The organism is Acidimicrobiales bacterium (assembly GCA_035316325.1).
GTDB lineage: Bacteria > Actinomycetota > Acidimicrobiia > Acidimicrobiales > VFJN01 > DASXTK01.
In genome coordinates this window covers 56693-108160 of the sequence record DATHJB010000172.1, presented here as the reverse complement: position 1 = coordinate 108160, position 51468 = coordinate 56693, and the positions used below count along the sequence as shown (strand labels likewise).

Below are 51468 nucleotides of genomic sequence, written 5' to 3'. Positions count from 1 at the left end.
CCGACGGCGTGGTCGTCGACGCCCAACCGGTCGCCGTGCGGGAAGGCTCGGCGGGCTGATGGCGTCACGCACGACGAAGTCGCCCCGCGTCGTCGACTTCTCGACCCACCTGTCCGGCCCGGTCGCCAGCCGCCAGCTGGTGCACCTGGGTGCCGACGTGGTCAAGGTCGAGAACCCGCGCTTCGGCGACGGCAACCGCACGACCACCCCGTTGGTCGACGGCGTGGGCATGTACCACCTCGTGCTCAACCCGGGCACCCGCAGCATCACCGCGGACGTCCGCTCGCCGGGCTGGCCTCGTTTGACGGCCCGGCTCGCCGCGTGGGCCGACGTGGTGATCGTCGGCAACCGGCCGTCGGCGGCGGCCCGCTACGGGATCGACTTCCACTCGATCGTCAAGCACCGCGCCGATGTCGTGTACTGCCTGATCACCGGCTACGGCCTGGACGGCCCCTGGTCGGGGCTGCCGGCTCACGGCCTGAACATGGACGCCTACGCGGGCCTGGTGCCCGTGGAGTGGGCCGACGGCCGGCCCGTGCCGTCCGAGGCCTATCGGTCGGCCGGCACCACCCTGGCCGGCATCCATGCTGCGCTGGGCATCTACGCCGGGCTGCACCGCCGCAGCCTCGACGGCCAGGCCCAGTTCGTCCACGTGTCCATCTGGGAGTCGGCGATCGCGTCGATGTGGCGCGACATCGGCACCTACGCGAACACCGGCGAGCTGTGGCCGGGCTACCGCGACAAGGGGTCTCGGTACTGCATGTACGGCACGGCCGACGATCGGGCCATCCTGCTCTGTCCCGGTGAGAAGCACTTCTGGGAGAGCTTCTGCGACGTCGTCGAGCTGCCGGCCGCGCTGCGGGCCCGGGGTGACTGGTCGAGCGGCATGGACTTCGGTGAGGACTACCTCGAGCTGGGTGAGCGTGAGGAGATCCAGGAGCGGATCGGCCGCCGCCCGCTCGACGATTGGGTGCGGCTGATGGCCGCGGCCGACATCCCGTTCGCCCCGGTCCTGGACTGGCGGGAGGTGCTGGGCTCCGAGCACGGCTCGGTGAACGGGCTGGTCAGCACGTACGAGCACGACGGCCACACAGTCGAGATCCCCAGCAGCCCGGTCTCGGTCACCTCGGCCGACGGGGCCACGACCGCCGACGACCTGGCCGCGGCCCACCGGGTGAAGGGCGCGGTCCCAGGGCCACCGCCCGAGCTCGGCGCCGACACCGAGTCGGTGCTCGAGGAGCTTGGGGTCCCCGACCTGGCCGAGGACCTGCTGGCGCCATGAGCGAGCGCATCGCCGTCGTGTCCGAGGGCCCGGCGACCGGGCCGCGCTGCGCCGAGTCGACCCGGGTGGCAGGGCTCGAGCCGGTGGCCTCGGTGTCGGGCGTGAGCGGGATGCTGCTCGTCGAGTGGCCGCTGCCGTGGCCCCGGGACGCCGGCGAGATCGAGGCTCTCGCGCCGGTCGTGCAACGCATCTCCGCACTGGCCGGGAAAGGGGCGGAGTACCGCCTCCAGCTGGTCACACCGGCGATGGGCGCCCCTGATCCCGCCGCCCGGCGGGTGGTCCGCTACACCCGGTCGTCCGGCGCCTTCCACCGTTTCGAGTCCACCGAGGAGGTCGTGGCCGCCGATCAGGTCGTCGACGCCGCCGTGGCGCTGCTCGACTGGCCGGCATCGCCCGAGCCCTGCGCCGGGGCCGAGGCCGTACCGGTCGACGTGCTGGTGTGCGGCCACGGCTCGCGGGACGTGTGCTGCGGCTCCATGGGGACGGCCCTGGCCCGCAAGCTCGGCGGCCGCGGCCGCGGCGCCGAGCGGGTGCGCGTGTGGCGCACGTCGCACCTGGGCGGGCACCGGTTCGCTCCGACGGCGGCGTTCCTGCCCACCGGCCAGGTGTGGGGTCACCTCGACGTCGACGTGGCCGAGCGGGTGATCGCCGAGACCCTGTCCGAGGCCGGGATCCGCCGGCACTTCCGAGGCACTCTGGGCATCTCGTCGGGTGCGACCCAGGTGGTCGAGCGGGAGGCGCTATGCGCCGTGGGCTGGTCGTGGGCCCGCTGCCGCCGCGAGGTCGAGGCCATCCGCGAGGTCGATCGGGCGGTGTGGCAGGTGAGGATGGTGTTCGAGGATCTCAGCGGTCGCCACCACGGTCTCGTCACCGCCGAGCTCCGCCACGACGGCGAGGTCGCCATACCGGCATGTCGGGGTGTGGGTCAGGCGGCGGCATATCCCCTTTGGCGCGTCGACGACTTCCGGGTCGACAGCGACCTGCCCTCCGTCCGCCTCTCCGGCTGACTCCCTGGGGAGCAGCAGCGCAGCCACGGCTCGGGCCGCGTCATCGCACCGAGCCGGCTGTCTCCGCGAGGTGGGCCGTCGTGTCGGGCGGGAACCGCAGCACCAGCAGCGCCAGCCCGTCGGGGCCGCTCTCGACGGTGGCCGGCGCCTCGTCGCGCTCGTACCAGCCGAGCGACCGGGGACCGTAGGGCGTGTCGTCGACCACGATCGCACCGGACACGACGCACCGGTACTCGCCACGGGGCGTCGACGCCGTCGGCAGTGCGATCCGGGCCTCAGGCCCCAGCGTCACGAGGTGCACGCTGAGCCCGTCGCCGTCGGCGAGTGCGGTGTGCACCGCCGCATCGCCGGGTGCCGGGCATCGTCCGGCCTGCTCGGTCAGCGACACGTGGACGTTGCGTCGCCCCTTTCGCAGCAGCTTGTCCCGGGACCCCGGCATGTAGGCCGTCAGCGTGCTGTGGTCCGGGCGAAGCGTGAAGAACCGCAGCAGGCCGCCCTCGGTGCCGAAGGGGCCGTAGGTGGTGTAGGCGTCGGCGTAGTGGACCATCAACTCGTCGATGGGGTGCCGCTGATACCACGAACCCGGCCCACCGAAGAACACCTGGAACTGGTCGACGGGGTGGAAGTGGGCGCCGACGGTGGTCTCGCCCTCGAAGTCGACCAGGAAGCCCTGCGGTCCGGGCTGCCGGGTGCGGGCCTCCCCGAAGAAGTCGTGCACCACGCGATCGCTCGCCGGGTTGTCGGCTGCCCCCATGGGGCCCGTGACCCGCTGGACAGGTGCGGCGTCGAGGGCGACGAAGCTCATGGCGCCGGCTCGCCGAGCTTGTAGAGGCTGCGGGCGGCGTCGTCGAGGATCAGCCGCCGGCATCGACGACCCGGTGTCGTTGCGCATGGTCTCCCCCTCGAGCCAGCCGCGTCACCTTGACGAGAATCTCTGGAGTATTACAATTATACCCATAAATACGCGAGTATGAGGGGGAGTCTCATCGCTGCGACCCGCGAGCACCGCATCGCCGTCATGCCCGGAGACGGCATCGGACCCGAGGTCGTCCGAGAGGCTCTCCGGGTGCTCGACGTCGTCGCCCGGGTCGAGGGCTTCTCCCTCGACCTGCTCCACCTTCCCGACTCCGGGGACCACTACCTCGAGACCGGCGAGATCATGACGCCCCAGACCATCGAGTCGCTGCGGGGCTGTGAGTCGCTGCTGCTCGGCGCGGTGGGTCACGCCACCCTGCCCAGTGGCTTCGTCGAATCGCGCACCAATCACGTGCTGGTCCACGAGCTGGACCTGAGCATCGGCGTGCGCCCGGCCGAGCTGTTCGCCGACCACCTCACGCCGCTCAAGGGCGTCAGCGTCGGCGACCTCGACATCACCATCGTGCGGCCGACCAACGAGGGCGAGATCGCCATCCGCGGCGGCAGCCTGCAGAAGGGCTCGCCCTACGAGGCCGCGGTCAGCCTCGACGTCCACACCCGCTTCGGCGTCGACCGGGTGCTCCGCCACGGCTTCGAGCTGGCCGGCACCCGCCGCCGCCGGCTGGCCGTGGTGGCTCAGGCCAACGCCAACACCTCGCACAAGGTGTGGGAGGCGGCGCTCGAGGGCCTCCAGGGCGAGTACCCGGACGTGGCCACCGAGTTCCTCTACCCCGACCACGCCGCCATGCAGCTGGTGCGCGAGCCCGAGCGCTTCGACGTGCTCGCGACAACCCTCATCATCGGCGGCATCTTCACCGACCTGCTGGGCGCCCTCATCGGGGGCATCGGCCTGATCGGTTCGGTGCGCTGGAACCCAGAGACCCGGTTCGGGCTGTACGAGCCCGCCCACGGCTCGGCACCCAAGTACACGGGCAAGAACATGGTCTCGCCCATCGCCACCTTCCGGGCGTTGGCGATGCTGCTCGACAACCTGGGCGAGAGGTCCGCTGCCACTCGCATCGACGAGGCCATCCGCCAGGTGTTCCGGACCGGCACGGTGTCCGACCCGTCGAGCCGCTCGGCGCTGGGCACCGTCGGCACCACCGACGCCGTGCTCGCTGCGATCGCCGACCCCCAGCCCGCTGGCTGAGGTCGGACCGACGGTACGGCGACATGTACCGGCGCATCTCCGTCGGTCGACCGGGGCTGCCCCGCGAGCGGGGCGGTGTCCTTGCGCACTTGGAGTGGGTGGCCGTGCTGGGTCCGCAAACATGGGCGGCGGAGTGCCGTCTGTCAACGGCTACCAGCCTTCCGTGCTCGGCGGGCGTGCGCTCGGCGACGCCATCGGGCACGGATGGCTCGGCGGAGCGGGAACTCATTGATGGACCCTTTGTCGAGGGTCCTTGAGTGGGACGATGGCGTGGCAACCTCTGCGAGGTTGGCTTTGGCGCCCGTTCTTGATGAGCTACCGATCGAGGTTGGACGCAACATGGGCGACGCCGTCTCCCACGCCGCGGTGACCTGCTCTGGCGCGCGGGCCTGGCGCAATACGTGTCGGTACACCTGCTGACTGGACTTCACGGCGTGGATTTGGTTGGGGACGAGGTGCAGGTCAGCGGCACTCTGCGGTACGAGTTGGACGGCCCGAACCGCGTTCCTAAACCGTGTGTCGCAGGTGCGAGTCCTGCCTGGGGCGCCCGCCGTCGTCCCTGGTAGCGAGCCTACGGAGTCCCGAGACCCGTACCTGTTGGTGTACCTCCTGGTGTACCTGGGACGCGTGGCGGTGTACCTCGTCGGCACGCACTCGGCAGAGGTTGCGTCACCCTCGGTTGCTTGCTGTGGACGGACAGGTGCGCATCCAGCAGACCGGCCGGATGGCTGATGGGCCTGGACGCCCGGTCGCCGAAGGCTTGGTGGTCGTCCTGCCCGAGCGGACAGAGTGAGGGTAGAGCTCGATCTCTACCTCGCGTCCGTGGTCCACCCGCCTGTCAGCTCAGTCCCGCGCCCCGGTCGGTGTGGCCTCGCGGATGCACGCCGAGGTCGGTCGAACCCTGCTGTGGCGGTAGCTCCGTCTCGTCTTCGGGGTGGATCGTGGTGTTCCCGGGGCTGGATGCCGGCCGCAGTGTGATCCCGGGATCGGACGCTGGGTCCCGGGATTCTGGGCTCGTCTCCCGAGCGAGGTGATGTGGTTCCCGGAGATCGGGTGAGGGTTCCCGAATATCGTCGGCTGGTCGGTCTGGAGCGCTCGGGCGGGGGTCGAAGATGACTGTGCAGGTCGAGTCGCTGGTCGAGGTGTCGCTGCGTGAGGTGTGGAGCGACGAGGCGAGCTTGTTCACGCCGTGGCTGGCAGCGAACCCCAGCCACCTGTCCGAGGCCCTCGGCATGCAGCTCGAGCTCGTCGGCCCCGAGATCCCCGTCGGTCCGTTCTCGGCCGACATCGTGCTGGTCGATCTGAACTCGGCGCGGCGGGTGGTCGTGGGAGAACCTCCTGCGGGCGACGGACCATGACTATCTGGGGAAGCTGATCACCTACGCGTCCGGGTTGGAGGCGGCATGCGCGGTGTCATTGTTCGAGCTTCACCGGGTTTCGCGAGACCTTGTACCTCTCGATTGCTTGCTTGTGGTCGGGTAGGCCGACCGAGATCTGCTCCGCGGCGAGGGAGAACTCCATGAGCTCGTGCCACATCCACCGGATATAGCGGTTCACGACCATCTTGGTGGCTCTCGCGGCGTAGGGCGGTTGGGCAGCGATGGCGCGAGCCGTATCCCAGGTTGTCTCGCGGAGCTCGTTGAGAGGCACGGCTCGGGTGACGACGCCGTAGCGCTCGGCCTCGGCCCCAGTCATGATCCGACCGGTCATCAGCATCTCTTTGGCCCGCTGTGGACCGGCCAGGAGGGGCAGCGCCACGACGGCGCCGTCTCCGGCGACGAGGCCGAGGGTGACGTGGGTGTCGCCGAACTTCGCCTCCTCGGCGATGTACACCAGGTCACAGAACAGGGCCATGGTCGCCCCGAGACCGATGGCCGCACCGTTTACCATTGCGATAAGCGGCTTCTCGGTGCTCAACATGGCATGGGCGAGATGCCAATCGCGGTGGTGGACGCGCTCCCAGCCGCTGCCCCCGCCGCCGCCCATGTTCGAGGTGTCGCCACCGGCACAGAACGCCCGGCCCGCGCCGGTGAGCACGATCACGTTGGTGTGCTCCTCGCAGTCCGCCTCGGCGAGTCGCTCGATGAGCGACTGCGTCATGGCCGCGTTGCTGGCGTTCAGGCGGTCGGGGCGATTGAGCGTAATGACCGTGATCCCGTCGTCACCGTGCTCGAGCAGCACCTCTGATCCGTCGGTTCCCATGGCGTGCGCGCCTTTCTCGGTCCCTTGCAACCCTGGTTCGACTTTCAGCTAATGTTACACGGATAGCGATCCACGACGACAACGGGGGCCCAGGTATGCACGTCCGATCGGAGCAGTGCTCCGGCGCTGCGCTGAACCCAGCGCTCGCCGGTACGCGGACGGTGACCTGATGGTCGACTTCCTGACCGCGGTGCAAGCTGGGATCGAGACCGGTGCCATCTACGCCCTCGTGGCCCTCGGCCTCGGCATCACCTACGCCACCTCGAACGCGTTCAACTTCGCCCACGGTGAGTTCGTCATGGTGGGAGCGGTCCTTGGCGTCGTCCTGTGGCAGTCGATGGACGTGCCGGTGGGGCTCGCGCTGCTGCTCACGGTGTTCGTGGCATCGGCGGCCGGCGCGGCGACCGAACGGGTGGCCATCCGCCCGTTCGCGGCGGTGAAGGACGCGGCGGGCTGGATGATCGCGACCTTGGGGGTGGCCATCATGCTCACTGCTGGCTTCACGATCGCCATCACCCGGGAGCCGGGCTCGACCGATACCCGCCTCTTTCCTAGCTTCCTCCCCCGCGACCGTCCGTGGATCGTGGGCGAGTTCCTGCTAAATCCGAACCGGATGCTCCTCGTCGGGCTGCTGGTGGTGGTGGCCGGGGGCCTGCTCTGGCTCACCAAACGCACCCACGTGGGACGAGCGCTCGGCGCGGTAGCGGACGATCGTGAAGCCGCCGCGATCCGGGGCATCCCCGTCAACCGTCTCACGATGCTCGCCTTCGCCATTGGTGCGGCGGTCGCCGCGCTGACTGGCTTCGCGATGGGCCCCGTCACGCAGGCATCCGTGACCATCGGCCTCGGGCTCACCATCAAGGGGTTCGTGGCCTCCGCCATCGGCGGCATGGGCTCCCTCGGCGGAGCGGTCGTCGGCGGACTAGCGCTGGGCCTGACCGAGCAGTTCGCGCTGCGCTACCTCGGGACCCAGTGGCAGGACCTCATCATCCTGGCCGTCCTCCTGGTGATGCTGTCGATCAAGCCGGAAGGGTTCTTCAGCAGGGACGTGCGTGCGGTATGACAACACCCTCCAGGCTCTCCCAGCGTCTGGCCGCTCCCCTCGGGGTGGTCGCCCTCATCGCAGCGATGCCGGCGCTACTCCCCAACGACTTCCGCCTCTACACCGCCATCACGGCGCTGACCTACTTGGTCATCGCGTTGGGCCTCAACGTGGTGATGGGCTACGCAGGCGTCATCTCGTTGGGGCACGCCGCGTTCGCGCTCATAGGTGCTTACATCGCCGCGGCGGCCGAGTTCCACCTCGGCTGGCCGTACTGGTGGAGCTGGATCGTGGCCATGGTGGTGTGCGCCCTGCTCGGCGTCGTCACCTCGGCACCGGCGCTCCGTCTAGGTGGCTTCGCGGTGGCGATCGTCACGATCTTCTACCTGAGCGTAACCACGACACTGATCCTGCACTATCGGTCGGTCACCGGAGGTGGCGATGGCATCGCCGCCGCCCAGGCGGACCTATCGCTCGACCAGATGTGGTGGGCCTACGCATTCGTGGTCGCCGTGCTCTACCTCGCCATCCGCAACCTCGTGCTCTCGCCCGTCGGGCGAGGTTGGCAGATCGGTCGACTCTCGCCGGTGCTGGCAGAGTCCCTCGGCGTGCGCGTGTCGGTGATGAAGGTGGGAGCCTTCAGCCTGGCGGCCGCCCTGGCCGGTCTCGGCGGGGCCATGTACCCCGCGCTCAACGGCTACACGAACACAGAGCCGTTCTCCCTTGGCATGGGCATCCTGATCCTCCTGATGGTGGTGTTGGGCGGCGAGGGCACGCTGGGAGGGCCGGTACTGGGTGCGCTGGTCATCACCGGCATCCCTGTGATCCTCAACGAGGCATTCAGCGCGGGTGGCAACCAGTCCGAGTTCGTCTACGGCGGTCTGCTTCTGGCCGTCGTGCTGATCTTCCCGCGAGGCCTGGTCGGTGCGATCAAGCAGCAATGGCACCGCCTTTCACGTGGCCGTCGCCTGGCGACGACCGCGCAGCCTGTCGCACTCGAGGAGGTGCGCTTCGCGCCGCCCGACGCTCCTGCTGCGCTGGAGATCAGGGGTGCTTTCAAGTCGATCGGAGGTCTTCGGATCCTCGACGATGTCTCGCTGGCGGTGGAGCCAGGGCAGGTGCACGGACTCGTCGGGCCCAACGGGTCCGGGAAGACAACCCTGCTCAACCTCATCGGGGGGTTCCTGCGCGCCGAAGGCGGCGTGTTCCGCCTCGGTGGGGTCGACCTGCCGTCCACGGCCAGCGGGAGGGCGCGCGCCGGGGTGTCCCGCACCTTCCAGCACCCCATTCTCCTGGAGTACGCCAGCATCTTCGACAACGTGCTGGCCGGCGTCGATGCCGAGCGGGCCGTTCGGCCGCTGCACTACCTCCTGCGCACCGGTCGAGCACGTCGAGCGGCCGAGGAGGCGCGCACCCATGCCACCGAATGGCTGGGTGCCGTCGGCCTCGGAGCGGTCGACCCCACCACGCTGGCTGCCAACATCTCGCCTGGCCAGCGGCGCCAACTCGAGATCGCCAGGGCCTGTGCCTCCCGGCCTCGGGCGCTCCTCATGGACGAGCCGGCGGTTGGGCTCAGCGCCGAGGAGATCGGCAGTCTCATGACCACGGTGCGGGCCGCCGCGGCCAGCGGGGTGGCGGTGGTGCTGATTGACCACAACGTGGATCTGGTACTGCGACTCTGCGACGTGGTGACCGTGCTCGATGCGGGACGGGTGATCGCCCACGGCCCGCCAGAGAAGATCAGGACCGACCCCATGGTCATCAACGCCTACCTCGGGGGCGATCCCGAGGTGTCGGTCAACCTCGGAGAGGTCGTGCGATGAGCGATGAGCAACGAGCGATCGACGACGGTCTCCGGATCGAGGGCGTGACCGCTGGGTACGGTGCCGTACCCGTGCTCGAGGACGTCTGCCTAACTGTTCCGCCGGGACAGGTGGTCGCCGTGCTCGGTCCCAACGGTGCCGGCAAGACGACCTTGCTCAAGACGATCTCGGGCATCGTGCGGCCTCGCATGGGCACCATCACCTACAACCGCGCCGATCTTTTCGAGCGGGGATCGTCGACGGCGGCCGCGTCCGGCATCGCTCACGTGCCCGAGGGTCGACGCGTCTTCTCCCGGCGCACCGTCGAGGAGAACATCCTCCTGGGCGGCTGGGTGAGGCGTCGCGAGGCCGGTCTCCATGCGAGTCGTGACGAGATGCTCGAGCGGTTCCCCCAGCTGGGAGCACGTCGCCACCAGCTGGCGGGATCGCTGTCAGGGGGCGAGGCGCAAATGCTCGCCATCGCGATGGCGCTCGTGGCCCGACCGTCTCTAGTGATGCTGGACGAGCCGTCCCAGGGCCTCGCCCCGCTCGTCGTCGACAGCGTGTTCGCAGAGATCTCCGAGCTGCGGAGTCAAGGACTCTCCGTCCTGATTGTCGAGCAGAGCGCCTCGCGGTCACTGCCGTTGGCCGATGTCGCCCATGTCCTCTCACTGGGCCGGATCGTCGTGAGTGGCCCTCCCGAGGAGCTCACTGAGAACGCAGAGTTCCGCGATGCCTATCTGGGCATCTGAGCCGAGGAGCACGATGTCTGTGACGCTTGCTGACAAGGTCGTCGTGATCACCGGCGCGGGCCAGGGGCTGGGTCGGGCCTACGCGCTCGCAGCCGCCGCTGATGGCGCTCACGTCGTGGTCAACGACGTCAACGGCGTCGCCGCAGAGGCCGTGGTCGCCGAGATCGTGGGTCTCGGTGGCGAGGGATCGGTGTCGACGGCCTCGGTCACCGACCACGCGGCCGTGGGCCGGGATCTCGACGATGTCCTCTCTCGGCTCGGCCGGCTCGATGGGGTCGTAAACAACGCTGGCTTGTTCGGTCTCGGCGACCCGTGGGAGCTCGATCCCGCGGCTTGCCGGGCCATGGTCGAGGTGAACGTCTTCGGCCCGATCAACGTCGGCGCGCACGCGTTGCGGATCATGCGCGCCCGGGGTGCCGGCTCGGTCGTGAACGTGATCTCCGGCTCCGCCTTCGGGCAGGCCGCTTCGTCGGTGTACGGGGCGACGAAGGGGGCGGTCCTCTCCTTGACCTACGGATGGGCCTTTGAGCTGGCCGGATCCGGCATCCGCGTGAACGCGGTGTCGCCCATGGCGAGCACCTCGATGACCGAAGTGTTCCAGGACCACTTCGGGACCGGTGTCGGAGGCGACTGGCCGGCCGAGCGGGTGGCCCCGCTCGTGAGCTTCCTCCTTAGCGACGCCAGCTCGGGCGTGCACGGCCAGGTCCTCCGGCTCGACCGAGGGAGCCTCAGCCTGCTCCGGCGACCGAGGTTCGTGGGCGCGGAACTTCAGGAGGAATGGACCCCCGCCGAAATCGAGGGCTGGGCCCGGCGCGTCGTCCTGCCCGATCCGGAGGGGCTCGGGCTGCACACGCTTCACGGGGTGGCCGGGGGAACACCGGGCGAGCACGCCGCCTCGAAGATGAAGCCCGTTCGTCCATGAGCGCGCCGCGCCGGGTGGTCACCGGGGAGGACGCGGCCGGTCAGTCGGTGGTCGTCAGCGACGGTCCTGTCGCTGGGTACTACGAGCTGGCCAGCCGCGGCGGCCTGTCCCTGGCCGCAGTCTTCGAGCTCGCTGTCCCGCCGGAGGTGGCCGGCGACGGCGGTGACGCGGCTGAGGAATTGACGCTCGTCCCCGGCCCAGGGATGGCTCGCGTGATCCGGACCGTCCATCCTCCCGAGCGGCTCGTCGAGGGGCACGCCGGCGGCGGGCCGGCGCCCGACGGCACCGCTGACCGAGCCCGCTACTTTGATCCAAGCCGGGGCGAGCACATGCACGCCACCCCTACCATCGACGTGCTGGTGGTGGCATCGGGCCGCATCGATCTCCTGCTCGACACCGAACGGGTGCATTTGGAGGCCGGCGACTCGGTCGTGCAGCGCGCGACGTGGCACTCGTGGGCCAACCCCTACGACGAGCCGTGCGTCATGGTGGGGATCAACTTCGCGCTCCCGGACTGAGGCGACTCCGGCGGCTGGCCGGGCGGTGTCCCGACGCCGGTTTCGGCCGTTTCTGCTCGTCGCAATGGAGCTGGACCCGGATGAGCACGGCGGTCGAGGCTCAGGGTCGGAGCGACCGCTCGACGCTCAGGTCCCTTGAGCGCGCCCTGGACGAGATCGAGCTCCTGGCCCTACGGGGCCGCGGATGTCCATAGCGGAGGTCGTCGGTGAGACGGGTCTGTACGGCACGGTCGTCCATCGCGTCCGCCGCACCCTCGAGCAGGAGACAGTCGTTGGAGCGCGAGCGCAGCGGCTTCGTCATCGGGCCAATGAGTGGTTCTCATCTCGACTGTAGGTGGGGGGATCAGATGATGCCACGACAGGTGAGGTCGTCGACCTCGCGCTCGGTCAGCCCTAGCAGGTCGCAGTACACCTCGGTGTTGTGCGCTCCCAGGAGCGGAGCCCCGGTCGGTATGGGTGTGGTGCCGTTGAGTCGCGGATAGGGGGCTTGCTGCAGCAGGCTCCCGAGCACGGGGTCGTCCACCGCCACGAGGTCGCCGCGAGCGCGGATGTGCGGGTCGGCCACGATGTCGTCCGCCGTCTGCACGAGGGCCGACGGCACCCCCGCAGCGCGGAGCTCGTCGACTGCCGTCGCGGCGGAGCGCTGGGCGACCCACTCCGCCAAGAACCCGTTCGCCAGATCCCGATGCTCTGCGCGAGCTCGGGCGGTGGAAAACCTCGGGTCGGCCAGGACGCCAGGCATCTCCAGCAGCGAGCAGAGCAGCCGGAAATGCGGGTCCGAGGCGGCCACGACCGAGACGAAGCGCTCGTCCCCCGACTCGAACACCCCGAGTGGCGCAGCTGTCGCCACGGTGTTCCCCTCCCGAGCCCGGGTTCCCCCGGTCCGATCGTGGTGAGGAATCGTCCACTCGAGCACGCGGAGCACGGCACCGTAGAGGGAGGCATCCACCACCCCGCCGGTCCCGCCCTCGTCGCGGTCTCGTGCGTACAGGAGCGCCACGGCGGCCTGCGCCGCGAAGATGGCGGTGAGGTGGTCGCTAAGGGTGATGGTGGGTTTGACGGGTGGTCGGTCGGCCTCACCACACAGGTTCAGTAGGCCACCGAAGGAGATTCCGAGCAGATCCTGTCCCGGAAGCTCGGCGTTAGGACCATCCTGTCCGTAGGCGGAGATCCGGACCATTACGAGGCGAGGGTCGAGGTCGGCCGGCCCGATGCTCCAGCGCTCCATCGTCCCAGGCCGGAAGTTCTCGCACACGATGTCCACCGTCCCCGCGAGCGAGCGGAACAGGGCCTGTCCCTGGGGCTGCCTTAGGTCGAGTGTGACGCTCTTGCGCGATCGCCCCTCGACGGCCCAGAACAGGGAGTAGCCGTCGTGGAAGGGACCGAGCGATCGAAGGAAGTCGCCGGTGCCGGGCTGCTCGATCTTGATGACCTCGGCACCCTGCTCCGCGAGGATTCCCGCGCAGAAGGGCGCCGCGATTCGCGTGCCCACGTCGAGCACGCGCACCCCGTTCAGCGGCAGAGTCGGCTCACTCACGCAGACGTACCGGCTTCGTGTTCGAGCATTGCGGCTATCTCGGCGCGGAGCAGGTCCTTGCGCAGCTTCCCAGTCGTGTTGCGTGGCAGATCGCTTCGCCGCTCGAGGCGTTCCGGGAGCTTGTAGCTGGCCACCCCGTGCGCCCGGAGGAACGAGGTGACATCCTCGAGGGTGAGGGTGGCGTCGGACTGCACGAAGGCGCAGGCCCGCTCGCCGTAGACGCGATCCGGCATGGCCACGACCGCCGCCTCCTGCACGTCGGGGTGCTGGATGAGCAGATCCTCCACCTCCTTGGGGGAGATGTTCTCACCCCCTCGGATGATGATGTCCTTGATGCGACCGGTCACTGAGAGGAACCCGTGGGAGCACAGGATCCCGACATCGCCCGTGCGGAACCAGCCGTCCGCGGTGAAGGCCTCGGCGTTCAACTCGGCGGTGAGGTAGCCGACGAAGACTTCGGGTGCTTGGCACAGGATCTCGCCGGCGGTGTCGGCCGGTACGAGGGTGCCTTCCGGGTCAACGATCCGTACCCGGGAGGGGCCGATGGGGAGGCCGTCGGTGCATGCCCGATGGTCCTCGTCCGTCGCCGGCCCGGTCGTGAGGGTCGGTACCTCGGTGAGCCCGTAGCTGCGCTTGCACCAGCACCCCAGCTGCTTGGCGGCCTCGTCGACGTCGGCCGGGGTGACGCGGGTGCCACCCATCGAGAACAGTCGCATGGCCTTGCCTGCCCCGGGGTGGAAGGACGGGTCGTCGAGCAGCCCACGCAGGAACACCGGCATGCCGATCTGCACGGTGACCGCCTCGTCGGCGAGCAGTTCGATCGCCCGAGCCGGGTCCCACACGTCGAGGAACACGCAGCGCAGGCCTACCACCGCCGGCATGAGGACCCCGTAGACCATGCCGCCGACGTGGGTGACCGGCATGGGTAGGAGGACGACGTCGGCATCAGACATCAGATGGGCTTGGGCCAGCCCTCTCGTCTCGGCGAGCAGCGTGTTGTGCGTGTGCAACACGCCCTTGGGGGCGGACGATGTCCCCGAGGTGTACAGCAGCAGGCACGGGTCGTCGGCGGTCCAGGTCGGGGCGACCACCGACGGGCCGCCGACAGGTCCTCCGGCGAGATCTCTGTCGAGCGAGCGAATCGCGGACTTCGAGGTGCGCACCCCATAGATGAGACCGGGCGCGTTGTCGAGGCTCGCGATCCGGTCGAGATGATCCGTAGACCTGAAGGTGCCTGGGACGACGACCGCGGTGGGTCTCGCTTCGGCGAAGATGAAGTCGAGGTCGCGAGCACGTAGCGCGGGGAGCAGCGGATTGAGCACGGCCCCGATGCGGAACGCCGCATGGCTGACGACCACGGCCTCCCACCAGTTGGGCAGCTGCATGGAGATGACGTCGCCCGCCCGGATCCCGTCGTTGGCGAAGCGGACTGCCAGACGCTTCGCAGCAGAGGTGAGCGCGCCGAAGCTCATCCGACGCGAACCCTCGACGATGGCGGTCGCCATTGGGTCCTGTTGATCCAGGAGCTGGCTCACCAGCTCGTCGGTCCACGCGCCGACCCGCCGCCACTCAGCCGCGAGGCGCTCGTCGAGGTGCGTCGGCGCGATCAATGGCCACCTACTCCCATTCGGTGCCTCCCCAGGTCATGGCGAGGAGACGCACCCCGCTGTCCTCGGCAGCTCCGTGTCGATGGGCCTCACCCGGCTCAGTGACCAGCACGTCGCCCGCCTGAAGCGCGAACTGATCCTCGGATCCAGCCGCGAGCATCCGACCCGCGATCACGTAGAGGATCTGCCCGCCGGGATGGCGGTGGTAGTCGCTCATCGCTCTGGGCTCGCAGCGCACCTCGGCCACATCGACCTCGTGCGGCGGTGCGGCCGCGGCCAGACGGCTCGAGCGCACTGGCGCGGAGAAGTGCGGGTGAGGGGTCGATCCTGCGGTCGATCCACGGCTCACATGCATCGTCGTCTCCCTTCGAGATGCCGTCGGGCGTTTCCGGCACGATAACATGCAATCATTCCTTGTTAGGCGAGCAGGACGAGGGGAACTCAATGGGTGTGGCGATGACGGAGGCGTCAGTGCAGAACATGCTCACGCACGCCCACACCGGGGTGCTCGTATCCCTGCGGAGCTCCGGCGAACCGGTAGCCCTGCCGGTGTGGTTCGTGGCTCGCGAGGGCGCCATCTTCGTGCGGACCCCGGCTCGGGCCAAGAAGGTGGCGCGGATCCGGGCCGATGAGCGCGTCTCGTTCCTCGTGCAGGACGGCCTGGCATGGCGGGAACTGCGCGGGATTCACATATCCGGCGCCGCCCGGGTGGTGGACGACCGAGACGTGATCGCCGCGGTCGGGGCGGCCATTGACGAGAAGTATGCCGCCTTCCGCACGGCGCCGGCCGCCCGCTCGCAGGCCACCAATGCCCACTATGCAGAGCGGGTCGTGATTCATGTAAGTCCTACATCGGTCATCAGCTGGGACAACGGTCTGCTGGCCGGCGAGTCTCGGCCCGGTCGATGAGCGGTCTCGATCTCAGCCGACTCGACGGCGTGCTGACCATCCGGATCGACCGGGCCGAGAAGCGCAATGCGCTGTCGCTCGCCATGCGGGAGGAGTTCGCCACTGTGCTCCTTGAGGCTGATGCGGATCGGTCGGTCAGCTCCGTCGTCATCACCGGTACCGACCCGGCCTTCTGTGCCGGCGTCGACTTCGGGGAGTTCGGCACGAACCGCCTAAACCCGCATGATCGCCGCTATCGAGTCACCCCCACGAGAGCACTGTTCGCGCTCCGCAAGCCGGTCATCGCGGCAGTCAACGGCGCCTGTGTCAGCGGTGGCCTGGAGCTGGCCCTGGCGTGCGACTTCATCCTGGGGTCGGATGCGGCCCGCTTCGCCGACTCGCACGCTCGCATCGGTGCGATGCCAACGTGGGGCTTGACGGCGATGCTGCCCCGGGCGATCGGTGTCCGAGCGGCGAAGCAGATGTCGCTGACGGGCGAGCCGATCGACGCCGCGACGGCGCTCTCCCTCGGCCTCGTGAACGAGATCGTTCCCCACAGTCAACTGATGGAGCGAGCTGCGATGGTCGCCGGTCTCATCGGCCAGGCTGACCCGGGTTCGGTCCTCTCGCTCCTCGATCTCTACGACCGTGGCGACGGAGCGAGTCTGGCCGAGGCCCTGGCCTTCGAAGCCGACGCGATCGCCGACAGGGTCGTCGACGCCGACTCGGTCCAGGACGCCGGCCGAGCGTACCGGGGCCAGGCGTGAGCTCGTCCAACCGGTTCCCCAGCTACGCCGAGCTGCTGAAGAACGACCCACCGGGCTCCGCTTGGGAGGTTTGGGGAGACCGGGTCGGGCTCGGGGCGCTCAACCACCTGACCGACGATCGCGTGGCCCGGGCAGCGCGGCTGGTCCGCCGTGGAGCGCGGTTCCCGTTGGGGCTTTCGATCGACGCCATCGACCCGCCGCTGTTCGGCCGGGCGGCACCGACCCATACGCTCACGAACGGCTACGGCGCGCTGCACCACGACGATGTGCTCGACGGCTTCAACACCCAGCTGGCCAGCCAGTGGGACGGGTTCCGCCACGTGCGGCACCACGTGTTCGGCTGGTACGGGGGTGTCCTGGAGGAGTGCCACGGGATCGATCAGTGGGCGAAGCGTGGTATTGCCGGCCGAGGGGTCCTGCTCGACGTGGCCCGCTGGCGGGAGGCTCGGGGGCGCCCGTTGGATCCCGTTGAGCCGGAGGGCATCTCTGCCGCCGACCTTGATGCCGTGCTCTCGTGGCAGGGGGTCGACATCGAGTTCGGTGACCTGGTCTTCATGCGGACTGGATGGCTGTCCTGGTACCGATCCGCCTCCCTGGAGGAGAAGGCGTCGATGGCGGCCACCCCTCGGTGCGCGGGGCTCCTCCCAGGTCATGCGACGCTTGCCTGGCTCTGGGATCATCGCGTGGCAGCCATCGTGTCTGACAACCCCACAGTGGAGCTCTGGCCGGTGGGTTCGCGGGCCTCGGACGAGGATCGGGCCAGGGTCGAGGCCGACGCCCGGCTCGTTGGGGAGCTGTCGATCCATCGGTCGGTGATCCCGTTGCTCGGCATCCCCCTCGGCGAGCTGTTCGATCTCGACGACCTCGCGCAGGACTGCGCGGAGCACTCTGGGTGGGACTTCTTCGTCACCGCCGCCCCGCTGGGCATCGCCGGCGGAGCGGCGTCTCCCGCCAACGCCATCGCCTTCAAGTAGCCGGACCTAGGAGTACTGACGACATGTCAGAACGGGCTCATGTGCAGTTCCCAGACGGTGGAGCAGTGGTCGTCACTGGCGCAGGGAGCGGCATCGGCCGCGCCACCGCCGAGTTGGCCGCGGCGGCCGGGCTCAAGGTCGCCCTCTGGGACATCTCCGCGGAAGCGGTCGAGCGGGTGGCCGAGCAATTGAGGAGTGCCGGTGCCGACGTGGTGGTGGCCGAGGCCGACATCACGGACCAGGCCGCCATCGACCGCGCGTTCGCGGCCAGCGCCGCGGCCCTGGGCCACCTCGACTACCTCGTCAACAACGCCGGGCCAACGAGTCACCTCCCCCGTCCCTTTGTGGACGGCCTGCAGGCTGCGGCGGGAAGCGTCGAGATGGTGACCGAGGGCTGGCTGCGGGTGGGCCGCCATGAGGGCGACGCCGTTGTCAACGTGTCCTCCGTGGCCGGTACCCACACCGGCGTCGGTGCCGAGGGTTGGTACCCCGCGGCCAAAGCGGCGATCGCCGGGTACACGCGGTTCCTGGCGCTGCAGCGGCCGGGCGGCATCCGGGCCAACGCCGTCGCTCCCGGTGTGATCCGCACGCCGCGAAATGAGGAGTTCATTGCCGGGCCGGGTCAGTCGATCCTCGAGCGGAACCCGATGGGTCGGGCCGGTGAGCCCGCCGAGGTGGCGGCGGCCATCTGCTTCCTCCTGTCACCGGGTGCGGCTTATGTCAACGGCGTGATCCTCCCGGTCGACGGCGGATCGCTGGTCACCCTGTAGCGCCGCCGGGGCCGGCGCCGGCCACAGGGGTCAGAGCACGCCGGCATGGCGGCGCCGCTGGTACTCCTTTGGATCCAGCCCGAGCTCCTGGATCCAGATGGCGTCGTTGCTTGTGCCGAGGCCTGGCGCCGGCTGAAGGTCCCGTGTGTGGTGGGGGCTGTGGGGCTGTGGGGCGGGCTGGACGACCCGCCCGGCGGCCGCGTCTACCAGTTCGATGAGGTCGCCGCGGGCTAGCAGGTGGGGATCCACGATGACGTCGCTGATCCGTTGCACCACGGCGACGATGACTCCGTGGTCGTGGCAACGCTCCACGACCTCGTGGGACGGTAACGACGCCACCCATTCGCCCACGATCTTGTTGATGTCGGCCGAGTGCTCCGCTCGCAACGCACCGGAGGCGAAGCGCTCGTCGGTCCGCAGCTCGGCCCGCTGCATCGCGTCGGTAAGCCGCCGGAAGTTGGCGTCGGACGCGCCGACGATGCCCACCAACCCACCGTCGCTTGCCGCATAGAGGCCGATGGGTGCGACCGCGGTGGGGAAGTTGCCCTCCCGGCGCCGGACGGTGCCCTTGACGTCAAACGCCGCGATCGTCCATTCAAGAATGCGTAGCACCGCGCCGCTGTGGCTGGCATCGAGCTCCAGGCCATGCCCGGTCCGATGGCGCCGAAGGAGACCAGCGACGGAGGCTTCCGCGGCATACGCCGCAGTCAGCAGGTCCACCACCTCACCGCCCAGGCGGGTCGGGGGCCCATCAGGATGGCCCGTGACATGGAGGAGACCGCCGTGAGCGGCGCCGATCAGGCCGTCACCGAGCGAGCCGGGGAGTCCGGGAGCCTCGGACATCGCCGGGACCCGCACGACGACGCTGCGCCGTGCGTCGAGGTGGAGCCCGGCGGCGGCTAGGTCGGTCGGTCCCGCACCGTCGCAGATCACCGCTGCGGTGTCGAGCAGTTGCTGGAGCAGGGCCGCGCCGTCGCCGACCAGAGGGTCGCAGGTGACGCTGCGGAGGCCCCGAGCGCTGCTGCTCCATCGCAAGGAGGCGCCGTCGACCAAGGGCCCGAGCCGCCGGAGCGGGTCGCCGCCGGGCGGCTCGACCTTGATTATCTCTGCGCCGTATTCCGCCATGAGGGAGCCCCAGATGGTCGCGGCAAGCGACTCGCCCACGACGACTCCCCGGATCCCCCCGAGTCCCGGCCTGACCTCGCCCACAGGCCACCACCTCCGTTCGCACTGCCCAACGACCTGTTCGGCTATCATAGAAAGATACACGATTAGAGATGGAGCGTAATGCAGGGACTGCTCGAAGGTCTGCGGGTGATCGATGTAGGCACGCGCGTGGCTGCGCCCTTCTGTGCCGGCACGCTCGGTGAGCAGGGCGCGGAGGTGATCAAGGTCGAGCAGCCAGAAGTGGGTGAGTACCTGCGCCGTCTCGGCCCCTTCGCCGACGACTACTCCCTGATGTGGTCGGTGGAGGGCCGCCACCGCAAGAGTGTGACCCTCGATCTGCGCAAGCCCGAGGGCCAGGACCTGTTCCGCCGGTTGTGTGCCGCCTCCGACGTGGTCTGCGAGAATTTCCGGCCGGGCACGATGGAACGTTGGAACATTGGTCCGGCTGATCTGGCCCCCCACCTCGTGCTCGTTCGTATCTCTGTGTTCGGCCAGGATGGGCCGTACGCCACCCGGCCCGGCGTCGACCTGCTGGGCCTCGCCTATAGCGGCCTCCTCGACATGACCGGTCCTGCCGACGGTCCGCCGGTGAAGTCGAACGTCACGATTTCCGACCACCTCACCGGCGTCCTGGCGGCCAAGGCGGCGGTTGTGGCCGTCTACGCCCGAGACGTTGTCGGCACCCGAGAAGGATCGGTGATTGACGCCTCGCTCTACGGCAGCGTCGTCCGGACGCTGGGTTGGCAGTTCGCTGCGCTCGATCGCTGTGGGATCGAGCCGTCACGATCTGGGAACGCAGACCCGAACCTGCCGGCCACGGGCGTGTTCCTCGCTGCAGACGACCGCTTCGTGGTCGTCGCCGCCAGTTCGGATGCTCAGTTTGCAGCGCTCGTCGACCTGGTGGGTCTCGAGCCGGAAGCACGTTCGTGGTCCGCAAGCGACCGCGTGACCGCGGCCAAGCCGATCGGCGCCGCGATGGCGGCCTGGGCAGGATCGATGGTCGCGGAGGAGCTCGTGAGGCGCTGCCACGCAGCCCGGGTGCCCGCTGCGGTGGCTCGCACGGCACAGGAGGTGTCCGAGGAGGATCCCGGTGCGCCCGACGGCTACCTCGTGTCGGTCGGCGACCCCGTGCTCGGTCCCGTGCTGCAGCAGGCCCCGCACCCCAGGGTGGCCGGAGTGGCGAACACCCCGCGTGGCGCAGCCGAGGTCGGGGAACACAACGAGGAGATCTGGTGTGGTCTCGTCGGGCTCAGCACCGCCCGACTCCAGGAGCTGCGCCGAGCGGGCACGATCTGATCACCCGGCCGGGTCAGCGTCGATCCGACGAGTAGCGCAACGGCTCGCATACGACGTGCGGACGCTGCTCGACCGAGAGGTGGTAGGTCTGGGCGGCGTGGAGATGTGATGCAGAGAGGCGGGTCGCCAGTTCGGCGTCGCCGAGCTCTATGGCATCGGTGATCTTTTCGTGCACGTCGATGATCGCCTCTTGGAGGGTGACGTCGGGGAACCGGCCCTCCGAAGTGGCCTCTTGGGTCCAGGACTGCTCGTGCGCTGTCCACAGCTCGACGAGGCTCCCGACGGTCAGGGCCATCGACGCGTTGCCGCAGTGCTGCACGACGTCGGTGTGGAACGTGCGGGCCAGGATGTTGAACCGCGGCGGATCGTCGACTGCCTCGGCTTGGAGCTTCAGCAGCTCGCGCAGGCGTGGCACGATCGCCGTTGCTCGGTCCGCTCGACCGGCGCACATACCCGCGCACATGGGCTCGAGGCGGTGCACGGTGTCGGCGACGTCGTTGAAGCCGACCTGCTTGGACTCGAGGACCATCGCAAGCATGTAGGCCACGTTGCTGGCGTCGGGGAGGTGCACGGTGGCGCCGCCCACGTTGCCCCGGTGGACGGTGACTAGGCCCTCGACCTCGAGGATGCGCAGCGCCTCTCGAACGGACGGCAGTCCGACGTCGACCTTGCGCATGATCTCTTCCTGGGTCGGCAGGCGGTCGCCATCTAGGACCGCGCCGCCCAGGATCTCGCTCCGGAGGGTGTCGGCCACCATCTCCGCTAGTCGCGGTGATCGCACTGGTTCAACCTCCATGAGCCTTGGTCGCGAATGATTGCATGATACGCCAACGGGCGGGCCCCGTCGGGATCTTGCCGGTCCATGCAGGATGTGCTTTGCTGTTATCAGGTAATGATTCGAGGATAGGAGCCTCATGAAACACAACGACGCTTGGCCGCTGCGGTTCGGGAGCTTCATGGCCCCTTTCCATGCCCCCAAGCAGGCGCCGGCCCGATCCATCGAACAGGACCTCGAGCTCGTCGTACGCCTCGACGAGCTCGGCTTCGACGAGGTCTGGATCGGTGAGCACCACAGTGGAGGCTGGGAACCGGTCCCGTTCCCGGAGATGTTCCTCGCTGTCGCGGCCGAGCGCACCAAGTCCATACGACTGGCCACCGGGGTCATGAGCCTCTCGTACCACCATCCGTTCATGGCGGCAGAGCGAATGGTGTTTCTGGACAACCTGACCCGTGGCCGAGTGATCTTCGGTGTGGGCCCTGGGGCGCTCTCGAGCGATGCCGGCATGTTCGGCATCTCGATGGACGAGACCCGGCCCCGCATGGACGAGGCGTTGGGGGTCATCATGCGCCTGCTTCGCGGGGAGGTCGTCACCCACGTGTGCGACTGGTTCGAGCTACACGATGCCGTCCTGCAGCTCCCGTCGGTCCAGCGGCCCCACCTTCCGGTGTCGGTTGCCAGCACCTTGTCACCCGCGGGTGCCTACTCGGCCGGCCGAAACGGCGTGGGCCTCCTCTCGCTCGGGTCCTACATGCCCTCGGCCCGGCTCCAGCTCGCGAACCACTGGGACATCGCCGAGAAGACGGCGGCGGAGGCCGGCACCACGGTGGACCGGCGCCAGTGGACCCTCGTCGCTCCCATGCACGTCGCCGAGACCCGCGAGGAGGCCCTCGCTCAGGTCGAAGCCGGAGGTGACGCCTGGCTGCGTGGCTACTACGAGGAGACGAGCGGCTACCCCGCGATGTTCCCCGACGAGTCCGGTCAGTCGAGCTACCGGCTGATGGCCGAGGGTCGTGCCGCCTTCGTCGGCACGCCGGACGACGTCGCCGGGGGAATCGCTTGGCTGTGGGAGTTCACCGGCGGATTCGGGTCGATGCTCATTCTCGAGAACTCGGCCGCGTCCGTCGAGGATCGGCTGCGCAGCTACGAGCTCTTCGCCAACGAGGTCGCCCCTCGCTTCACTGGCACCACCGCCCCGCTCATCTCGGCCCAGAAGCGCTCGATCGCCCGCCGGGAAGAGGGGTACGCCATGAAGGTGCACGCCCAGGACAAGGCGCACAAGGACATCCTGGGCGACACCGCCGCCGATGGAGGCGACGGCGAGAAGGGGATCTCCCTGCTGTGACCGGGGCGACAGGGATCGACTTCAGCTTGAGCGACGCCGACCTGACGTTCAGGGACGAGCTCGTGGCGTTCCTACACGAGAACCCGCCCGTGTCTCGCTCCGACACGTTCGAGGCAGGGCTGGCCTGGCAACGGGTGCTCCACAGCGGTGGCTGGGTGGCGCCGCATTGGCCGGCCGAGGTCGGCGGGCGGAGCGCTACTCCTTCGCAGTACGCCATCTACTGGTCGGAGATGGCGGCCGCCGGGGCCCCCCAGATCGCCAATCGGGTGGGCATCCAGACCGCCGGGCCGACGATCCTCGCGACCGGTTCGCGCGAGCAGAAGGAGCGCTACCTGGAGCCGATGCTGTCGGGCGAGGAGATCTGGTGCCAGCTCTTCTCCGAACCTGACGCCGGGTCTGACCTGGGAGCGCTGCGCACCACGGCTGTCCTCGACGGCGACACCTGGATGGTGACCGGGCAGAAGGTCTGGACGAGCTACGGCGCTGAGTCGCGGTTCGGTCTGCTCCTCGCACGCACCGAGGGACCGGACAGCCCTGGCACCCGCGGGCTGACCTGCTTCATCTGCGACATGCAGCAATCGGGAGTGGAGGTGCAGCCGCTTACCCAGATCACCGGGGACACCGAGTTCTCCGAGGTCTTCATGAACGACGTCGAGGTACCTACGGCGAACATCATCGGCACGCGAGGCGAGGGCTGGAAGGTCGCCCGGGCTGCGCTGGGATCGGAGCGCGGCATCGCGTTCCCCATGAAGGAGCAGATGGTGCTCCGGAAACGCCTGAACGAGGTGATGGCGCAGCTGCGGGAGGACGGGACCGACGACCGAATCATCCGGCTGCGGGTGGTCGAAGACCACGTCATGAGCGAGATCTTCCGGCTCATGAACCTGCGCACGCTCACGATGGTGGAGCAGGGGGCAGACACGGGCTCGTGGGCTTCACTGATCAAGATGGCCTGGACGCGCCTGGCGTTGCACCTGAGCGAGACGGCGATCGATCTCGACGGTGCCTACGGTGCGGCGGCCGACAGCGACCACTGGTTCGAGTTCCTCCGGTATCGCATGGCGAGCATCGCTGGCGGTACGTCGGAGGTGCAGAAGAACATTATCTCAGAACGCCTGTTGGGACTCCCCCGATGACGGGGATGTCGCCCACCTTCACGGTCGAGCAAGAACGCTTTCGCTCGGAGGTGCGGGCTTGGCTCCGCGAGCACGCGCCAACCGCCCCTGTCCCGGAGGAGGAGGACGCGCAGGTCGATTTCCTGCGGACCTGGCAGGCCACGCTGGCCGCTAATCGGCTCGTCGGCCCGCACTGGCCCGAGGAGTACGGCGGGCGCGGGCTGGCATGGGCGGAGAACTTCATCCTTCAGGAGGAGATGGCCCGCGCCCGGGTGCCAGAGATCATCAACCGGATCGCGGTAAACCTCGTGGGTCCGGTGCTCATGACCCATGGCTCCGCCGAGCAGAAGGCGCGGTACCTCCCGGCCATCCTGAGCGCGGAGGAGATCTGGTGCCAGCTCTTCAGTGAGCCGGATGCCGGCTCGGATCTCCGGTCGATGCGGACCACCGCCTCGAAGGTCAGCGATGGATGGGTGGTGCACGGCACCAAGGTCTGGTCGAGTTGGGCCCACCACGCCAAGCGCGGCGTCCTGCTGGCCCGCACGGAGCAGGACACCGGACGGCCGGGCGCCATCGGGTACTTCCTCGTCGACATGGGCCAGGAGGGAATCGAAGTACGCCCTCTGCGGCAGCTGACCGGTGAGACCGAGTTCTGCGAGACCTTCCTCGACGGCGTGTTCGTGGGCGACGACGACGTGATCGGTGACCCGGCCAACGGCTGGAAGGTGATGCACACGACGATCAGCTACGAGCGCAGCATGTCCCCGCGCCAACTGATTACGCACGCCAACCTGCTCGACGAACTACTTGAGATCGCCCGCAAGGACCCTCTGACGCCGGAGCAGCGGCAGCGCATCGCGCGGGCGTACGCCGAGCTCACGATCTATCGGCTGCACCTCTACCGGGTGTTGACCGATCTCGGCGAGGGTGGCTCGCCGTCAGATTCCAGCTCGGTCATAAAGCTGTTCTGGAGCGAGATGGCCCAACGCATGCACGAACTGTCCATCGACATGCTCGGCATGGAGGGGATCACCCAGCCGTCCATCCGGCAGCGCCAGTACCTCTACTACAGGGCTTGCACGATCTTCGCCGGCACCTCCGAGATCCAGCGCGACACGATCGGGCATCGGGTGCTTGGCCTTCCAAGAGAACCCCCTCCAGCAGAGACGAAGGAGCCAGCACCGTGACGGAACCGATCGTCACCCTCTACACGGAGGACGTCCTGTCGATCATCACCCTCAACCGACCTGAGCGGCTCAACTCGTTCGACGGGGAGATGGTGGTGGCCCTCGATGAGGCGCTGATCGAAGCCGATGCCGATCCGACGACGGATGCCATCGTGGTGACGGGCGCCGGACGGGCCTTCTCGGCCGGTGGAGATATCCGCTCGTTCGGGCAGAACCCGGATCGTCGGGTCAACCGGCGAGGCTGGCACCTCGTCCACAGCATGTTGCGGGTCGAGAAGCCGTCGGTGGCAATGGTCAACGGTGCCGCGGTCGGCCTGGGCCTGACCGTGGCCCTGCTGTGCGATCTGACGATCGCTGCCGACGACGCCAAGCTCGGTGACACCCATGTGAACCTCGGGCTCGTGGCGGGTGATGGGGCGGCCCTCACGTTGCCGCTCCTGCTCGGCCCCCAGCGGGCCAAGGAGCTGCTCCTCACGGGCCGGCTGGTGACCGGCGCCGAGGCGGCCGAGATGGGCATGGTGCTGCGATCGGTGCCCGGCGACGCCTTGTGTGACGAGGCGTACGCCCTCGCCCGTGAGCTAGCGGGCCAGCCGTCGTACGCGGTGCGAGCCACGAAAATGGTCGTCAACCGGTATGTGCGCTGGATGTCGCACCAGGTCCTCGACGTCGCGCTGGCGTACGAGGAGATCTCGAAGTCGAAGCCGGAACACGCCGAGGCGGTGGCCCAGTGGAAGGCCATGCGCGGGCTCAACTAAGTATCTAATATTGAATGATTGATTGGTTCATGGTAGAGAGTGCCCTGCACACTCCTGTGTGCGGATCTTCGACCCACGGGGGAAACCATGTTGAGCAGTAGGACCACGCGCGGCACCAGGCGAGTCGGGAGGGCCCTGGCGGCCTTGTTCGTCCTGGTCCTGTTGCTCGGCGCCTGTGGTGACGACGACTCCGGGACATCATCGGATCCCACCGCAGCCGATGATGACAACGGCGGTGACGAGGGCAGTGGGCTCGAAGGCGATCCAGTGAAGGTCGGTGTGCTCTACACCCTGAGCGGAGCGACGGCCCCTGTCGGTGAGCGGGCGGTTTCCGGTGCCGAGTTCTGGCAGGAACAGGTCGGTGACATCGAGGGGGTCCTCGGCCGTCCGGTCGAACTGATCGTCAAGGACACCAAGGGCACGCCTGACGGGGCTCAGGCAGCTGCCCGTGAACTCATCGACGAGGACGGGGTAAGCCTGGTCGTCGGGCCGTTCCTCTCGGGTGAGACAGGTCCCCTGATTTCTCTCTTCAGTCAGCGCGACGTGCTGTCGATCAACAACAGTTCGTTGCCCGACGCCGGCGATCCGTCGGTCGCTCCGACCATGTTCCGGATCGAGTTCCCCAAGGCCGCGGAGGGTCCGGGCTTCCTGCAGCGAGCGTGCGATCTCGGAGCCTCGAAGATCGCCCTGATCGTGGTCGACAACCCGCTGGGCACGAGCACAGTCGAATCGCTCGACGAAGGGCTCGGCGATGCACCGTGCGACCTCGAGATCGTCGCCAGGGAGTTCGTCGCCTCGGGTGCGACGGACGCCAGCGCACAGGTGGGCAACGCGAGGGATGAGGACGCTGACATCGCCGTCGTGAACGTGGTCGCCTCGTCGGACTACATCACCATCCTCAAGGCGATGGTCGACGGGGGCTTGACGGTCCCGGTGATCGGCAACTCATCCCTGGGCTTCCCCGACATCGCAGCAGCGGTTCCGGAAATGAGCGACCTCCTCAATGTCGGCGGTTACACGGCGAACGCAAGCGCACCCATGCCGGCGATCACCGAGGAGTGGCGCGACGCCTACCGGGAGTTCATGGGCGGGTCCCCGCTCGAGGACACGATCTGGAACGCCGTGACCACCTACGACTCGCTCGAGCTGATCAGGATCGCCGCCGAGGGCGCCGGATCCCTCGACGTGGCCGAGATGCAGTCCTACCTCGAGCAGAACGGTCCCTTCGAGCTGGCGAAAGGCACGTTCAGCTTCAGCGCTGACAGCCATGACGGTCTCGGGGAGGATGACGTGGTGTTCGTCACGGGTGGGACCTTCGAAGACGGTGTACTGGCTCGCATCGACGACTGAGCTCGCGGCGTCCCTCGGCAGCGGATCCCCCTCCTACCGAGGGACGCCCGTGCACCTCCATGCACACACCAGAGATCTGGATCGCGCACCCCTCCCGGCCGGCTGACGCCTCGGCTCTCGCTCTAGAGGCCGAGCGGGACGGGTTCGACGGCCTGTCCTTCGGCGACTCGCAGAACCTCCAGGGCGACCCCTTCGTCTCCTTGGGCCTTGCCGCCGTCGACACGCAGCGGATCGGGCTGGCGACCGGGGTCACCAACCCCATCACCCGCCATCCAGCGGTGGTCGCCTCGGCGGCCCTCTCGTTGAGCGAACTGTCCGACGGCCGGTTCGTGCTCGGCATCGGCCGGGGGGACTCGGCGCTCGCGCACCTTGGCACCGGTCCTGCACGGCTGGCCACCTTCGAGGCGTTCATCGTCCAGGTCCGCGACTACCTCAGCGGCGACGGTGTGTCCCTCGACGCCGCGGCCAGCTGGACCGGCGATCGGTCCACACCGCTCGGCTCGATCGACCTCGGCGTACGGCCGGCGCTCAGCCAGATCGAGCAGGCCAGAGTTGTGCCGCCGGTGCAGATTGACGTCTCGGCGTCCGGCCCCCTCACGCTCGAGATCGGTGGGCGCCTGGCCGATCGGGTCAGCCTCTCTGTCGGAGCCGATCGAGATCGTGTGCAGTGGGCCAAGGATGTGGTCGTCGACGCGGCTCGGCGTTCGGGTCGGGCGCGTCCTTCGATCGGGGCATGGGTGACCGTCGCCGTCGCCGACGATCGAGCGGCAGCCCGGAGCGTGGTGGCCGGCACCATGGCAACTCTGGCGAGGATGTCCGCCATGTCGGGCCGCGTCACGGGGCCCGTCGCGGCGAGCGACGCGAAGGTGTTCACGGCCGTGGGTCGCGCCTACGACGCGAACGTGCACGGCCAGGGCGCGACGGCGCAGACCGCTGCCCTCACGGACGCCTTCGTCGATCGCTTCGCGGTCGTTGGTCCTGCCGACCATTGCATTGAGAAGCTCCGAGCCCTGGTTGCCGTAGGCCTGGATCGGCTGTACGTCGGCTTGGGCGCAGGGATCGGTGCCGGAAACGAGGCTCGTCGGTCCTACGACCGGTTCGTCACGGAGGTGCTTCCCGCGGTCACCAACGGCTAAGTGGTCTGCCGGGGCTTTCGTGGAGTCGGGTAGGTGGAATGTGATGTGATGCTGCTGTGCTGAAGGAGGACAGCGTGGGATGGCGGGGCTACCCGCCAGAGTTTCGGCGTCGCGTGCTCGATCTGATCGAGGCTGGGCGCAAGGTCGCCGAGGTCGCGGACGATCTTGGGATCAGCGACCAGACGATCGACACGTGGCGCCGCCAGGACCGCATTGACCGGGACCTGGAGGCCGGGTGTCTTCGGCGAAGAAGGCCGAGCTCGTCGCGGCGCGTCAGCGGATCCGGGAGCTCGAGGCGGAGCTGGCGGTGCACCGCCGGGCGATCGAGCTGTTCAAGGAGGACGCCGGCCCAAAGGCGGTTCGTTGCCACCGAGGTGGCGGCCATCGAGGTGATGGACGCCGAGGGTCTCCCCGCGCAGCTCGCGCTCACCCTCGGCCACGGCCTCGCGGACGGGCGAGGAAGCCGTGTGGTCGGTGACGGTGTCGAAGTGGCACCGCTTCGCTCCTGATCGCCTCGACGGCCTTGGTGATGCGCCTCGCCCCGGCATTGCCCGCACGATCGGCGACGACGAGATCCTGCAACGACTCGCCGGACTGCGCCGCCGTCGCCAAGGAAGACAACGGCTTCAACCCGACAGGTCACTCGCGGAACGCCCGCTCGATGTCGTGGGGGTGGCCGAGGCGTGGCTCGGACGCCTCGTCGAGCACCTGGAGCACCGCGGCAGGGACATCCAGGCTGGCTGCCCCGAGCGAGTCTTCCAGCTGCTCGACGGATCGCACGCCGATCAGGGTGGACGTCACTCCGGGACGGCTGGCGACCCACCGGAGCGCGAGTCGAGCCGGAGTGGTGCCCAGCTCCGCGGCAGCGGTCAGGAGGCGCTCCACGATCGCCCGGTTCCGCTCGTCGTCGATGCGTTGCTGGATGAGGCGTGAAGCCGGGTCGCCGTTGCCCGCCCGGGTGTCGGCCGGGGCCGTGCCGGATCCGAGGTACTTGCCTGTGAGCACGCCGCCACCGAGCGGCCCCCAAGCGAGCACCGCGAGCCCGTCATGTCGACACAGTGGCAGCAGGTCCAGCTCCAGGTCGCGGGAGAGCAGCGAGTACTGGGGCTGTAGCGACACAAAAGCTTCCCAACCGTGCAGCGCTGACAGGCCGAGCGCCTTGGCCAGCTGCCAGCCTGCGAAGTTGCTGGCCCCGATGTAGCGGACCTTGCCTTGCCGCACCAGATTGTCGAGAGTGGAGAGCGTCTCCTCGAGTGGGGTATCCGGATCCCAGGCGTGCATCTGGTAGAGGTCGATCCACTCGGTGCGCAGCCGTCGAAGCGACGCGTCGACCGCGGTGAGGATGTGGCGACGTGATCCGCCACGGTCGTTCGGGCCGCTGCCCATCGGCCAGCGGAACTTCGTGGCCAGGATCACCTCGTCACGGCGTCCGACCAGAGCCCTGCCGACGATGCGCTCAGACTCGCCTCCGCCGTAGCGATCCGCTGTGTCGACGAGGTTGCCGCCGGCGGCCAGGAAGTGGTCGACGATTGCGGTGCTGGTGCGCTCGTCGGCCTCGCGGCCGAAGGTCATAGCACCGAGGGCCAGCTCGCTGACCTGGATGCCGGAGCGGCCGAGCCGTCGAAACTGGAGGGCCGGGAAAGCGTCTATAATACAATGATATATGAATACGATCCCCCGCACCTCACGGATCGGTGGTTCGCCGACGCTCGAGGTCGAGCAGCGGGGACAGGTGCGCCTCCTGCGACTGAACCGACCGGCCCGTCGCAATGCCCTTGACGACGAGCTCGGTTGGGGCTTGGTACACGCCTTGAGCGACGCGCAAGCCGACCCGGACACCGCTGTCATAGCGCTGACTGGAAACGGCTCGGCGTTCTGCGCCGGTCTTGACCTGAGAGCTGAGCGAGACCTCCAGGCCCACAGCGGGATGAGCGAGGAGGATGTCAACCTCGACGATCTCCGTTGGATCAGCCGCTTCTTGCTGACGATCCGCCAGAGGTGCGACAAACCGGTCGTCGCCGGCATCAACGGGCCTGCCGTCGGGGCGGGCTTGGCCTTGGCCATGGCGTGCGATCTTCGGATCATGGCGGCCTCGGCGACCCTGATGAGCGGCTATGCGCGGGTCGGCGGGGCACCGGACGGTGGCCTGTCGTTGACGTTGCTCGAGGCGGTCGGCTACGAGCGGGCGCTTCGCCTCCTGCTTGAGGTGGAGCCGATCGACGCGGTCGAGGCGCGCTCGCTCGGGTTGGTCGGTGAGGTTGTCGACGATGTCGCGCTGTTGGGGTGTCTGGTGGACTACTGCCAGTCGCTGGCTGGCATTTCCCACGCAACGCTTCGCCTCACGAAGCGTTCGCTCCGCAATGCCGCGCGGCACCAAGACCTCGAGGGGCACCTTCGCTACGAGCTGGCGAACCTGCAGAAGGCATTCAGCACCGATGTCTCGTACCAGGCTAGACAGTCCCTCAACCGACACGGCGACGTGCCACGTGGCCAAGGAAACGTGACCGGGTAAGTACGACAGTGAGGCGTGCTGGGTTCGTTGGAGGCTCCTGACCTTGGGAACGAGGATGGGAGCGTCGGGCTGTTCGGCGACCGGCGCGGTCTCCGTAGCTGACCAGCAGCCGACGGGGGTTGACCTCAGGGAGCTCCGGCTGGTGGGGCGGCTGCCTGGCGATGGCCTGACGGGCGTTCAGTCGACGTGTCGGTCGGGCGTGGGCAGGATGATCTTGATGGTGGGGGTGGGGGCGGGGTGGGTGATGAGGAGGCGGCCGCCTTCGGCTTCGATGAGGCTGCGGGCGAGGGGGAGGCCGATGCCGTGGCCGGTGGCGTCGGGGCCGCGGCGGGTGAAGGCGGCGGTGGGGTCGGAGAAGCCGGGGCCTTCGTCGGTGACGTCGATGGCGACGGCTCCACCAGCAGCGGGGGTGGTGGTGACCGTGACGCGTCCGGTGCCGTGTTGGAGGGCGTTGGTGACGAGGACGTCGAGGGTGTGGCGCAGCGCGGCGGGGGAGACGGCGGCTCGGGTGGCGTCGGGGTGGACATCCACGTCGAAGCGGCGGCCGACCTCGGCGAAGGGTTGGTGCCATTGGGTTTCGAGCTCGTCGAGGGCGGCCCGGAGGTCGGTGGTGGCCTGGTCGGGTTGGAGGTTGCGGGCGAGCGCGAGGAGCTCGTCGATGGTGGCTTCGAGGCGGTCGGCGTGGTCGAGTGCTTCGGCGACGAGGGCGTCGCGGTCGGCGGTGTCGTCGACGGTGATGGTCTCGAGGGCGAGGCGCAGGCGGGTGAGTGGGGTGCGGAGCTGGTGGGAGGCGTCGGCGCTGAAGCGTCGTTCACGTTCGAGGGTGTCGCCGAGGCGGTGGGCGGTGCGGTCGAGCGCGGCGGCTGCGTCGTCGAGCTCGCGGACGCCGCTGCGGGGTGCGGTGGTGGCGAAGTCGCCCTCGCCGAGCCGGGTGGCGGCGGCGGTGAGGGCTTCGACGGGGCGGGCGAGGCGGCGGGCGACGACCAGGCCGAGCAGCCCGGCGCCGGCGACGACGGCGGCGGCGAGCGCGGCCATGAGGAGCCGGGCCTGGTTGGCGTCGTCGGTGGCGGCGCCGGCGGGTTGCGCCGCCCGGACCACGGCGACGACGACCTCTTCGTCGAACACCGGTGCGGCCACGGTCAGCTCGCCGCGGTCGCGTCCGTCGGCGATGGTCCCGCCGGCGGCCTCGGCCACGAGCGGGCCGCCGTGGTCGGGTCCGGTCCCGTACACGCGGTCGCCGGAGAGGTCGTAGACCGCGGTGGTGATGCCGTCGGGTGGGTGGGGCAGCTCGACGGGGTCGGCGGTGGCCTGGAAGCTCTCGGGGACGGCGGCGACGGCGCGCTCGGCTTCCCGTTCGAGCCGCAGGACGTCCTCGTCCCGGTAGAGGCGGCCGACGCCGATGGCCAGGGGGATGGCGAACGCCACGATCGAGACGAACGCCACCGCGACCACGGTGACGGTGATGCGGCGCCTCACGGGGCCTCGTAGCGGTAGCCGACGCCGCGCAGGGTGACGATGCGGTCGGGGGCACCGTCGGGCTCGCCGAGCTTCCGGCGCAGCGCCGAGATGTGCATGTCGAGGGTCTTGGTGGAGCCGTACCAGTGCTCGTCCCACACCTCGTGCATGATCCGGTCCCGGGTGACGGCCCGGCCGGCCTCGGCGACCAGCAGGGCGAGCAGCTCGAACTCCTTGGGGCGTAGGTCGAGCTCGCGGTCGCCCAGGAACGCCCGGTGCGCGGCGATGTCGACGGTGACGTCGCCGGCGACCACCCGGCCGGTGGTCGGCACGCCCGTGGACGGCTCGGTGCGTCCGGGGCGGCGGAGGTGGGCGCGCACCCGGGCCAGCAGCTCGGCCAGGCGGACGGGCTTGGTGAGGTAGTCGTCGGCACCGGCGTCGAGGGCGACGATGACGTCCATCTCGGCGGTCCGGGCGGTGAGCACGACGATGGACGCGGTCGACCCGCCGGCGCGCAGCTCGCGGCACACCTCGACGCCGTCGACGTCGGGCAGGCCGAGGTCGAGCAGGATCAGGTCGGGTGGCTGCGCCGTGGCCTCGGTGAGGGCGGCGTGGCCGGTGCCGGCGACGGCGACCTGGTGGCCCTGGGCGAGCAGGGCCCGCTCGAGGTGCTGGGCGATCGTCGGGTCGTCCTCGACGACGAGGATCCGGTCGGCCACGACGACAGAGCGTACGGGCGGCAGGCCCCGGCCCCGGGGAGGGGCGCGACCCGGCCCCGGAGGTTTTGCCGTCCGTTGACCGTCGGCAGGACAGGCGCGAACGCACCCGTCCTTACCGTCGAACTGTGCCCGAGACCCCGCAGATCCCGAACCGCCGCCGGCGTGTTGCCGCCACGGTCGTCGCCGCCCTGACCACCCTGTCCCTGGCCGGCCTGGCGGCCTGTGGCGACGACGGCTCGTCCGGCTCGAGCGCGGTCGAGCCCAACGCCCCGGAGCAGAGCCCGCCCGGCGACATCCCCGACGACCAGGTGTTCGTGCCGTACCAGTTCCCGGACGGGTCGTTCACGGTGAAGGTGCCGGAGGGCTGGTCGCGCACCGAGGACGCCGGGACCGTCACGTTCACCGACGAGTTCAACTCGATCGCCCTGTCGACCAGGCCCACGGCGGCCGCTCCGACGGTCGCCTCGGCGGAGCGCGACGAGGTCCCCGCCATCGAGCAGGCCGTCCCGGGCTACGAGGCGGGCACGGTCGAGATGGTCACCCGCTCGGCCGGCGACGCCGTGCGCATCACGTATCGCGGTGACTCGCCGCCCGACGCCGTGACCGGCGGCCCGACCACCCTCGACGTGGAGCGCTACGAGCTCTTCCACGGCGGCGACGAGATCGTCCTGGTCCTCTCCGGTCCGAAGGGCGCCGACAACGTCGACCCCTGGCAGCTCGTGACCGACTCCGTCCGGTTCGGGCCGTGACCCGCGGTGCTGCGCCCGCCGCAGCGTTGCGGGCCGACCGGCTCTACCGGTTCTTCCACACCGGCGGCGAGGAGACCCTGGCGCTGCGGGGCGTCTCGCTGAGCGTCGCGGCGGGTGAGCTGGTGGCGGTCACCGGGCCGTCGGGCTCGGGGAAGTCGACGCTGCTGCACTGCCTCGCCGGCCTCGACGAGCCTGACGGTGGCAGCGTGCACCTGGGCGACGAGCGCCTCAGCCGCCGTCCCGAGCCCGAGCGGGCCGCGCTTCGGGCGCGGGGCATCGGCGTGTTGTTCCAGTCCGACAACCTGCTCGGCCACCTGTCGGTCGCCGACAACGTCGCCGTAGCCCAGCGCCTGGCCGGGCGCGACGACCCGGCCGGGCGGGCGGAGCTGCTCGACCGGCTCGGCCTGGCGTCGCGGGCGCGGGCCCGGGCGGTCGAGCTGTCGGGCGGCGAGGCCCAACGCGCCGCGCTGGCGGTGGCCCTGGCCAACGACCCCTCGGTCCTGCTGGCCGACGAGCCGACCGGCGAGGTCGACGCCACCACCGGCCGGCGCATCGTCGACCTGCTGCGCGACCACACCGCGGCCGGTGCCGCCGTGCTGGTGGTGACCCACAGCGACGCCGTGGCCGACGCCGCCGACCGGCGCCTGGCCCTCCACGACGGGGAGCTGGCGGCATGACCGCCGACGTCGTCGCCCGCTGCGAGGGCGCCGCCCGTACGTTCGGCCACGGCACCGGGGCCGTCGTCGCGGTGCACGACGCCACCTGCCGGATCACGGCGGGGGAGCGGATCGCGCTCACCGGCCCGTCGGGCTCGGGGAAGTCGACGCTCCTGCACCTGCTGGCCGGGCTGGACGAGCCGACCGCCGGCCGCGTCGACTGGCCCGCGCTCGGGCCGCGCCGGGCGCTGCGCCCCGGGCCGGTCGCCGTGGTCTTCCAGGCCGCCAGCCTGCTGCCCGCCCTCGACGGGGTGGAGAACGTGGCGCTGCCGCTGGTCCTGGCCGGTGCCGACGAGGTCCGGGCCCAGGCCGCGGCCCTCGCCGCGCTGGAGCGCCTCGGCCTGGACGACCTGGCCCGGAAGCTGCCCGAGGAGCTCTCGGGTGGCCAGGCCCAGCGGGTCGCGGTGGCCCGCGCTCTGGTCGGGCGGCCCCGGCTGCTGCTCGCCGACGAGCCCACCGGCCAGCTCGACCACGGCACCGGCGCCCAGGTGGTCGACGCCCTCGTCGACACCGCGGAGCACACCGGCTGCGCGCTGCTGGTCACCACCCACGACCCGGCGGTGGCCGAACGACTCGCCGAGCGCTGGCACATGGTCGACGGTCGGCTGCAAACGACCGAGACGACCGAGACGACCGACACGACCGAGGCACTGTCGTGGTCGGCCTGATCTGGCTGCGGGGCCTGCTCGCCCGGCGTCGGGGACGGCTCGTCGCGACGGCGGCCGGCGTGGCCGTCGCGGTGGCGCTGCTGGCATCGCTCGGCGTCTTCCTGTCGGCGTCGAAGGCCAGCATGACCCACCGGGCGGTGGGCGACGTGGCCGTCGACTGGCAGGTCGAGTCCCAGCCCGGCACCGACCCGGCCACCGTGATCGCCGCGGTCGGCTCCGATCCCGGTGTCGTCGACGCCCTGCCGGTCACCCTCGCCGACACCACGGGCCTCACGACCGTCACCGGTACGTCGACCCAGACCACCGGCGGCGGTGTCGTCGTCGGCCTGCCCGACGGCTACCGCGACGTGTTCCCCGGCCAGCTCCGCACCCTGGCCGGCACCGACACCGGGGTGCTGCTGGCCCAGCAGACCGCCGCCAACCTGCACGCGGCTCCTGGCGGCACGGTCACGATCGGCCGCGCCGGGCTCCCCCCGGTGGACGTGACCGTCACCGGGATCGTCGACCCCGTCCAGGCCGACTCGCTGTTCCAGGCCGTCGGCGCACCGGTGGGCGCCCAACCCCAGGCCCCACCCGACAACGTCGTGTTCCTCCCTTCCGGCGACTTCGCCCGGCTCATGGAGCCGCTCGCCACCGTGAGCCCGACGCTGGTCCGCACCCAGGTCCACGCCCGGCTCGACCACCACCTGCCCGCCGACCCCGCAGCCGCCTACACCGCGGTCACCGGCCACGCCCGCAACCTGGAGGCCCGCCTGGCCGGCGGCGCGCTGGTGGGCGACAACCTGGCCGCCACCCTCGGCGCCGCCCGGGCCGACGCCCTCTACGCCCAGGTCCTGTTCGTGTTCCTCGGGCTGCCCGGCGCGGTGCTCGCCGCGCTCCTCACCGCCGGCATCGCAGGGGCGGGCGCCGACCGCCGCCGCCACGAGCAGGCCCTGCTGCGCACCCGGGGGGCCACGACCCGCCGGCTGGTGCAGCTCGGCCTGCTCGAAGCCGGTCTCGTCGGCGGACTCGGCGCCCTCGTCGGGTTGGGTGCCGCCGCCGCGATCGGCGCCGCCGCGTTCGGCAGCGCCCGCTTCGGCGCCAGCACCGCGTCCGCCGTCGGCTGGGCCGCCGGGGCGGCCGGGGCCGGGCTGGCCATCGCGGCGGTCACCGTCGCCCTACCCGCCTGGCGCGACGCCACGAGCACCACGGTGACCGCGGCCCGCCGGACCGTCCGGCGCGCCGACCGACCTCGTGGCGGGGTGCGGCGCCACGGCCTCGCCCTGGCGTCGCTCGGGGCGCTCGCCGCCAGCGGCCTCGTGTTCTGGCTCACCAGCCGCGGCGGCTACGCGCTCGTGCTGGCACCCGAGGGCGTCCCCACGATCTCGGTGAGCTACTGGGCGTTCGCCGGCCCCGCGCTGCTCTGGATCGGGCTCGGCCTCGGGGCCTGGAGCCTGGGCGAGCTGCTCCTCGACCGTGGCCGGCCGCTCGTCGCCCGGGCCGCCCGCGTCTTCGGCGGCAGCCTGGGCGGCTCGGTCGCCGCGGTGCTGTCACGACAGCGGCGCCTGCTGGCCCGGGCCGCCGCGCTGGTCTGCCTCACCGCCGCGTTCGCCGCCTCCACGGCGACCTTCAACGCCACGTACCGCCAGCAGGCCGAGGTCGACGCCAAGCTGACCAACGGCGCCGACGTCACCGTCACCGAGTCGCCCGGCGTCGCCGTCGGCCCGGCCGCGGCCGATGAGCTCTCGAGCGTGCCCGGCGTCCGGGGCGTCGAGCCGCTCCAGCACCGCTACGCCTACGTCGGCGCCGACCTCCAGGACCTCTACGGCGTCCGCACCGCCACGGTCGCGTCGGCCACGTCGCTGCAAGACGCCTACTTCGCCGGCGGCACCGCGACGGAGCTGATGGGTGCCCTGGGCCGGAAGCCCGACAGCGTGCTCGTCAGCCTCGAGACCGTCCACGACTTCCAACTCGAGCTCGGCGACCCGCTCACGCTGCGGCTCCAGGACGGACGCACCAAGGACTACGTCGACGTGCCGTTCCACTACGCGGGGGTCGCCAAGGAGTTCCCCACCGCCCCCAGCGACAGCTTCGTCGTCGCCAACGCCGACTACGTCGCCCAGCGGACCGGGAGCGACGCCGTGGGCACCTTCCTCGTCGACACCGGCGGCCACGACACCGCGGCGGTGGCCGGCCGCATCCGTCACCTGGTGGGCACCGACGCCCAGGTCACCGACATCACCTCCAGCCGGCGCATCATCGGCTCCAGCCTCACCAGCGTCGACCTGGCCGGGCTCACGAAGGTGGAGCTCGGCCTCGCCCTCGGGTTGGCCGTCGCCGCCACCGGCCTCAGCCTCGCCCTGGGCCTGGCCGAACGGCGCCGCAGCTTCACCGTCCTCACCGCGCTCGGCGCCCGCCCCCGCCAGCTCGCGCTGTTCGTCTGGGCCGAGGCCGTCGTCGTCGGGCTCGGCGGCCTCGCTGCCGGGGCGATCGGAGGCTGGGCCCTCTCGTCGATGCTGGTCAAGGTGCTCACCGGCGTCTTCGACCCGCCACCGGCGCACCTCGCCGTGCCGGTCGGCTATTTGGCGACCGTGGCCGCGACCGCCGCCGCGGCCACCGTCGCCGCCGGACGCTGGACCCTCCACGCCACCCGCCGCCCCGACCTCAGCACCCTCCGAGACCTATGACCCCCGTGACTCCCGCCCCTACTCCCGCCCCCTTCCACCGGGCGCCGCCCTTCGCTCTCCGCCGGATCGGCGAACGGTGGCGCTGGGCCGCCCCCGTGGCCCTCGCCCTCGTCGCCGTCCTCGGAGCGCTGGCCACGATCCGCCGCGGCGAGCTGCTGTTCTGGGACCGGGCGATCACCGACCTCTGCGTCTCCCTGCGCTCGGCGTGGATCGACCACCTGGCGCTCGGCATATCCCGGCTCGGCTCGACGCCCGTCGTGTTGGCCGCCGGGGTGGTCGGCGCCCTGGTCGCGGCGCGGCGCTGCCGTCACGTCGCCGCCGTCATGCTCCTCGTGGTCGCCACCCGCCCGCCCCTCGAGTGGCTGGTCAAGGAGCTCGTCGGACGACCGCGACCTGCCGGCGCCCGGCTCGTCACCGGCACCGGCTTCTCCTACCCCAGCGGCCACGTCCTCGCCGCCGCCGCCACCTGGGGCTTCGTCCCGCTCATCGCCGGCCTCTACATCCACCGCCGCTGGCTCTGGTGGACCATCAGCGGCCTCGCCTGGTCGCTCATCGCGCTCATGGCCTGGAGCCGCGTCTGGCTCGGCGTCCACTGGACCACCGACGTCCTCGCCAGCCTCCTCCTGTCGGTCGTGGCCCTCGCCGCCGCCGAAGTCCTGATCGACCGACGCCACCACGCCGACACCCCCTGCCACGGGTCAACCCGAACCACCTATGAGCCGCGGCCCACGGCGCGCCGGGTGGCCACCATCTCCCCGGCAGCCACCCGCCGAACGATCGGGGCATGACTCCGACGCGCAGTCCCCGGTGACGTTGAGCGCTGGCTTTCAGCGGATGGGCCCGTCGTTGTCGGCCTAGCCCGGTCGGAGCGAGCGTCCGCAGCGCGGGGTAGAGCGGCGCTCACCCCCACACAGCGGTGAGCTCGACGAAGCGTTCCTTGGCTGCGGCGTCGGTGGGTCCATCCTGGGCTCAGGCGTCCCGAACGCCGGCTCGGGGACACACAGAACGTCGATGTCGACTCGCGTATCGCAGGCGCGCAACCGGCGATCGGTGCGCTTCTCGAGGCAGCTTGTGGTCGGTGCGAGACCTGATTCACGCGGGCGGATCAATCGGCGGGTTCTCGTCAGCAGGCATTGGCTTGCCACCGGATGCGGCAGGCTGTTGCGATGAGCGATGCACCCGTCTCGCCAGGCCGGCTCACTCGGGTGGCAGCCCACGCGCTGTGTGTCGAGGGCGACCGCGTGCTGCTCGTCCGACTGTCGTCCGGGCTGGCTGACGGCGGGCGGTGGACCCTCCCTGGGGGCGGGCTCGAGTGGGGCGAGCATCCCGCCGAAGCGCTGCGTCGCGAGCTATACGAGGAGACTGGCCTGAGTGGCGACGTGGGTGCGATCGCTGGCGTCTTCTCGGACACGTTCCGAGTCGGGCCCACCCGCGAGGGTGACGAGCTGCACTTCCTCAGTGTCGTCTACGAAGTAAGGCCTGCCCTCGGCGACCTGGTCCACGAGGCCGACGGATCGACCGATCTGGCCGCCTGGATACTGCTGGCCGACGCACTCGGGCTACCTCTCGTGCCGCTGGCACACTACGGACTCGATCTGATCGGCTCTAGGAGCCGCTAGGGCTCGTGCGTGTCGACGGCCGCCCTGGAGAGCGCAGACGTTCTCGTCCAGGGCTTCAGCGGATGGCGTGGTGACCGGCGATATCGCGAGGCGACACAGCATCGGGGGACGCCGCAAATGGTGCTCCTGAGCACTGCCGGCCGCCGGCGCCAGCCACTCCGCGTAGCCGACGGTAGCGAGGATCGGCCGCTCGACATCAGTCAATCTGCTCGCCTCGCATTGCCGCCGATAGCGCCGAGGCGTCGCTCTGGAGGCGTGGGCAAGCGTCGGACGACGGTGCCAAGTCCGCGCGTTGTGCGTGCCCTCCAACGGCACTTCTGCCACGCGAGTTGAGCGCACTCGGCCGCGCGTTCTGGGACACGCTGGCCTCTGCGATGCTGCGGCCAGAGCCGGCGTTATGGGCGCTGCCAGTTCGCCGGTTCGGCCAGGCTGAGGTGATGACGGAGTTCGCGGAGCGTCGGTGAGGGTGGTAGTCGCTCTGCGACGCGGTGACCGTTCTGGCCGCAGATCCGGAGACACAGGCCTGCTGAGTGGAGCGACGCGCACGCCGACGAGCTCGGCCTCAAGGTCAATCATGTCCTCGCCGTCATCCCACACTCGACAGGACGACGGCATCGAGATCATTGCTGAGGCGCTTGCGCTCCGGTGTCGCAGCGATTGCGTCCTCAAGTCGATGAGCGGTTCGGCGCTGACGCATGGTTATTCCGATCGGCTGTTCCGGGAGCTGATCCGGCTGCGTGGGAGGGTCACCGTTGGGGTGGGCGCGGGCGGTGGTCCGACGGGTAGGGGGTCGGACCACCGCGTTTGGATGTGGCGGATGCCGCAGCCTGGGGGTGGTCAGCCGAGTGTGAGCTCGGCCACCATGCCGTGGGCGCTGTGGGGTTGCCGGTCGCCGGTCACGTCGGGGACGAAGCAGACGATGACGTATTCGCCGGGTTCGTCGGGGAGTGTGATCTCGGCGGCGGTCCTGGGGGCGAGGAGGCCCGTGCCGCCGGCGGGCTGCAGCGGTGGCGGACCGGAGGTCGGGTCGCGCAGGGCGGCTTCGGCCTCCTCGAAGGTGACGTCGTTGCCGAGCTGGTAGATGGCTAGCTCATGGCCCTGGTCGCCGTTGTTGGCGACCACGGCGGTGTCGCCGGGGGCGAAGGTTGCGTCGATGGAGAACCCGAAGTCGACGAGCGAGATGTCCGCGTCGGCGGAGTCTTCGACCAGGGGAGACGGTGGGCCACCGTCCTCGGCTGCGGCCACGCTGAAGGGCACGAGCATGCCGTGGGCGGCGTGGGGCACACCGGTCTCGTCGGGGATGACGCAGATGAGCACGTAGTCGCCATCCTCCAGCACCTGGGTGGTGGATTGGGTCTCGCCAGGGGCCACACCGTTGGGGCCGCCGAAGCCCTCGACCAGTGACAGGGCCTCGGCGCCGGAGGGGTCGGCGGCGGCCGCGGCGGCGAAGCTGCCGGCGTCTTGGCCGTCCCGGAGGCGCAGGAGCATCGCCTGGTGTTCGAGGGTGCCGTGGTTGGTGAGTGTCACGGTGACGGGCCCGGCGGTCAGCCCGTCGAGGTCGGCGTCGAGCGTGTACTCGCCGTCGGGTCCGCCGGGGACCGTGATGTCCAGCGTCTGCGCGTCCGACGCGCGGCTGGCGAGCGACGGTCCGCCGTCGCCGGCCGACGTGGTGTCGTCGTCGCCGCACCCTGCGAGCAGGATCAGCAGCCCCGCCAGGGCGACTCCGCACAGGCCGGCCCGGCCGGCCGTTCGCGGACGGCGGGCAGGGGCCGCCGTGAGCAGGGGGAATCGGGTGGTTGACGTGGTGGTCGTCATTCTTTTGTTCGCCCTTCGTGGGGGTCGTGGTTCGTCGGATTCATGGGTTCGTGCGTCGGGTGTCGGTCGGTGCGTCACGCGGGGCTCGCGAGCTGGCGACGTAGCGGCCTCCCGTGTGGTCACGGGTGACCTCACAGCGCGGGAGGTGGTGGTCGATGGGGGCGACCCGCCGGTGCGAAGTCCGTCAGGCGCCGAAGGCGCGGTCGACCAGCCTGGCGTGGCGCCGGCGGGTGGCGTACCAGAGGATCTTGAACGGCAGCGGGACGGCGTCGAAGATGTTGGCCCGTACCTTCGGGTCGGCGAAGCCGACGACGAACGGCACCGTGAACGCGGCCTGCTTGCCGAGACCGAGGCTCTTCGCCGCGGCCTTGTCCAGCGCTCTGAACTCTGCGCCGGTGAAGTGGCGTTCGAACAGGGGCAGCAGATCGGCGTCCTCGAAGGCGAGGTGCTCGTCGGTGTGCTCGGCCAGATCGGTGAGCAGCGCCACGGCTCGGCCGGTGTCGCCGCCGCGAGGCAGCGACCCGACGGCCTGGGCGCAAGCGTCCATCAGTTCGTCGAGGTGGTGGTGGTCGTGCTCGATGCGAGGGAGGTGGTCCGCCACGACTGGGCAGCGCTCGACCAGCGCCGGGAACATCACATCGTCCTCGATGGTGTGGTGGGCCACTACCTCGCCGGCGTAGCCGACCCAGTAACGGCCGATCGCGGTGGCGCGCCGCTCGTCGCGCGGGCCGAGGGCGGCGACGCCGTCGGCCAGGCGGTGGGCGCCCATCCGTAGGGCGTGGTGGACCGCGTGGTAGACGCACAGATCGGGGATATCGGGGTTGTGGGTCGTGGCGGCCGGGTTCGCGGTCATCGGCAGGTCCTCCTCGGACGTCCTCGTCGAGAGGGACCGTCACCCGGGTCGCTTGCGACCGACTTGGGAGTGACTTGGCGGCGGCTGTGTTCCGCCGCCGGGCTGTCAGGCTCGGACCGCGGCCAGCCGCGACCGGACCAGCGGCAGGTCGCACCGGTCGGCGATCTCGGCCGCGCGCCGGCGGTCGGCCGCCGCACCGGCCGGCGCCAGCTCGGCCCGCAGCAGCAGGGCCCGGGCAAGGTCCGGGCCCGAGCCGGCCGCATCCAGGACCGCCACCGAGGCGTCCGCGTGGCGGCGTGCCCCCTCCTCGTCACCCAGCAGGCGGTCGGCGTGTGCCAGCGCGCCGTGGACGTCACCGAGGGCCGCCCCGGACCCGACTGTCAGCAACCGGCCGGCGTAGGGTCGGATGGCGTCGGCCAGGGTGCGGGTCGCGTCCGCGTCGCCGAGCGCGGCCCGGACCTTGCAGCCGGCGCCGGTGATCCCCAGGAACCACCAGCAGTCCACCAGCGGTGGCAGGCCGGTGCCGTCGACCACCTCGGCCGCCTCGTCCAGCAGACCGAGCTCGGCCAGCCCCAGGGCCAAGACCTCCTGCAGCCACGGCCGGTACGGGGTGTCCAGCATGGCCGGCGCGCTGGCTCTGACCTCGTCGACCTTACATAGGTCGGCCCGCATCATCATGACGCAGGTGCCGTAGAGCGCGTCGGCGCCCCAGCGACGCGTACGCCAATGCAACTGATAGGCGCCCTCGGCCAGTGCCATGGCTTCCCGCAGCCGGCCCCCGAACGCTGCCACTGCTGCGCGGAAGTAGCCGAGCTGGGCGATGAGCGCCGGTGAGCCCATCTGCGCCGCGAGCTCGGCTACCCGAGGCATCTGCGCCTTGGCCGGAGCGAGGTCGGCCCCCTCCCAGGCGACGATGGCGGCGCGCAGGCGGCCCATGACCTCCACCACGGGCGGTACCGGCGTCGACTCGACCAGCTCCAGCAGCTCGGCGGCCGACCGGGCCCGGAGGCCATAGGTGGCCGACCGCCAGATGGCCAGGGTGCGCTTGTGTAGCGCCCGGCCGACCAGGGCCGGATCGCCGGCGACGCGAGCGAGCGCCACGGCCTCGGCCGAGAGGGCGTCGAGGCGCTCGACCGGCATGGTCCAGTAGGCGTTGTCGACCAGCGCGCCGAGGGCTAGCGATCGCTCGGCCGACGCGCCGGGCGGCATCGCGTCCAGCGCGCGCTCGAGCGCCCCCGCGACGTCGACGCCGGTGACGACCTCGGACGTCTGCCACACCGCGTCGATGTTCGCGGCCGCGGCCGCCCGGGCGACCAGGTCGGGGGCGTCGAGCCCGATGGCGAGATCGATGGCGGCGACGAGCGAGCGGTAGCCGGCCACGATGTCGTCGACCTGGAGCCACGCGCGGGCCTGCTCCAGCAGCGCGTGATGGCGGGCCTGCCCGTCGTGCGGCCGGGCCAGCTCCAACGCCCGGACCGCCCGCCCCCAGTGCTCGGCGGCGTCTTCATGCGCCACCCGCTCGGCCGCCTGCCGTGCCGCCCGTACCGCCCACCCGTACGCGGCCTCGGCCGTCCCCGCCGCCGCGCCGGCCAGGGCGTGATGGGCCAGCTCGGGCAGGTGGGCGTCCAGGTTGGCGGCGCGCAGCTCGGCGAGCGCCGTCGCCGTGGCGGCGTGCAATCGGGCGCGGCGGGACGGGCCGATCTCCGCCTCCAGCGCCTCGCCCACCAGCGCGTGGGCGAACTGGAATCGGCCCGGCACGTCGGTCTCTGCCACCAAGCCGGCGGCGAGCGCCGGGTCGAGCCGGTCGAGCACGTCCAGCGGGGTCAGCCCGGCGACGGCGCCGAGCACGTCGGCGTCGAACGTCCGTCCCACGACGCTGGCCGTGGCCAGGACCTGCTGAGCCTCGGCCGGCAGACGGCTCACACGGCGGCGTACCGCGTCATGCACCGCGGCGGGCACCGCGGAGCGGCGGCGGGCCGTCGCCGGGTCCCGCAGGTGGCCCTCGCTGGCCAGCAGCTCGACGACCTCGCCCACGAAGAAGGGGTTGCCGCCGGTGCGGCCGTGCACCAGCTCGGCGACCTCCCGATCGGCGGTGCCGCCGCCGCGCATGGCCAGCCAGCGGGCCACGTCTTCACCGCCGAGGCCGCCCAGGTCGACCCGCAGGGCGCCCGGCTGGCGGGCCAGCTCGGCGAGGCATTCGACCAGCGGCGGCGAGGGCTCGGCCACGGGCCGCGCCGTGCAGACGAGCAGGACCGGCATGTCTCGCAGGGTGCCGGCCACGAACTCGATCGCTCGGAGACTGGCGGGATCGGCCCACTGGAGGTCGTCGACGACGACGACCACGGGACGGGTGGCCGAGGCGAGCGCCTCGGCCAGCGCGACATGCAGCGCCAGCCGGTCGGCCGAGGCGTCGTCACCGCCCCGCTGGACGTCCTGCGCGGGCAGCAACCCCGCGACGAGGTCCCTGTCGAGCGTGTCGGCGCCCTCCAGCTGACGGCCGATCTGGATGCAGGGCCAGTAGGACGCCGAGGCCGCGCTCTCCGGGCACCCGCCCCAGCCGACAGCGGCGTCGCCCGGGAGGCGGGCGATCAGCTCCTCGACCAGTCGGGTCTTGCCGATGCCCGGCTCGCCGCTGACGACCACCGGCCGGCCCGCGCCGCCGGCGGCGAGTGCCGCCGCCTCGACCAGGCCGTCGAGCTCGGCCACCCGCCCAACGAACGGCATCCCGCCGGCACTGGGTGCCAACCCCCTGCCTCGGCCGGGCGTGCGCTCCCCAGCCGCGGGACCGGTCACAGGCCTGGCGGGGGCAGGCATCGCTGGGCCATCGGGCCTCGCGGCAGGCGCGGCCACGTCGTCGAGCGTCGCCGCCTGGGCGAGAATGTCCGCCTCCAGGCGCTGGAGCTCGGGGCCGGGGTCGACGCCGACCTCCTCCACCAGCGCGGCGCGGGCCGCGGCCAGCGCGGCGAGGGCCTCCCGCTGGCGGCCGCAGCGGTACAGGGCGAGGGCGAGCTGGGCCCGGAGCCGCTCCCGGAACGGCTGCTCGGCCACCGCCGCCTCCAATCGAGGGACGAGCACGCGGTGGTCGCTGAGGGCGAGCCCGGCGTCGAACCGGTCCTCCAGCGCCTGGGCCCGCCGGCCCTCCAGCCGCCCGGTCGCCACGACGACCGCGGGCTCGCCGGCGAGCTCGGGCACCGGCGGCCCAGTCCAGACGGCGAGCGCATCATCGAGGATGCGGGCCGCGCCCGCGGCGTCGCCGGCGGCGAGGGCGGCGTGACCGGCGGCCACCAGGTCCTCGAACCGGGTGGCGTCGACGTCCGTCCGCGCGGCCAGGAGCGCGTAACCGGCGGGCCTGGTCACGAGCGTGCGGGCCGCCTCCCGCGGCTTGCGGCCCGGCTCGAGCGCCCGGCGCAGGTTGGAGACGAACGCCTGCAGAGACGTCTCGGGGTTGGCGGGCAGCGCGTCACCCCAGACGAAGGCATGCAGCCGCTCGGGCGAGACCGGCCGCCCGACGTCCAGCAGCAGCGCCGCGAGCACGGCACGCTGCTTGCGCCCACCGAGGTCCACCGGCCTCCCGCCGTCCGTGACCGCGAGCCCACCCAGGATCGCGTAATCCATGCCTGCCACCTATCCGTCCACGCCCACCGGCGCCATGGCGCCCCGCCTGCCAGGCAGCCTACTGGCGGCCCTTCCGCACGCCCCGACGGCCGCCATCACGGCCGCTGGCGCGAACGCCAGGCCACCAGCCCCCGGTAGGTAACGCCAGGATGGAGAACTTGCCCGCCGACCGGGCCGGGCTGGAGTTCGCCCACGCACTCCTGACCGCCGACTACCTGGGACGTTCCGCCGAGCCACACAACGGACTTGCGACTCGCATCGGAACCTGGCCATCAGTCCCAACCACGGTCGGACTGCTCGCAAAGTGCCGTTCCGGGCGCAGCAACGCCCGCGAGCGCGGAGCGTGCCAGAGGCCACCCAGCGCCCCGGCCACGCGTAACCGACTCGGCGATCTGCTCGGCCGTCCGCCGGAGCATTCGCACTGAACGCGCGCCCCATAACCTGCGTCCCCGAACCACGTTGCGCGACGTCACCAAACGCCGGATGAGCGCCCTCGGGCGAGCCTTCCGCTGACGGCTCGAGGGCGGGATGCGCGTGACGCGCGAGAGTCAGGCTGTGACTGCGATCGCTGATGCGCTTGAGCCCTTCGTTGACGCCGGTGAGGTCGCGGGGCTCGTGGCCCTGGTCGCGCGAGGCGACGACGTCGAGGTCACCGTTCTCGGCGACCAGGCAGTGGGTGGCTCGCCGATGCGGGAGGACTCGATGTTCCGCGTGGCATCGGCGGGCAAGCCGGTCACGGCTGCAGCCGCACTGGCGTTGGTCGCCGACGGTCGGCTGACGCTCGATCAAGCGGTGGACGACCTGCTCCCGGAGCTCGCTCAGCGGCGTGTGCTGCGTGAACCGTCGGCCGCGCTGGACGACACGGTTCCCGCCGTCCGGCCCGTCACAGTGCGGGATCTGCTGTGCTCGACGAGCGGGCTCGGGTTCTCGTCGGACTTCACGGCGCCGATCTCTGCAGCGCTGTTCGAGCGTTTGAACCAGGGCCCACCGCGCCCGCAGGACTTCGCGGCCCCCGACGAGTGGATCGCCAGGGTCGGCGAGCTCCCGCTCGTTCACCAGCCCGGGGAGGGGTTCACCTACAACACGGCGTACGACATCCTGACCGTGCTCATCGCTCGGGCCAGCGGCCGCTCGTTCGACGACTACCTCGCCGAGCGGATCCTCGAACCGCTCGGCATGCTCGACACCGGGTTCTCGTTCCCGCCGGGCGAGGCTGCCCGAACGACCACCGCATACCGTCGCGCCGACGAAGGAGGGCTGGTGGTCGTCGACGAACCAGATGGCCAGTTCGCGCGTCCTCCCGTGTTCGCATCGGGTGCCGGCGGCTACGTGTCGACCGCGGCCGACCTGCTCCGCTTCCAACGGATGCTGCTGGCCGGTGGCGGCGACGTCCTGCCCGGCCGATGGGTTGCCGAGATGATGACCGACCAGCTGTCCCCGGCGATACGAGCCACCGACTCCGTCTTCCTGGACGGGCAGTCGTGGGGGTACGGCGGCGGTGTCGACATCGAGCAGCGAGAGCTCTGGCACGTCATCGGTCGTTACGGCTGGGTCGGCGGAACGGGCACGTGCGCGTACGTCGTGCCATCCGACGGCAGCATCTCGATCCTCCTCACGCAGACCGAGGTGGGTGGTGCCGGCGGTGCTCTCGTCCTGGAGGCCTTCTGGACGGCTGCCGCTGCGCACCACGGCCACGACCACTGACGAGCCGCAAGCCATCCCCGATCACGGGCTCGGGATCAGTCGAGCCCGGACGCCGGCGGTGAGCGCACGTTGGGTACCGAGCCGCTGGCGATGTTGACCGAGGGACGGGGTGGTGCAGGCGAGCAGTCCGTGCCGCCAGCTATCGTCCCCGCTCGAACGGCCTGCCTACGGTGGGGCTGGGTGCGCGACGGGGCGCCGACGAGGTCGCAGGGTGCTGGCATGGGAGAGTTGTTGGAGCGATGCTGCGAACTGCGTTGATCGTCGTGGTTGCCCTTGCGGTGGTGGTGTGTGCTGGCTTGGTGTTCCTCGTCGTCGCGATGCGGACGAAGTCGCCACGTCTCCTCGGGGTCGTGCGTCGGTTCAATCGGGCCTTCACCAACAAGCTGCAGCGCCGGTCGGCAGGCCGGCCCGGGGCGTCCACTGCGGTGATACAGCATCGAGGCCGGACCTCGGGCCGGCTCTACGAGACCCCTGTCGTGCCCTTCGCGACTGACGGCGGGTTCTTGGTCTCCCTGCCCTACGGGTCGAACACGGACTGGCTGAAGAACGTCCTGGCCGGCGGCTCCGCTGTGCTCGTCACCAACGGGCAGACCTGCACCGTCGACCGTCCCGAAGTCGTCGCCACCGACGACGTCAAAGACGAGTTTCCACCCAGTGAGCAGCGAACCCACCGCTGGTTCGGGGTCGACCAGTGCCTCCGGCTCCGTCTCGTCGAAGCCAACGACGCCACAGAGCAAGCAGCCGACACCTGACCGAGCACTGCTGTCTGCAACACCAACCGCAGCCCGGCTTTGGGGCAAGCGGTAGCAATCGTTCTGCGTGCCTCAACTCGTTGTCGAGTGCCGCGGCGTGCCGACTGGGGGATGATTTCGAGGCGTCGCGGTCTGCTCAGGGCAGCAGTGCCAGTTTGCCTACGGTGGCCCGCGCTTCCAGTTCGGCGAGTGCCTTCGGCCCTTCGGCCAGGTCGTAGATGGTGGGCTGGCCGGGGCCGAGCACCCCGGCCGCGAGGAGCCCGAACATCTCACCCATGACCTCGCCGAAGATCTGCGGTGCGGCCTGGATCAGGATGCCGATGTTCAGGCCGATGACGTGGATCTGGTGCTTGTAGACCAGTTCCCAGTTGGTGATCGCGGCTTCCCCGCCGGCCAGGCCATAGACGACGACTCGGCCGGTGATCCGCTTGGTCGCGGCCAGGCTGGCGTCGAGGGTGGCGCCGCCGACCGACTCCAGTACCAGGTCGGCGCCCGCGCCGTCGGTCAGTCGCAGGACCTCGGCGGCGATCTCGGTGCCGCGGGAGTCGATGACGTGGTCGGCGCCCAGCGCCCGTACCACCTCGTGCTTGCCTGGCGAGGCCGTGGCGATCACCGTTGCGCCGTAGTGCTTCGCCATCTTCACCGCGGCTTGGCCGGTCCCGCCGGCCGCGGCGTGGATCAGCACGGTCTGCCCTGCGGTGACGCCGCCCAGTGGTTTGAGTGCCGCAAGCGCGGTTGGCCAGTTCACGACCAGGCCCAGCGCCTGCTCGTCGGCCCAGCCCGCAGGCACGGGGACCGCGGCGGCCGCGGGCAGCACCATGTACTCGGCGAAGGCGCCGCCTCCGATGCCGACGCCGATGATGTGGGCGCCGGGCTCTAGGTCGGTCACCCCCTCGCCGACGGCGGTGACTTCACCGGCGCCCTCGATGCCCGCCAGATACGGCGGCTGCGGGCCGCCTGCGAACGTGCCGTGGGCCTGCGAGATGTCGACGAAGTTGACGCCGGCGGCGGTGACACGGATCAGGACCTCGCCCGGGCCTGGGTTCGGGACCGGCGCGTCGGTGATCAGGCTCAGGTCCTGCGGGCCGTTCAGTGACGTCTGCCGCAGGGCGCGCATGGTTGCGGGAAGGCTCATGACGATCGGGTTCCCCTTTATTTATCGAACGACCAACAAACTGTCACGGCCGTCCGGTGCAGGTCAAGGTAAACTTGATCGAACGACAAAGAAGTCCGGAGGGGATGTGGGATGGCTACTCGCGGCAGGCCGCGCACGTTCGACCCGGACACCGCCCTGCGCCAGGCCCTGGACCTGTTCTGGGAGCGCGGCTACGAGGGGACCTCGCTCAACGACCTGGCCGAGGCCATGGGCATCGCCTCGGCCAGCATCTACGCCTGCTTCGGCAGCAAGGAGGACCTGTTCCGCAAGGTCATGGCGCTCTACGGCACGACCTCGGGCGAGCCGCCCCGGAGAGCGCTGCGCGAACAACCGACCGCACGCGCCGCGGTCCACGCCATGCTGCGTGCCACCGCCGATGAGATCACCCGCCCGGACACCCCGCACTACTGCATGCTCATCCTCGCCGCGCCCACCGGCGCCGTGGAAAACCACGCGATCCGGGAGTTCCTGGCCGGCCTGCGACGCGGCATGCTCGCCGAGATCAGGGACCGGCTCGCCCGCGGCGTCACCGACGGCGACCTCACCGCGCCGCCCGCCAGCCTCGACGCCATCGCCCGCTACTACACCACCGTGGTGCAGGGCCTATCTGTACAGGCCCGCGACGGCGCCACCCGCGCCGAGTTGGAGACGGTCATCACCTGCGCGATGGCCGCCTGGGACACGCTCTCGTCCGTGTAGCAGCGCCGGGCGGGCCGAACCTGCGACTGGTCCAGGCCGAAGGCGTCCTTGCCGATCTCGGTAGATCGCCTGGTCTTGGCCGTTTCCGACATGCACAGAATGCCGCGCCTCCGGCCAACACGATTGGGACCACCTTCCGGCCGGCCCCACGCGAGCGTGCCGACGAGCGGATCTTCTGGAACCGCTGCCCCACCGACCTCGGCGCGTGAACCGATCGCGGTCGTCACCTGGGTTCGGACGCGGACACTCCCTGGAGCATCCCGTCGACGACCATCTCGGCGTAGAGATCCGCCAGGCGCTGGAGGCCCAACTTCGGACGGGGTTCGTACCAGCGGTTGAAGTGGTTCAACATGTCGAGCATCGCCCTTGTGGCCACCCGCGGGTTGGTGACGTGGAGCGAACCCTCCTGCTGCCCGCGCTCGACGAGCGCGCACAGCTCGTCGAGCCACTGGCGCTGACGCCGCCTGACCTCCTCGTAGTGGGGTGGCGACAGCTCCCGCAGCTCCCGCTCCGCCACCTGCTGCACGAGCTTGTTCTTGCCGAAGTAGACGACGTGGGCGCGGACGAGCGACCGCAGCGTGTCAGGCGCGCTCGTGCCTGCCTCGAGGATGGTCGAGTGGGCGTCGATGAAGTCCGTCGTCGCTCGCAGGGCGATGCGATAGAGGATGTCCTCTTTACCCGGGAAGTAGTAGTAGAGCGAGGCGGGCTGTACGCCCACGGCGTCGGCGATCATCCGGATCCCGACGGCGCGGTAGCCCAGCTCCGAGAAGAGGGCAGTCGCCGTCGTGAGGACCTCCTCGACCCGGTCCGGGTACGGCTCGGCCACCGCGGTAGTGCCGGCTTCCTTCGCCACCGTTCGCCGTCTCCCGAGGCCGATCGATCGTTCGGCCGACCCTAGTTCACGGCGTCGCCGTCAGATCGAACGTCCTGTCGAGGAGCCTCCGTCCACGACGACGTTGGTCCCTGTCACGTACGAAGAGGCCGCGATGTCGTGGATCAGCGCGGCCAGCTCGGAGGGCTCGCCGCGCCGCCCGAGAGGTACCGTCGCGCTGACGATGTCGTCCCCCAGGTCATCGCTGATCCCTGAGCGATGGAAGCCGGGGGAGATGGCGAGCACCCGGATGCCGTGGGGCGCGAGGTCGAGGGCGGCTGCTCGGGTGAGGCCGAGGACCCCCGCCTTCGAAGCGCAGTACGCGGCGCGCTCGGTGAAGCCGATGTCGGCGGCGATGGACGCGATGTTGACGATCACGCCCCCGACCCCATGGTGAAGCATCGCATTCGACGCCGCTCTGGTGAGTAGGAAGATGCCCGTCAGGTTGACGGCGATGGTGTCGTCCCACTCCTCGTCGGTCGTGTCACCGAGAGCCGCGGAGAATCGAATGCCGGCCGCGTTGACCAGGAGGCCTGGCGGCGACTCGCTCATCCACTCGCGAGCGAGCGCATCGATGCCGCTGCGCGAGGTGACGTCGAGCACCTTCGGGCGAAGGTCGCACGCCGACGGAATCT

General features: G+C 70.4%; 47 protein-coding genes (1 of these 47 running past the window's edge). 31 read left to right on the top strand and 16 right to left on the bottom strand.

What is annotated here, in order from left to right:
- Positions 1 to 58: 58 nt before the first annotated feature.
- Together VK611_23370 and VK611_23365 are read left to right on the top strand one after the other, a co-directional pair.
- Positions 59 to 1282: a CaiB/BaiF CoA-transferase family protein gene (locus VK611_23370; protein ID HMG44294.1), complete on the top strand. Its 1224-nt coding sequence runs from the start codon at positions 59 to 61 to the stop codon at positions 1280 to 1282.
- Positions 1279 to 2289 (top strand): sucrase ferredoxin, encoded by a 1011-nt coding sequence (locus VK611_23365; protein HMG44293.1) that lies wholly within the window; start codon positions 1279 to 1281, stop codon positions 2287 to 2289. The genes VK611_23370 and VK611_23365 overlap by 4 nt, the downstream gene beginning before the upstream one ends.
- 40 nt (positions 2290 to 2329) lie before the next feature.
- On the opposite strand, the gene VK611_23360 is transcribed toward VK611_23365, so the two are convergent.
- On the bottom strand, positions 2330 to 3094 hold the full coding sequence (locus VK611_23360) for a hypothetical protein (protein ID HMG44292.1): 765 nt from the start codon (positions 3092 to 3094) through the stop codon (positions 2330 to 2332).
- A 165-nt stretch (positions 3095 to 3259) separates the two neighbouring features.
- Between VK611_23360 and VK611_23355 the strand changes: the two genes are divergently transcribed.
- Entirely contained in the window at positions 3260 to 4354 is a 1095-nt protein-coding gene (locus VK611_23355; protein HMG44291.1) for an isocitrate/isopropylmalate family dehydrogenase, read from the top strand.
- A gap of 1112 nt (positions 4355 to 5466) precedes the next feature.
- Complete coding sequence (locus tag VK611_23350) at positions 5467 to 5712, top strand: hypothetical protein (protein ID HMG44290.1); 246 nt, start codon at positions 5467 to 5469, stop codon at positions 5710 to 5712.
- A 55-nt stretch (positions 5713 to 5767) separates the two neighbouring features.
- On the opposite strand, the gene VK611_23345 is transcribed toward VK611_23350, so the two are convergent.
- Positions 5768 to 6556 carry an enoyl-CoA hydratase/isomerase family protein gene (locus VK611_23345; protein HMG44289.1) on the bottom strand — a complete coding sequence of 263 codons (789 nt, stop codon included), beginning with the start codon at positions 6554 to 6556 and terminating at the stop codon, positions 5768 to 5770.
- A gap of 169 nt (positions 6557 to 6725) precedes the next feature.
- Here VK611_23345 and VK611_23340 point away from each other — a divergent pair, with 169 nt between their 5' ends.
- The 5 genes from VK611_23340 to VK611_23320 are packed head-to-tail and all read left to right on the top strand — an operon-like array spanning position 6726 to position 11592.
- The gene (locus VK611_23340; protein HMG44288.1) at positions 6726 to 7619 is read left to right on the top strand and encodes a branched-chain amino acid ABC transporter permease; all 894 of its coding nucleotides are present in this window, start codon (positions 6726 to 6728) and stop codon (positions 7617 to 7619) included.
- Positions 7620 to 7663: 44 nt separating this feature from the next.
- The gene (locus tag VK611_23335) at positions 7664 to 9421 is read left to right on the top strand and encodes an ATP-binding cassette domain-containing protein (GenBank protein HMG44287.1); all 1758 of its coding nucleotides are present in this window, start codon (positions 7664 to 7666) and stop codon (positions 9419 to 9421) included.
- Complete coding sequence (locus tag VK611_23330) at positions 9418 to 10152, top strand: ABC transporter ATP-binding protein (GenBank protein HMG44286.1); 735 nt, start codon at positions 9418 to 9420, stop codon at positions 10150 to 10152. The genes VK611_23335 and VK611_23330 overlap by 4 nt, the downstream gene beginning before the upstream one ends.
- 13 nt (positions 10153 to 10165) lie before the next feature.
- Positions 10166 to 11074, top strand: coding sequence for an SDR family oxidoreductase (locus VK611_23325; GenBank protein ID HMG44285.1), 909 nt, complete (start codon positions 10166 to 10168; stop codon positions 11072 to 11074).
- Complete coding sequence (locus VK611_23320; protein HMG44284.1) at positions 11071 to 11592, top strand: cupin domain-containing protein; 522 nt, start codon at positions 11071 to 11073, stop codon at positions 11590 to 11592. The genes VK611_23325 and VK611_23320 overlap by 4 nt, the downstream gene beginning before the upstream one ends.
- A gap of 343 nt (positions 11593 to 11935) precedes the next feature.
- Here the strand turns inward: VK611_23320 and VK611_23315 are convergent, their stop codons facing one another.
- The 3 genes from VK611_23315 to VK611_23305 are packed head-to-tail and all read right to left on the bottom strand — an operon-like array spanning position 11936 to position 15091.
- On the bottom strand, positions 11936 to 13099 hold the full coding sequence (locus VK611_23315) for a CoA transferase (protein ID HMG44283.1): 1164 nt from the start codon (positions 13097 to 13099) through the stop codon (positions 11936 to 11938).
- A 26-nt stretch (positions 13100 to 13125) separates the two neighbouring features.
- Entirely contained in the window at positions 13126 to 14739 is a 1614-nt protein-coding gene (locus tag VK611_23310; GenBank protein ID HMG44282.1) for an AMP-binding protein, read from the bottom strand.
- Between the two features lie 7 nt (positions 14740 to 14746).
- The gene (locus VK611_23305; GenBank protein ID HMG44281.1) at positions 14747 to 15091 is read right to left on the bottom strand and encodes a cupin domain-containing protein; all 345 of its coding nucleotides are present in this window, start codon (positions 15089 to 15091) and stop codon (positions 14747 to 14749) included.
- An 89-nt stretch (positions 15092 to 15180) separates the two neighbouring features.
- On the opposite strand from VK611_23305, the gene VK611_23300 reads away from it, so the two are divergent.
- The 4 genes from VK611_23300 (at position 15181) to VK611_23285 (ending at position 18135) form a co-directional block, all read left to right on the top strand.
- A complete protein-coding gene (locus VK611_23300; GenBank protein ID HMG44280.1) occupies positions 15181 to 15645 on the top strand; it encodes a pyridoxamine 5'-phosphate oxidase family protein in 465 nt (154 codons plus the stop codon).
- Positions 15642 to 16391: an enoyl-CoA hydratase gene (locus VK611_23295; GenBank protein HMG44279.1), complete on the top strand. Its 750-nt coding sequence runs from the start codon at positions 15642 to 15644 to the stop codon at positions 16389 to 16391. The genes VK611_23300 and VK611_23295 overlap by 4 nt, the downstream gene beginning before the upstream one ends.
- Positions 16388 to 17365, top strand: a complete 978-nt coding sequence (locus tag VK611_23290; GenBank protein HMG44278.1) for a cyclase family protein — start codon at positions 16388 to 16390, stop codon at positions 17363 to 17365. The genes VK611_23295 and VK611_23290 overlap by 4 nt, the downstream gene beginning before the upstream one ends.
- Positions 17366 to 17430: 65 nt before the next feature.
- Positions 17431 to 18135, top strand: coding sequence for an SDR family oxidoreductase (locus VK611_23285; GenBank protein ID HMG44277.1), 705 nt, complete (start codon positions 17431 to 17433; stop codon positions 18133 to 18135).
- A 30-nt stretch (positions 18136 to 18165) separates the two neighbouring features.
- On the opposite strand, the gene VK611_23280 is transcribed toward VK611_23285, so the two are convergent.
- Positions 18166 to 19392, bottom strand: a complete 1227-nt coding sequence (locus VK611_23280) for a CoA transferase (protein ID HMG44276.1) — start codon at positions 19390 to 19392, stop codon at positions 18166 to 18168.
- A 30-nt stretch (positions 19393 to 19422) separates the two neighbouring features.
- Here VK611_23280 and VK611_23275 point away from each other — a divergent pair, with 30 nt between their 5' ends.
- The gene (locus VK611_23275; protein HMG44275.1) at positions 19423 to 20598 is read left to right on the top strand and encodes a CoA transferase; all 1176 of its coding nucleotides are present in this window, start codon (positions 19423 to 19425) and stop codon (positions 20596 to 20598) included.
- A 13-nt stretch (positions 20599 to 20611) separates the two neighbouring features.
- On the opposite strand, the gene VK611_23270 is transcribed toward VK611_23275, so the two are convergent.
- Positions 20612 to 21379: an FCD domain-containing protein gene (locus VK611_23270; protein ID HMG44274.1), complete on the bottom strand. Its 768-nt coding sequence runs from the start codon at positions 21377 to 21379 to the stop codon at positions 20612 to 20614.
- 133 nt (positions 21380 to 21512) lie between these two features.
- Between VK611_23270 and VK611_23265 the strand changes: the two genes are divergently transcribed.
- The 7 genes from VK611_23265 (at position 21513) to VK611_23235 (ending at position 28773) form a co-directional block, all read left to right on the top strand.
- Positions 21513 to 22721 carry an LLM class flavin-dependent oxidoreductase gene (locus tag VK611_23265; protein ID HMG44273.1) on the top strand — a complete coding sequence of 403 codons (1209 nt, stop codon included), beginning with the start codon at positions 21513 to 21515 and terminating at the stop codon, positions 22719 to 22721.
- Positions 22718 to 23857, top strand: coding sequence for an acyl-CoA dehydrogenase family protein (locus VK611_23260; protein ID HMG44272.1), 1140 nt, complete (start codon positions 22718 to 22720; stop codon positions 23855 to 23857). Before VK611_23265 ends, VK611_23260 begins: the two co-directional genes overlap by 4 nt.
- Positions 23854 to 25023 (top strand): acyl-CoA dehydrogenase family protein, encoded by a 1170-nt coding sequence (locus tag VK611_23255; GenBank protein ID HMG44271.1) that lies wholly within the window; start codon positions 23854 to 23856, stop codon positions 25021 to 25023. The genes VK611_23260 and VK611_23255 overlap by 4 nt, the downstream gene beginning before the upstream one ends.
- Positions 25020 to 25778: an enoyl-CoA hydratase/isomerase family protein gene (locus tag VK611_23250; protein ID HMG44270.1), complete on the top strand. Its 759-nt coding sequence runs from the start codon at positions 25020 to 25022 to the stop codon at positions 25776 to 25778. The genes VK611_23255 and VK611_23250 overlap by 4 nt, the downstream gene beginning before the upstream one ends.
- Positions 25779 to 25922: 144 nt before the next feature.
- Positions 25923 to 27128, top strand: coding sequence for an ABC transporter substrate-binding protein (locus tag VK611_23245; GenBank protein HMG44269.1), 1206 nt, complete (start codon positions 25923 to 25925; stop codon positions 27126 to 27128).
- Positions 27129 to 27187: 59 nt separating this feature from the next.
- Positions 27188 to 28264 carry an LLM class flavin-dependent oxidoreductase gene (locus VK611_23240; GenBank protein ID HMG44268.1) on the top strand — a complete coding sequence of 359 codons (1077 nt, stop codon included), beginning with the start codon at positions 27188 to 27190 and terminating at the stop codon, positions 28262 to 28264.
- A 56-nt stretch (positions 28265 to 28320) separates the two neighbouring features.
- Positions 28321 to 28773, top strand: a complete 453-nt coding sequence (locus tag VK611_23235; GenBank protein HMG44267.1) for a transposase — start codon at positions 28321 to 28323, stop codon at positions 28771 to 28773.
- 130 nt (positions 28774 to 28903) lie between these two features.
- On the opposite strand, the gene VK611_23230 is transcribed toward VK611_23235, so the two are convergent.
- Positions 28904 to 29947: an aldo/keto reductase gene (locus tag VK611_23230; protein ID HMG44266.1), complete on the bottom strand. Its 1044-nt coding sequence runs from the start codon at positions 29945 to 29947 to the stop codon at positions 28904 to 28906.
- On the opposite strand from VK611_23230, the gene VK611_23225 reads away from it, so the two are divergent.
- Positions 29928 to 30776, top strand: a complete 849-nt coding sequence (locus VK611_23225) for an enoyl-CoA hydratase/isomerase family protein (GenBank protein HMG44265.1) — start codon at positions 29928 to 29930, stop codon at positions 30774 to 30776. The two genes, VK611_23230 and VK611_23225, sit on opposite strands and share 20 nt — an antisense overlap.
- Before the next feature lie 177 nt (positions 30777 to 30953).
- Here the strand turns inward: VK611_23225 and VK611_23220 are convergent, their stop codons facing one another.
- Positions 30954 to 32252, bottom strand: coding sequence for a HAMP domain-containing sensor histidine kinase (locus tag VK611_23220; protein ID HMG44264.1), 1299 nt, complete (start codon positions 32250 to 32252; stop codon positions 30954 to 30956).
- Entirely contained in the window at positions 32249 to 32950 is a 702-nt protein-coding gene (locus VK611_23215) for a response regulator transcription factor (GenBank protein ID HMG44263.1), read from the bottom strand. The genes VK611_23220 and VK611_23215 overlap by 4 nt, the downstream gene beginning before the upstream one ends.
- Positions 32951 to 33075: 125 nt before the next feature.
- Here VK611_23215 and VK611_23210 point away from each other — a divergent pair, with 125 nt between their 5' ends.
- The 6 genes from VK611_23210 to VK611_23185 all read left to right on the top strand — a co-directional run bounded on the left by VK611_23210 (position 33076) and on the right by VK611_23185 (position 39368).
- Complete coding sequence (locus tag VK611_23210) at positions 33076 to 33699, top strand: hypothetical protein (GenBank protein ID HMG44262.1); 624 nt, start codon at positions 33076 to 33078, stop codon at positions 33697 to 33699.
- Positions 33696 to 34376, top strand: coding sequence for an ABC transporter ATP-binding protein (locus VK611_23205; GenBank protein ID HMG44261.1), 681 nt, complete (start codon positions 33696 to 33698; stop codon positions 34374 to 34376). Before VK611_23210 ends, VK611_23205 begins: the two co-directional genes overlap by 4 nt.
- Complete coding sequence (locus VK611_23200) at positions 34373 to 35083, top strand: ATP-binding cassette domain-containing protein (protein ID HMG44260.1); 711 nt, start codon at positions 34373 to 34375, stop codon at positions 35081 to 35083. The genes VK611_23205 and VK611_23200 overlap by 4 nt, the downstream gene beginning before the upstream one ends.
- A complete protein-coding gene (locus tag VK611_23195; protein HMG44259.1) occupies positions 35071 to 37749 on the top strand; it encodes an FtsX-like permease family protein in 2679 nt (892 codons plus the stop codon). The genes VK611_23200 and VK611_23195 overlap by 13 nt, the downstream gene beginning before the upstream one ends.
- A complete protein-coding gene (locus VK611_23190; protein ID HMG44258.1) occupies positions 37746 to 38537 on the top strand; it encodes a phosphatase PAP2 family protein in 792 nt (263 codons plus the stop codon). Before VK611_23195 ends, VK611_23190 begins: the two co-directional genes overlap by 4 nt.
- 378 nt (positions 38538 to 38915) lie before the next feature.
- The gene (locus VK611_23185) at positions 38916 to 39368 is read left to right on the top strand and encodes an NUDIX domain-containing protein (protein HMG44257.1); all 453 of its coding nucleotides are present in this window, start codon (positions 38916 to 38918) and stop codon (positions 39366 to 39368) included.
- Positions 39369 to 40205: 837 nt separating this feature from the next.
- Here the strand turns inward: VK611_23185 and VK611_23180 are convergent.
- The 3 genes from VK611_23180 to VK611_23170 form a co-directional block, all read right to left on the bottom strand.
- Positions 40206 to 41183 carry a hypothetical protein gene (locus VK611_23180; GenBank protein HMG44256.1) on the bottom strand — a complete coding sequence of 326 codons (978 nt, stop codon included), beginning with the start codon at positions 41181 to 41183 and terminating at the stop codon, positions 40206 to 40208.
- A 184-nt stretch (positions 41184 to 41367) separates the two neighbouring features.
- On the bottom strand, positions 41368 to 42036 hold the full coding sequence (locus VK611_23175) for a hemerythrin domain-containing protein (protein HMG44255.1): 669 nt from the start codon (positions 42034 to 42036) through the stop codon (positions 41368 to 41370).
- Positions 42037 to 42141: 105 nt separating this feature from the next.
- A complete protein-coding gene (locus VK611_23170; GenBank protein ID HMG44254.1) occupies positions 42142 to 45651 on the bottom strand; it encodes a BTAD domain-containing putative transcriptional regulator in 3510 nt (1169 codons plus the stop codon).
- 528 nt (positions 45652 to 46179) lie between these two features.
- On the opposite strand from VK611_23170, the gene VK611_23165 reads away from it, so the two are divergent.
- Entirely contained in the window at positions 46180 to 47355 is a 1176-nt protein-coding gene (locus VK611_23165; protein ID HMG44253.1) for a serine hydrolase domain-containing protein, read from the top strand.
- Positions 47356 to 47594: 239 nt separating this feature from the next.
- A complete protein-coding gene (locus VK611_23160; protein ID HMG44252.1) occupies positions 47595 to 48107 on the top strand; it encodes a hypothetical protein in 513 nt (170 codons plus the stop codon).
- Between the two features lie 136 nt (positions 48108 to 48243).
- Here the strand turns inward: VK611_23160 and VK611_23155 are convergent, their stop codons facing one another.
- A complete protein-coding gene (locus VK611_23155; protein HMG44251.1) occupies positions 48244 to 49242 on the bottom strand; it encodes a zinc-binding dehydrogenase in 999 nt (332 codons plus the stop codon).
- Positions 49243 to 49353: 111 nt separating this feature from the next.
- Here VK611_23155 and VK611_23150 point away from each other — a divergent pair, with 111 nt between their 5' ends.
- A complete protein-coding gene (locus VK611_23150) occupies positions 49354 to 49962 on the top strand; it encodes a helix-turn-helix domain-containing protein (protein HMG44250.1) in 609 nt (202 codons plus the stop codon).
- 223 nt (positions 49963 to 50185) lie between these two features.
- Here the strand turns inward: VK611_23150 and VK611_23145 are convergent, their stop codons facing one another.
- On the bottom strand, positions 50186 to 50815 hold the full coding sequence (locus VK611_23145) for a TetR/AcrR family transcriptional regulator (GenBank protein HMG44249.1): 630 nt from the start codon (positions 50813 to 50815) through the stop codon (positions 50186 to 50188).
- Between the two features lie 60 nt (positions 50816 to 50875).
- A protein-coding gene (locus tag VK611_23140) for an SDR family oxidoreductase (GenBank protein HMG44248.1) crosses the window boundary here: on the bottom strand, positions 50876 to 51468 show its 3' portion. It continues 166 nt past the right edge of the window; the window shows 593 of its 759 coding nt (coding positions 167-759); its start codon lies beyond the right edge, outside the window — the gene reads right to left on this strand; its stop codon occupies positions 50876 to 50878.

Bases quoted from the DNA above. Each gene is read 5' to 3' on its own strand.
- VK611_23275 (HMG44275.1), top strand. From the start codon at position 19,423: ATGCAGGGACTGCTCGAAGGTCTGCGGGTGATCGATGTAGGCACGCGC.
- VK611_23330 (HMG44286.1), top strand. From the start codon at position 9,418: ATGAGCGATGAGCAACGAGCGATCGACGACGGTCTCCGGATCGAGGGC.
- VK611_23320 (HMG44284.1), top strand. From the start codon at position 11,071: ATGAGCGCGCCGCGCCGGGTGGTCACCGGGGAGGACGCGGCCGGTCAG.
- VK611_23345 (HMG44289.1), bottom strand. From the start codon at position 6,556: ATGGGAACCGACGGATCAGAGGTGCTGCTCGAGCACGGTGACGACGGG.
- VK611_23150 (HMG44250.1), top strand. From the start codon at position 49,354: ATGGCTACTCGCGGCAGGCCGCGCACGTTCGACCCGGACACCGCCCTG.
- VK611_23155 (HMG44251.1), bottom strand. From the start codon at position 49,242: ATGAGCCTTCCCGCAACCATGCGCGCCCTGCGGCAGACGTCACTGAAC.
- VK611_23300 (HMG44280.1), top strand. From the start codon at position 15,181: ATGGGTGTGGCGATGACGGAGGCGTCAGTGCAGAACATGCTCACGCAC.
- VK611_23170 (HMG44254.1), bottom strand. From the start codon at position 45,651: ATGGATTACGCGATCCTGGGTGGGCTCGCGGTCACGGACGGCGGGAGG.
- VK611_23200 (HMG44260.1), top strand. From the start codon at position 34,373: ATGACCGCCGACGTCGTCGCCCGCTGCGAGGGCGCCGCCCGTACGTTC.
- VK611_23180 (HMG44256.1), bottom strand. From the start codon at position 41,183: ATGACGACCACCACGTCAACCACCCGATTCCCCCTGCTCACGGCGGCC.
- VK611_23190 (HMG44258.1), top strand. From the start codon at position 37,746: ATGACCCCCGTGACTCCCGCCCCTACTCCCGCCCCCTTCCACCGGGCG.
- VK611_23325 (HMG44285.1), top strand. From the start codon at position 10,166: ATGTCTGTGACGCTTGCTGACAAGGTCGTCGTGATCACCGGCGCGGGC.
- VK611_23350 (HMG44290.1), top strand. From the start codon at position 5,467: ATGACTGTGCAGGTCGAGTCGCTGGTCGAGGTGTCGCTGCGTGAGGTG.
- VK611_23305 (HMG44281.1), bottom strand. From the start codon at position 15,091: ATGCATGTGAGCCGTGGATCGACCGCAGGATCGACCCCTCACCCGCAC.
- VK611_23370 (HMG44294.1), top strand. From the start codon at position 59: ATGGCGTCACGCACGACGAAGTCGCCCCGCGTCGTCGACTTCTCGACC.
- VK611_23280 (HMG44276.1), bottom strand. From the start codon at position 19,392: ATGATAGCCGAACAGGTCGTTGGGCAGTGCGAACGGAGGTGGTGGCCT.
- VK611_23160 (HMG44252.1), top strand. From the start codon at position 47,595: ATGCTGCGAACTGCGTTGATCGTCGTGGTTGCCCTTGCGGTGGTGGTG.
- VK611_23365 (HMG44293.1), top strand. From the start codon at position 1,279: ATGAGCGAGCGCATCGCCGTCGTGTCCGAGGGCCCGGCGACCGGGCCG.
- VK611_23295 (HMG44279.1), top strand. From the start codon at position 15,642: ATGAGCGGTCTCGATCTCAGCCGACTCGACGGCGTGCTGACCATCCGG.
- VK611_23165 (HMG44253.1), top strand. From the start codon at position 46,180: ATGCGCGTGACGCGCGAGAGTCAGGCTGTGACTGCGATCGCTGATGCG.
- VK611_23355 (HMG44291.1), top strand. From the start codon at position 3,260: ATGAGGGGGAGTCTCATCGCTGCGACCCGCGAGCACCGCATCGCCGTC.
- VK611_23360 (HMG44292.1), bottom strand. From the start codon at position 3,094: ATGAGCTTCGTCGCCCTCGACGCCGCACCTGTCCAGCGGGTCACGGGC.
- VK611_23265 (HMG44273.1), top strand. From the start codon at position 21,513: ATGAAACACAACGACGCTTGGCCGCTGCGGTTCGGGAGCTTCATGGCC.
- VK611_23185 (HMG44257.1), top strand. From the start codon at position 38,916: ATGAGCGATGCACCCGTCTCGCCAGGCCGGCTCACTCGGGTGGCAGCC.
- VK611_23175 (HMG44255.1), bottom strand. From the start codon at position 42,036: ATGACCGCGAACCCGGCCGCCACGACCCACAACCCCGATATCCCCGAT.
- VK611_23225 (HMG44265.1), top strand. From the start codon at position 29,928: ATGAATACGATCCCCCGCACCTCACGGATCGGTGGTTCGCCGACGCTC.
- VK611_23255 (HMG44271.1), top strand. From the start codon at position 23,854: ATGACGGGGATGTCGCCCACCTTCACGGTCGAGCAAGAACGCTTTCGC.
- VK611_23340 (HMG44288.1), top strand. From the start codon at position 6,726: ATGGTCGACTTCCTGACCGCGGTGCAAGCTGGGATCGAGACCGGTGCC.
- VK611_23240 (HMG44268.1), top strand. From the start codon at position 27,188: ATGCACACACCAGAGATCTGGATCGCGCACCCCTCCCGGCCGGCTGAC.